At 56.4% G+C, this 40509-nt stretch carries 44 protein-coding genes and 1 tRNA gene; 22 read left to right on the forward strand and 23 right to left on the reverse strand.

Features of this window, described 5'->3' with window-relative positions; all coding sequences use genetic code 11:
• On the reverse strand, positions 1–94 hold a 94-nt coding region (locus DXY38_RS14135), incomplete at its 3' end, for a sigma-70 factor domain-containing protein (protein ID WP_136988025.1).
• 228 nt (positions 95–322) lie between these two features.
• Between DXY38_RS14135 and DXY38_RS04375 the strand changes: the two genes are divergently transcribed.
• Both DXY38_RS04375 and DXY38_RS04380 read left to right on the forward strand, forming a co-directional pair.
• The gene (locus tag DXY38_RS04375) at positions 323–1054 is read left to right on the forward strand and encodes a pseudouridine synthase (RefSeq protein ID WP_115070632.1); all 732 of its coding nucleotides are present in this window, start codon (positions 323–325) and stop codon (positions 1052–1054) included.
• A 16-nt stretch (positions 1055–1070) separates the two neighbouring features.
• Complete coding sequence (locus DXY38_RS04380) at positions 1071–1919, forward strand: RodZ family helix-turn-helix domain-containing protein (protein WP_115070633.1); 849 nt, start codon at positions 1071–1073, stop codon at positions 1917–1919.
• Here the strand turns inward: DXY38_RS04380 and malQ are convergent.
• Positions 1886–3412 (reverse strand): 4-alpha-glucanotransferase, encoded by a 1527-nt coding sequence (gene malQ / locus DXY38_RS04385; RefSeq protein ID WP_115070661.1) that lies wholly within the window; start codon positions 3410–3412, stop codon positions 1886–1888. The genes DXY38_RS04380 and malQ overlap by 34 nt on opposite strands.
• Positions 3413–3606: 194 nt before the next feature.
• Between malQ and DXY38_RS04390 the strand changes: the two genes are divergently transcribed.
• Together DXY38_RS04390 and DXY38_RS04395 are read left to right on the forward strand one after the other, a co-directional pair.
• A complete protein-coding gene (locus DXY38_RS04390; protein ID WP_115070634.1) occupies positions 3607–4647 on the forward strand; it encodes an NAD(P)-dependent oxidoreductase in 1041 nt (346 codons plus the stop codon).
• A gap of 196 nt (positions 4648–4843) precedes the next feature.
• The gene (locus DXY38_RS04395) at positions 4844–5839 is read left to right on the forward strand and encodes an LCP family protein (RefSeq protein ID WP_244279007.1); all 996 of its coding nucleotides are present in this window, start codon (positions 4844–4846) and stop codon (positions 5837–5839) included.
• Here the strand turns inward: DXY38_RS04395 and DXY38_RS04400 are convergent.
• Entirely contained in the window at positions 5808–6359 is a 552-nt protein-coding gene (locus DXY38_RS04400) for a hypothetical protein (protein ID WP_115070636.1), read from the reverse strand. The genes DXY38_RS04395 and DXY38_RS04400 overlap by 32 nt on opposite strands.
• Positions 6360–6455: 96 nt before the next feature.
• On the opposite strand from DXY38_RS04400, the gene DXY38_RS04405 reads away from it, so the two are divergent.
• On the forward strand, positions 6456–7451 hold the full coding sequence (locus tag DXY38_RS04405; RefSeq protein WP_006852303.1) for a ribose-phosphate pyrophosphokinase: 996 nt from the start codon (positions 6456–6458) through the stop codon (positions 7449–7451).
• Between the two features lie 70 nt (positions 7452–7521).
• Complete coding sequence (locus DXY38_RS04410; protein ID WP_115070662.1) at positions 7522–8637, forward strand: glycoside hydrolase family 10 protein; 1116 nt, start codon at positions 7522–7524, stop codon at positions 8635–8637.
• A gap of 30 nt (positions 8638–8667) precedes the next feature.
• Here DXY38_RS04410 and pepN read toward each other — a convergent pair whose 3' ends face one another.
• The 3 genes from pepN to DXY38_RS04425 all read right to left on the reverse strand — a co-directional run bounded on the left by pepN (position 8668) and on the right by DXY38_RS04425 (position 12473).
• Complete coding sequence (gene pepN, locus DXY38_RS04415) at positions 8668–11298, reverse strand: aminopeptidase N (protein ID WP_244279008.1); 2631 nt, start codon at positions 11296–11298, stop codon at positions 8668–8670.
• A gap of 73 nt (positions 11299–11371) precedes the next feature.
• Complete coding sequence (locus DXY38_RS04420; protein ID WP_115070638.1) at positions 11372–11833, reverse strand: cAMP phosphodiesterase; 462 nt, start codon at positions 11831–11833, stop codon at positions 11372–11374.
• Positions 11834–11900: 67 nt separating this feature from the next.
• Complete coding sequence (locus DXY38_RS04425; protein ID WP_006852299.1) at positions 11901–12473, reverse strand: hypothetical protein; 573 nt, start codon at positions 12471–12473, stop codon at positions 11901–11903.
• A gap of 103 nt (positions 12474–12576) precedes the next feature.
• Between DXY38_RS04425 and DXY38_RS04430 the strand changes: the two genes are divergently transcribed.
• Both DXY38_RS04430 and DXY38_RS04435 read left to right on the forward strand, forming a co-directional pair.
• Positions 12577–13728, forward strand: coding sequence for a histidine kinase (locus tag DXY38_RS04430; protein WP_115070639.1), 1152 nt, complete (start codon positions 12577–12579; stop codon positions 13726–13728).
• 46 nt (positions 13729–13774) lie between these two features.
• Positions 13775–13847 (forward strand) — tRNA-Glu (locus DXY38_RS04435).
• Positions 13848–14049: 202 nt separating this feature from the next.
• Here the strand turns inward: DXY38_RS04435 and DXY38_RS04440 are convergent.
• The gene (locus tag DXY38_RS04440; RefSeq protein WP_115070663.1) at positions 14050–14550 is read right to left on the reverse strand and encodes an SRPBCC family protein; all 501 of its coding nucleotides are present in this window, start codon (positions 14548–14550) and stop codon (positions 14050–14052) included.
• Between the two features lie 186 nt (positions 14551–14736).
• Between DXY38_RS04440 and DXY38_RS04445 the strand changes: the two genes are divergently transcribed.
• The 7 genes from DXY38_RS04445 (at position 14737) to DXY38_RS04475 (ending at position 22297) form a co-directional block, all read left to right on the forward strand.
• Complete coding sequence (locus DXY38_RS04445) at positions 14737–15888, forward strand: FAD-binding oxidoreductase (protein WP_115070640.1); 1152 nt, start codon at positions 14737–14739, stop codon at positions 15886–15888.
• Between the two features lie 173 nt (positions 15889–16061).
• Positions 16062–17585, forward strand: a complete 1524-nt coding sequence (gene zwf / locus DXY38_RS04450; RefSeq protein ID WP_006852295.1) for a glucose-6-phosphate dehydrogenase — start codon at positions 16062–16064, stop codon at positions 17583–17585.
• A 58-nt stretch (positions 17586–17643) separates the two neighbouring features.
• Positions 17644–18939 (forward strand): glucose-6-phosphate dehydrogenase assembly protein OpcA, encoded by a 1296-nt coding sequence (locus DXY38_RS04455; RefSeq protein WP_115070641.1) that lies wholly within the window; start codon positions 17644–17646, stop codon positions 18937–18939.
• Between the two features lie 16 nt (positions 18940–18955).
• Entirely contained in the window at positions 18956–20344 is a 1389-nt protein-coding gene (locus tag DXY38_RS04460; protein ID WP_115070642.1) for a cobyrinate a,c-diamide synthase, read from the forward strand.
• Positions 20293–20643: an acylphosphatase gene (locus tag DXY38_RS04465; protein ID WP_006852292.1), complete on the forward strand. Its 351-nt coding sequence runs from the start codon at positions 20293–20295 to the stop codon at positions 20641–20643. The genes DXY38_RS04460 and DXY38_RS04465 overlap by 52 nt, the downstream gene beginning before the upstream one ends.
• 44 nt (positions 20644–20687) lie before the next feature.
• On the forward strand, positions 20688–21281 hold the full coding sequence (locus DXY38_RS04470; RefSeq protein ID WP_115070643.1) for a histidine phosphatase family protein: 594 nt from the start codon (positions 20688–20690) through the stop codon (positions 21279–21281).
• A 689-nt stretch (positions 21282–21970) separates the two neighbouring features.
• Positions 21971–22297, forward strand: coding sequence for a hypothetical protein (locus tag DXY38_RS04475; protein ID WP_115070644.1), 327 nt, complete (start codon positions 21971–21973; stop codon positions 22295–22297).
• A 29-nt stretch (positions 22298–22326) separates the two neighbouring features.
• Here DXY38_RS04475 and DXY38_RS04480 read toward each other — a convergent pair whose 3' ends face one another.
• Positions 22327–22755: a hypothetical protein gene (locus DXY38_RS04480; RefSeq protein ID WP_115070645.1), complete on the reverse strand. Its 429-nt coding sequence runs from the start codon at positions 22753–22755 to the stop codon at positions 22327–22329.
• Positions 22756–23117: 362 nt separating this feature from the next.
• Between DXY38_RS04480 and DXY38_RS04485 the strand changes: the two genes are divergently transcribed.
• Positions 23118–23804 (forward strand): GAP family protein, encoded by a 687-nt coding sequence (locus DXY38_RS04485; RefSeq protein ID WP_115070646.1) that lies wholly within the window; start codon positions 23118–23120, stop codon positions 23802–23804.
• Between the two features lie 74 nt (positions 23805–23878).
• Here the strand turns inward: DXY38_RS04485 and DXY38_RS13650 are convergent, their stop codons facing one another.
• Positions 23879–24055 (reverse strand): hypothetical protein, encoded by a 177-nt coding sequence (locus DXY38_RS13650; protein ID WP_006852286.1) that lies wholly within the window; start codon positions 24053–24055, stop codon positions 23879–23881.
• A gap of 576 nt (positions 24056–24631) precedes the next feature.
• On the opposite strand from DXY38_RS13650, the gene DXY38_RS13655 reads away from it, so the two are divergent.
• The gene (locus tag DXY38_RS13655) at positions 24632–24802 is read left to right on the forward strand and encodes a hypothetical protein (protein ID WP_170952854.1); all 171 of its coding nucleotides are present in this window, start codon (positions 24632–24634) and stop codon (positions 24800–24802) included.
• Positions 24803–25798: 996 nt separating this feature from the next.
• On the opposite strand, the gene DXY38_RS04495 is transcribed toward DXY38_RS13655, so the two are convergent.
• Genes DXY38_RS04495 through folD form a run of 4 tightly spaced genes read right to left on the reverse strand, consistent with a single transcriptional unit; the run spans position 25799 to position 29656 of the window.
• On the reverse strand, positions 25799–27280 hold the full coding sequence (locus DXY38_RS04495; RefSeq protein ID WP_115070648.1) for an AAA family ATPase: 1482 nt from the start codon (positions 27278–27280) through the stop codon (positions 25799–25801).
• Entirely contained in the window at positions 27277–27762 is a 486-nt protein-coding gene (locus tag DXY38_RS04500) for a divergent PAP2 family protein (protein ID WP_244279009.1), read from the reverse strand. Before DXY38_RS04500 ends, DXY38_RS04495 begins: the two co-directional genes overlap by 4 nt.
• 32 nt (positions 27763–27794) lie before the next feature.
• The gene (gene crtE, locus DXY38_RS04505; RefSeq protein WP_006852280.1) at positions 27795–28733 is read right to left on the reverse strand and encodes a geranylgeranyl diphosphate synthase CrtE; all 939 of its coding nucleotides are present in this window, start codon (positions 28731–28733) and stop codon (positions 27795–27797) included.
• A gap of 41 nt (positions 28734–28774) precedes the next feature.
• Positions 28775–29656, reverse strand: coding sequence for a bifunctional methylenetetrahydrofolate dehydrogenase/methenyltetrahydrofolate cyclohydrolase FolD (folD, locus tag DXY38_RS04510; RefSeq protein ID WP_115070649.1), 882 nt, complete (start codon positions 29654–29656; stop codon positions 28775–28777).
• 71 nt (positions 29657–29727) lie between these two features.
• On the opposite strand from folD, the gene DXY38_RS04515 reads away from it, so the two are divergent.
• The gene (locus DXY38_RS04515; protein ID WP_115070650.1) at positions 29728–31833 is read left to right on the forward strand and encodes an HDIG domain-containing metalloprotein; all 2106 of its coding nucleotides are present in this window, start codon (positions 29728–29730) and stop codon (positions 31831–31833) included.
• Here the strand turns inward: DXY38_RS04515 and DXY38_RS04520 are convergent.
• From DXY38_RS04520 to DXY38_RS04545, 6 genes are all read right to left on the reverse strand, one after another.
• Entirely contained in the window at positions 31823–32503 is a 681-nt protein-coding gene (locus tag DXY38_RS04520; protein ID WP_115070651.1) for an RluA family pseudouridine synthase, read from the reverse strand. The two genes, DXY38_RS04515 and DXY38_RS04520, sit on opposite strands and share 11 nt — an antisense overlap.
• Positions 32504–32506: 3 nt before the next feature.
• Positions 32507–32914 carry a hypothetical protein gene (locus DXY38_RS04525; protein ID WP_006852276.1) on the reverse strand — a complete coding sequence of 136 codons (408 nt, stop codon included), beginning with the start codon at positions 32912–32914 and terminating at the stop codon, positions 32507–32509.
• A gap of 41 nt (positions 32915–32955) precedes the next feature.
• The gene (locus DXY38_RS04530) at positions 32956–33252 is read right to left on the reverse strand and encodes a hypothetical protein (protein WP_006852275.1); all 297 of its coding nucleotides are present in this window, start codon (positions 33250–33252) and stop codon (positions 32956–32958) included.
• Positions 33245–33754 (reverse strand): hypothetical protein, encoded by a 510-nt coding sequence (locus DXY38_RS04535; protein ID WP_244279010.1) that lies wholly within the window; start codon positions 33752–33754, stop codon positions 33245–33247. The genes DXY38_RS04530 and DXY38_RS04535 overlap by 8 nt, the downstream gene beginning before the upstream one ends.
• Positions 33755–33924: 170 nt before the next feature.
• Positions 33925–34227, reverse strand: coding sequence for an MTH1187 family thiamine-binding protein (locus tag DXY38_RS04540; protein WP_006852273.1), 303 nt, complete (start codon positions 34225–34227; stop codon positions 33925–33927).
• Positions 34228–34237: 10 nt separating this feature from the next.
• A complete protein-coding gene (locus DXY38_RS04545) occupies positions 34238–34495 on the reverse strand; it encodes a hypothetical protein (protein ID WP_038013571.1) in 258 nt (85 codons plus the stop codon).
• A 107-nt stretch (positions 34496–34602) separates the two neighbouring features.
• On the opposite strand from DXY38_RS04545, the gene DXY38_RS04550 reads away from it, so the two are divergent.
• The gene (locus tag DXY38_RS04550; RefSeq protein WP_115070653.1) at positions 34603–35061 is read left to right on the forward strand and encodes a hypothetical protein; all 459 of its coding nucleotides are present in this window, start codon (positions 34603–34605) and stop codon (positions 35059–35061) included.
• A 112-nt stretch (positions 35062–35173) separates the two neighbouring features.
• Positions 35174–35380 carry a hypothetical protein gene (locus DXY38_RS04555; RefSeq protein WP_115070654.1) on the forward strand — a complete coding sequence of 69 codons (207 nt, stop codon included), beginning with the start codon at positions 35174–35176 and terminating at the stop codon, positions 35378–35380.
• On the opposite strand, the gene DXY38_RS04560 is transcribed toward DXY38_RS04555, so the two are convergent.
• Positions 35377–35658 (reverse strand): 2Fe-2S iron-sulfur cluster-binding protein, encoded by a 282-nt coding sequence (locus tag DXY38_RS04560; RefSeq protein WP_115070655.1) that lies wholly within the window; start codon positions 35656–35658, stop codon positions 35377–35379. The genes DXY38_RS04555 and DXY38_RS04560 overlap by 4 nt on opposite strands.
• 87 nt (positions 35659–35745) lie before the next feature.
• Positions 35746–35991, reverse strand: coding sequence for a Nif11-like leader peptide family natural product precursor (locus DXY38_RS04565; protein ID WP_115070656.1), 246 nt, complete (start codon positions 35989–35991; stop codon positions 35746–35748).
• 142 nt (positions 35992–36133) lie between these two features.
• On the opposite strand from DXY38_RS04565, the gene DXY38_RS04570 reads away from it, so the two are divergent.
• Positions 36134–36484 carry a hypothetical protein gene (locus tag DXY38_RS04570; RefSeq protein ID WP_115070657.1) on the forward strand — a complete coding sequence of 117 codons (351 nt, stop codon included), beginning with the start codon at positions 36134–36136 and terminating at the stop codon, positions 36482–36484.
• Here DXY38_RS04570 and DXY38_RS04575 read toward each other — a convergent pair.
• Positions 36474–37310, reverse strand: coding sequence for a carbohydrate ABC transporter permease (locus DXY38_RS04575; protein ID WP_115070658.1), 837 nt, complete (start codon positions 37308–37310; stop codon positions 36474–36476). The two genes, DXY38_RS04570 and DXY38_RS04575, sit on opposite strands and share 11 nt — an antisense overlap.
• A gap of 25 nt (positions 37311–37335) precedes the next feature.
• Positions 37336–38958: a 2-isopropylmalate synthase gene (locus tag DXY38_RS04580; RefSeq protein ID WP_115070659.1), complete on the reverse strand. Its 1623-nt coding sequence runs from the start codon at positions 38956–38958 to the stop codon at positions 37336–37338.
• A 131-nt stretch (positions 38959–39089) separates the two neighbouring features.
• Here DXY38_RS04580 and DXY38_RS04585 point away from each other — a divergent pair.
• A partial coding sequence (locus tag DXY38_RS04585; RefSeq protein ID WP_115070660.1) for a glycoside hydrolase family 57 protein occupies positions 39090–40509 on the forward strand: 1420 nt, incomplete at its 3' end.

Here is a 40509-nt window from a genome sequence, read left to right on the forward strand (position 1 = left end):
TCTCCTGCTGATGGCTCAACAACGGCACTCGGCCGATGTCTCGCAAATACGAACGCACGAGGTCCGCATCGGGGAGCAGAGCCAAGGGCGCCATCGGCAATTACGAAACGTTTTCGTTTCCTAATCTACCACTTTTTATGATTTTCTTCACGTTGGCACCTGCTGAATCCACTTGACAAAATGACGAAACTGATACCTTTTCTGTCATTACCGTTACTTCCCTCGACCACTACGGCATCAAACCTGAGTCAGAGCGGGATTAAAGACGTTGCTTTTTGTCGTAGCGAACGATGATCTCTGATCGACACCAAGGAGTGAACCGGTGAGCCGCCAACGGTTGCAAAAACTGATCGCAGCTGCTGGGGTCTGTTCGCGGCGACACGCTGAAGACCTTCTGCGCGAGGGCCGCGTCATGGTGAATCAGGTCACAGCGGGACTTGGCGACCAAGCCGATCCAAGCATCGACCGCATCGAGGTGGATGGCTGTCCCCTGTCTCAGCCCTCGAGCCCAAGACTGATCCTGCTCAACAAACCCCCCGGGGTCATCAGCAGCTGCAGTGATCCCCAAGGGCGTAAGACGGTTCTCGATCTCATACCCGAGTCGCTCCGACGCGGCCTTCACCCCATTGGCCGACTGGATGGAGACAGCCGCGGAGCTCTCCTGTTAACCAATCAAGGTGCCATCACCTTGCAGCTCACGCACCCCCGCTATGCGCACCGCAAAACCTACAAAGTGCTGGTTAGGGGGAAGCCCACATCCACAACGCTGCAGCGCTGGCGCAACGGTGTGAACCTCGACGGTATACCCACACAACCGGCCGAGGTTTCCCTGCTGAAACAAGAAGCCAACCAATCGCTTTTACAAGTCATCCTCACGGAGGGAAGGAATCGCCAAATCCGCCGGGTGGCCGACGCCCTTGGCCACCCGGTGCTGGATCTTCAACGAACAGCCATCTCGTCCATTGATCTCGGTTCTTTGCCAGAGGGCCACTGGCGCGAGTTAACAGGTTCAGAATGGACCTCTATCCGTTTGGAACGGAACGAGTGCCCCTGATAACGGCATCGCCGCGATGAAGTTTTCCCTCCCTTGGCGACGTCTCAAAAACAAGCAACAAGCTCCCACGCCGCTTGAGAGTCGCAAAAACTCCCTGGAGGAGGCAGGACAACTGCTGCGAGAACAGAGAGAACGAAAGGGCCTCAGCATGCGAGACCTCTCCAAAGAGGTGAGAATCACAACACCGGTTCTGGAAGCTCTCGAACGCGGCTGGCAAGACCGCCTCCCGGAACCCGCCTATCTAGTGGCGATGTTGCAGCGCTTGGAGACCTATTTCGACCTTCCAAACAACAGCCTTCTTGCAGCGCTCCCGAACAAACCCGGATCGACTCGCTTAGCGACCAACGGGCGAGGCACGCGCTTCACTCTTGGCAGCATCGATATCTTCACCACATGGCAAGGAAGCGTGGTCTATGGCGCTGTGATCCTCGGATCGATTCTGGCTCTGAACCATCAACAACGTCATCTGATCAACCTCAATGCCTTCTCGCCAAGGCCAATCCCGATTAATACACCGCTGGACAGTGATCAGATGTTGAAGGGTTTGCGCCCGCTAGAGGAGGTGATCACTGCCAGTCCTGGACAGCCTGCTCTTCCTCTCGATCAACTCACAAAACCCGGCGTACTCGAGATCAACCTCAACCAGCCACGGCAGATCAATCTGCGCAGTGAAGGAGGAGATCGAACCAACCTTCAGGGAGCCACTGGAACCGTGACCTTGCAGCTGTTACCCCCAGTGGACCTCAGCATCAACCCACCACCAGGCGAGGCCGACTCCGTGAGCTGGAACGGACAAGTTCTCGCTCCAAAAGCCAATCAACCTGGTTCCTATCACCTGCCCCAGACCGCTGCTCTCTCCCCGTAACCCTTGAGAGCTCCTTGCAAGGCCTCGTCAAAAGCGCTCATCCGCCAGCACCAATTGCCGCCAACAGTGCCTGGCGTATTGAATCGGGCTTGATCATCCAAATGCAGCAAATCCTGCAAAGGAGACACGACGAGCTCAGCGGACGTTGCCATTCCGAGTTCCATCAATTGCCATCCGGGTGACTCCACATGACATCCCAGCAGCTCACCAAGCTGGCGCCTAGAGGATTCATCCAGCCTCTGCCACCACCCCATCGTTGTGGGATTGTCATGGGTACCGGTGTAGACCACCCAGCGGCGGCCTTTGATATTGCGCGGCAAATAGGGGTTCTTGGGGTTGCCATCAAAGGCAAATTGCAACACCTTCATCCCTGGTAAACGAAAGCGATCACGGAGCCGTTCCACATCTGGCGTGATCACGCCAAGATCTTCGGCAACGAGAGGAAGCTTCCCTCCGGCATCGCGACGAAGCAGGCGCAACAACTCATGGCCGGGTGAGCGCTGCCACACCCCATTTTGGGCCGTGTCGTCATCGCCGGGAACAGCCCAAAATCCTGCGAGGGCTCTGAAATGATCCAAGCGCAGGCGGTCGGCAAGCCTCCACTGCCGCTTCAAGCGATTGCGCCACCAACGAAATCCAGTCCGCCGGTGCCTGCCCCAGCTGTAAACCGGTGTTCCCCAAAGCTGCCCGGTCTCCGAAAAATAATCGGGCGGCACGCCGCTCTGAAGCCGCAAGCGTCCATCAGCCGCAATCGAAAACAGGGAGCGATGGCTCCAAACATCGGCGCTATCGCGAGCCACATAAAAGGGCAGATCACCAAGGATCTCGATGTTTAACTCCCGAGCTTGCACGCGCAGACGTTGCCACTGACGATCGAGATGCCATTGGAGAAGTTCCTGCTCCAGCAAGGCCTCACCATGCTGAAGCCGCCACTGCACCAAGGCAGCAGGTTGCTGCACAGCGAGCGGATGGGGCCAAGACCACCAGGGCAAACCGCTGTGTTGCTCACGGAGCACCACAAAATTGACGTGATCCGAGAGCCAATGCGTTTGGTCGACTTTCCAGCGTTCAAATTGTTGTTTGCGCGCAGAGGATTGCTGAGGCCAATGGGCTGCAAGCGCATGGGCCAGGGCCGCAGCACGCGCATCCGCCAACGGAAAATCCACCTCAGCGCTGGCTTCCGGCTTGGGCTCAGCGCCGGGGAGATGCTCAAGATCACTGGACGCCAAAAAGCTCTCTTCTGCCAAATCTTCGGCATCCAGAAGCCAAGGGTTCAGGGCAAAACTGGAGGGGGAGCTGTAAGGCGACCCTGTGCCATCAGGAGGAGCCAGGGGCAAAATCTGCCAAACATTGATGCCATGATCCGCCAAAGCCTTCAACCAGGCGCGGGCTGACCGTCCAAAGCTTCCACACACCGGTGAATCCGGCAGGGCCGTGGGATGCAGGAGAACACCAACCCTCTGCCCCCTTTCGCTTCTGGAGTGTTTAACCATCGAAGCCAATCATTCGGGGAGTCAGACGGTCGAAGGGCATGAATGGATTCGACCTTTTTGATCTTACGGAGTGTCTCAACAACGATCGACACGCGCGGCTTAGCGCATCGCCATGACTGAAAGTTCTTAGCCGGTTTCCTTTGTAATCAGAGGATTCGCGCCTTAGCGTTGGTTCCGGTTGATCTGGTGATGACGTGCTCTCCCCCCAATTACCACGCCATGATTTTCGCGAACGTTCTCCCGATCAAGTGAGAGTGGCCGTCTTCGGGGCCACCGGATACATCGGACGATTTGTCGTCAAAGAGCTGGTGAAGCGTGGGTATCGGGTAATGGCCTTCGCCCGCGACTCCAGTGGAATTGGAGGGCGCCAGGGTCAAGCAGAGGTGGTGGCCGATTTTCCTGGCGCAGAGGTGAGATTTGGAGATGTCACCAATCCAGCTTCCCTGGCAACACATGCCTTCAACGAACCCACCGATGTGGTGATTTCTTGCCTGGCATCGAGAACAGGTGGCAAGAAGGATTCATGGGCCATTGATTATCAAGCCAACCTCAATACTTACAGCGAAGGACGTAAGGCTGGGGTAGCGCATTTCGTGATGCTTTCAGCCATCTGCGTACAAAAGCCAATTTTAGAATTCCAAAAAGCGAAGCTTGCCTTCGAAAGACAGCTTCAGGAAGACAAAGAAATCACCCATACCATTGTTCGTCCAACAGCCTTTTTTAAAAGCATTGCTGGCCAATTTGAGAGCTGCAAAAAAGGAGCTCCTTATGTCATGTTTGGCAATGGAGAGCTAACAAGTTGCAAGCCAATCAGTGAACAAGATCTTGCATGCTTCTTAGCTAATTGCGTTCATGAAACAGACAAAGTGAACCAAGTTTTACCCATCGGGGGACCCGGCCCGGCCTTGAGCGCGCGGACGCAAGGGGAAATGCTCTTCAAAACATTAGGCCGCTCCCCGAGAATGCTTTCGTTACCGATGGCATTGATGAATGCCCCAACGGCCCTATTAGAAAAAGTTGCAGAGCTGATACCAGCCGTGGAAGACACAGCTGAATTCGCCCGTATCGGTTGCTATTACGCCAGTGAATCGATGTTGGTATGGGACGAAAAGCGTGCTTGCTATGACCCCGATTCAACCCCTTCCTTTGGCGATGACACCCTCGAACAATTTTTCGCAAGGGTCCACAAAGAAGGAATGGCTGGCCAAGAGTTAGGGGATGCTGCTCTGTTTTAACGAGACCTCCTTCGTCGTCCAAAAAAAAATCCATCAGCCGCTGAATCAGAACACAAAGAAGACTTATCCCAGATCTTCAATCTTTTCCTGGAACCAAGATCCATCAGGAGATGCAACCTTCCTTTGGGTCCAATGGCAGTTCGCGGCTAAGGCTTTGATTCCCAATTCAGCGAGGCTGAGCGAGACTGGCTGATCAATGATCAGAACATCACGCATGGGGGAGCCAGCGTTGAGTGGGGACTCGCAGCAAAAGCCGCGCAAAAGCTGGTTGGGCGACCGCCCCGGGCGAAGTCTTTTGCGTATTGGTGCTGCATTGTTGGGCACTGCCTTAGCAGGCACAGCGCTTGCAACGATCTGGCCCAAACCAGACGTTGCCGGCGCCGATGTGCCGTCGTCCGATGGGTTCACAAGCCTCGCTCCGCTCCCGGAACAAGCCGTGATGGTGCTGGTCGTCGGCCTTGATGCAGACACGATCAATGCCGTCTCCAATCAAGCGGCGCCGCAAGGGCCTGCCAACGCCGACAGCTTGATGCTGGTCAATATCAGCGCCAAGCACCCCGTTCAAATTTTGCAGTTGCCGACAGAACTGGCCGTTCAACTGCCAGGGATCGAGGAGATGCAAGCGCTTTCCAAAACGTGGCAACACGGTGGAATCGCCCTGACCTCTGACGTCGTTGGCGAGCTGATCGATCTGCCTGTGAACAAGCCAGATCGCTACTTAGTCCTCTCCAGACAGGGCTTACGCCGATTCGTGGAAGGACTTGGAGATATCGAAGTCACCCTGAACCAAACCTACAAATACGAGGACAAATCCCAGGGTTACAGCGTGAATCTGCAGGCCGGACTCCAAACATTGAACGGCGCTCAGGCAGAACAACTCGTACGGCATAAACCCAAGCCCCATGACGACCATCAGCGCAGAGTGAGACAAGGCCTGCTGCTCCAAGGGGTGCATCAGCAGTTAGCTGAAATCGATGTCGTCACCGTGGTGCCCGAGCTGCTGAATGTGTTCTCCAATCAAGTCACGACAGATATCAGCACCACGGAGATGCTGAGCCTGGTAGCAGCAGCGATCAATGCGCCAGCACCACCTGTGATTACGGAGCTGCCGCTGGCACCACGGGCCGGACAACAGAGTCTGCGCGAATTGAAGCCAGATCTCAACTTGCCAATCTGGCCAGCTCAGAACTGATGGCTGGGTTCATGCGTTTCCAGCGCTGCTGGATGGAACGAACAAGCGCATCCGAAGCAGCCTCACCATCATCGGTCGTATCCAAGTGACCACACCAGGGCAAGCCATCCCTGCGACGGGCCGTTAGATCCCAGCGGCCGCCAAGTTGGGCTAAGCCAACCAATGGAATGTTGAGGGAGTGGCACAGGGCGACGGAGGCCGGTGCCATGCCTGGGATCAAACCAGCTGCATTGGGCTGAACCAACAGCAGCACAGGACATCGCCAGGCGGCCAGCGCATCAAGCCAGCTTCCCGACGAGCCCTCTGCCATCGCCGCGTCTCCACTCAAACGCAGCAGTGTGGGGCGATTGTGATCGCGCTGCCGCGAGGCCAGTGCCTGCAAGCCGCTATGGGGGTCCGACCCACAGGCCAACGGCACCAACTCAGCCGAAAAGCGATCGGCAAGCTGAAGAGCACCCTCACGCATCGAGAGCTCAGGAAGGGGGCCAGCTCCGACAAGAGCCAAGGTGAAATCGAGCATTGATCGACCCTAGGGAGATCCGATCCGCACCGTTTATGGATAGGAAGGCGATGCAGCACTACGATCGGATCATCGCCGTTCTCAAACGCGGGCATCGTGACAAGTTTCCTCACCGCTGCCCGAGCCGAGCAAGAGAAATTGCAGCACGACACCAGACGTCTTCGCCTGTTTAGCGGCACCTCAAATCCCGCACTAGCGCGAGAAATTGCCGCCTATCTCGGTGTGCCCGATGGCCCGAAGGTTTGCAAGCGCTTCGCCGATGGTGAGCTGTATGTGCAAATTCAGGAATCGATTCGTGGTTGCGATGTATTCCTGATCCAACCCACCTGCGCTCCGGTGAACGACAACCTGATGGAGCTGCTGATCATGGTGGATGCCTGCAGGCGGGCATCGGCGCGACAGATCACCGCGGTGGTCCCCTATTACGGCTACGCCCGCGCAGACCGAAAAACAGCCGGTCGGGAATCCATTGCCGCCAAGCTCACCGCCAATTTGCTCGTCAAGTCGGGAGTGGATCGCGTGCTGGCGATGGATCTGCACTCAGCCCAGACCCAGGGGTATTTCGACATTCCCTGTGATCACATTTACGGCTCCCCCGTGCTTGTGGATTACCTCTCCGCCCAAAACCTGGGAGAGGTGGTGGTGGTGTCGCCTGACGTCGGTGGCGTGGCCAGGGCCCGAGCCTTTGCCAAGCAAATGAACGACGCTCCTCTCGCCATCATCGACAAGCGGCGCACCGGTCACAACATGGCTGAAAGCCTCACCGTGATTGGAGATGTGAGTGGCCGCACGGCGATCCTGATCGACGACATGATTGATACCGGAGGCACGATCTGTTCCGGCGCCAGGCTGCTGAGAGAGCAAGGAGCCGAAAGGGTGATTGCCTGTGCCACCCATCCTGTGTTCTCGCCTCCAGCCATTGAACGCTTGTCGGCAGAGGGGCTTTTCGAGCAGGTGGTGGTCACCAACAGCATTCCAATCGAACCCGATCGCACATTTGACCAACTCCATGTGCTCTCGGTTGCCAACATGCTCGGCGAAGCGATCTGGCGCATCCATGAGGAAAGTTCTGTCAGCTCGATGTTCCGCTAACTCAACCCAAGCTTGATCTGTCGTGTTGCGACACTTTTTTTCGGCGCTCGGCCTTCCATTCCTCCTGCTCATGGCCCCGCCAGCCACGTTTGGCCAAGCCACCGACGTGCTGCTGAGCAAAAGTCGTCTACCGAGTGTGGAACGAAAACAGGCGCTGGGGGTCTGGCTCACCAATAGTCCAAGCCCGCTGTATTACGACCAGCGGACCATCAAACAAGCCGTGGATGAGCTTGAGCAAGCGGGATTCTCCGTGCTCTATCCCAATGTTTGGAGTCGTGGCACGACGTTTCACACCAGTGACTTTGCCCCGCTGGAGCCAGCCCTCAAGACCGCTGGTGTGACGGTGGATCCGATTTGCACTTTGAGCAAGGAAGCACACAAGCGCGGGATGAAAGTGGTGCCCTGGTTTGAATACGGATTAATGGAGCCCGCCTCGGCAGAGGTGGTTCAAGCCAATCCGGAGTGGGTGTTGTCACGGGCCAACGGTGACCCGGTGATGAAGATGCACGGCAAGGAGATGGTGTGGCTCAATCCTGCGCACCCCCAAGTGCGCGAGCGCTTCATCGGCCTCGTGGTGGAGGTGATGAAACGCTGCCGGATGGACGGGCTGCAACTCGACGACCACTTCGCTTGGCCAGTGGAATTGGGTTACGACCCTTACACCTCAGCGCTTTACAAGGCCGAATTCGGCATGGCTCCACCCCGCGATTACACCAATCGCTATTGGATGACCTGGCGTCGCCGCCAACTCACCGGTTTACTGCGCGACCTTCGCATCCGCTTGGAACAAGAATCACTGCCGGTGCGCATTAGCCTGTCGCCAGGCCCCTTTCGGTTTGCTTACAACAACTGGCTTCAAGATTGGGAGCTCTGGGCCGTGGGTCAACTGATTGATGATCTTGTGGTTCAAAACTATGCCTATTCCCTCAGGGGGTATGCCAAAGATCTCGACCAGCCCGCCCTACGCAAAGCCCGAGAATGGGGCATCCCCATCCAAATTGGCGTCTTAGCTGGCTTCGGCAAACGGACAACTTCAATGGATGTATTGAAGGAAAAAGTACGACTGGCAAATGATCGCGGCTATGGCGTTATTTACTTTTATTGGGAAGGATTATGGGGAAAACATTCAGGATCAGAAGGAGCTCAATACCGCAAGGAATTGTTTAAACAAATGGGAGCAGAGTAATGACTTTTACTCTTATTGATTAAGCGGGCTTCATCCCAACATCATCTCCACAACTTCGCGCGTGTTGGAGGACAGCTGAGCGGCAGAGAGTTGATCAAGGGCTGCCTTCACAAGCGCCTGACGCTTGCTGCTGTAGGTGCCCCAACGACTGAAAACCTTGGCCAGGCGCGACGCCGTAATTGCATTGCGCTGATCCAAGGCAATGATTTGTTCAGCCATGAACTGATAGCCGCTGCCATCTTCAGCGTGGAACACCAACAGGTTCCCAGCGAATCCACCCAGCACCGCACGCACCGCATTGGGAGCCATCGGATCAAAGCGTGGATGCTGCAAAAGAGAGGAAACACGCTGCAAGCCATCCGCTCGAGGTGTGGATGCTTCCAAGGCAAACCAGCTGTCAAAGATCACTGGCTTCTCTTGCCAACGATCGTGGAATTGCCGCAAGGCATCCTCGCGTTCTGGGCAATCCAATGGCTGGAGCGCCCGCAGGGCAGCCCGCGCCAAGGTCATCGACGGACCACTGACGGCAGCCAAAGCATCGGAACGCACCGCTGAATCACCGGCTGCAGCAAGCCAAGCCCAGATCAAACCGGTGAGTTGTCGTTGCCCCTGCCCCTCAGGCCAAGCCAGGGCAAGATCGCCCTCAACACCATTCAGTCGCTCGCGCAACAAGGGGGCCAAAGACTGACCAAATTGCTCGCGCAGCGCGCAAGCCGCTCGGTAGAGCGCTGGTGGATCAGCCTCCTGCTGGAGTGCTTCCAACTCAGGGCCACCGGGGAAGGCCATCAACGTGGCCAGCACCGCTGGGTCCTGTTCTCCAGCCGCGGCCAGAAGCACGGACAAAGCCTCCAACATCTGGCCTTCCAAATCGGCATTCGGGGTTCCAGAGGCCCGCGCCAGCAGAATCCTTCGCCACAGTTGTTGTCCCGCATCCCAACGGGCGAATGGATCGTTGTCGCAGGCCAACAAGGTGAACAGCTCAGCCGGCTCTTGACTCGCCTCCCAGTGCACTGGAGCAGAAAATTGCCTGAACAGGGAGAGGGCAGGGGGCTGCTCAGAACAAGGCAAACCCTTGAGTTCCAGCGTGTGCTCCTCCTGATCCAGCACGAGGAGCTGCTCTTCCCCAGGCACACCATTGGCTGGGACCAGAGCCCAGAGCAAGGGAATCACCAGAGGCAGCTTTTTGGGCTGACCTGGAGTTGGCGGGGTGCTTTGACGCAAGCTCAGGCGCAACACCCCGCGCGTGGAATCCCAATCACGCTTCACGGTCACCGTGGGAGTGCCCGCTTGGTCATACCAACGTTTGAACTGCTTTAGATCAAAGCCAAGAGATTCACCCTCAGTGCAAGCACCTTCCACAATGGCCGACACAAAATCGTCTGTGGTGGCCGCTTCACCGTCATGGCGTTTGAAGTAAAGAGCCATGCCACGCATGAATCGTGTCTCGCCCAGAAGCGTTCTGAGCATGCGAATCAACTCAGCGCCCTTCTCGTAAATCGTGGTGGTATAAAAATTGTCGATCGCCTGATAAGCATCTGGCTTCACCGGATGGGCTGTGGGGCCGGCATCTTCCCGAAACTGCGTGTTGCGCAGCATCGCTGCATCTTCAATCCTCTTTAAGGCTTCTGAATGAAGATCAGCTGTGAAACATTGATCCCTAAAGACGGTGAGTCCTTCTTTTAAGGAGAGTTGAAACCAATCACGACAGGTGATGCGATTCCCCGACCAATTATGGAAATATTCGTGGGCAACCACACTTTCAATACGCTCCAGTTCAGCATCGGATGCGGTTTCCGCATCGGCCAACACTAATTTCGAGTTAAAAATATTGAGGCTCTTGTTCTCCATCGCGCCCATGTTGAAATGGCGCACCGCAACGGTATTGAACTCATCCAGGTCATATTCCAAGCCGTACACCTGTTCATCCCAAGCCATCGATCGCTTCAACGACGCCATGGCATGGGCCGTGAAGGGCTCATCGCCTGGCTCCACGTGAAGCCTCAGCGTCACATTCCGTCCAGAACGAGTCACAAACCGATCGCGGACTTCGTTGAGATTTCCAGCGACTAAGGCAAACAGATAGGACGGCTTGAGGGAGGGGTCCTCCCAAGTCACCTCATGGCGTGTGGGATCACCAGCAAGGGGCCCAGCACTTAAGGCATTGCCATTGGAGAGCAACACCGGATAACGCTCGCGATCGGCCTCGATGCGCACGATGAAACGACTGAGCACATCGGGGCGATCCGGGTGATAAGTAATCCGCCTAAACCCCTCGGCTTCGCACTGTGTAGTAAGCATTCCTCCACTGGCATAGAGGCCCTCAAGCGAGGTGTTGGCCTGAGGGTCAATCCTGCAGACCGTCTTGAGCTGAAAAGGCACCTGCGGAGGCTGGTGAATCACCAGTCGCTCGGCGGTCACGTTGTAGTCGGAGGGCTTAAGCGCGTTGTCATCGATGGCGATCGATAGCAACAACAAATCCACCCCTTGAAGCACAAGCGCTTGTGGCTCAGCTCCCAACAGCGGAGTGAGCTCCATGCAACAGCACACCTCAACGGCATCAGAGCCGATCACCACATCCAGAGCAATGGATGGAATACGCCAGGGGAAGGGCTTGTAATCCTTCAGCCGAATGGTCGGAGCAGTGATGGAGGCGGAAGCCATGGGGAGGAGAGTCTGCATCGATCTTGGCGTGCAGACGTCATCCCCGTGGAGGCTGATCCGATGATTGAGCGGCCTATTGAGCAGCCTTCTGTTTCTTCAACGCGTCTTCCACCTTGGTCTTGACGTCGGCAGGCACCTTGTCGGGGCAGAACTGCAAGGCACCGGTGATGATTTGAAATTCGGCACCGGCAAACAGCTGCTCATTGGTCAGCTTCTTATTCCCTGTCGATGCAACCTTGCCACCGTGGCGTCCATTGAGGAGCTGGACGTAGGTTGCGGCAGCAATGCCAACAGCTTTCGGAAACCCAATACCTGCCGTGCGGGCATTGCAGACATAGGACGAGCCCATACCGCGATAGAGGAAGACGTCCTCGTTGCTTGCAGGCGACGTCGGCGCCTTTCCGGCTGACTGAGCCATCGCAGCAGGACCTGCTAAGCAGAGAGGCAGCAGAAGCAATGGTGCCGACAGAGCAGTACGGAGTCGGGTAAGGGGACGCAAAGGATCAAACCGGAATACGCCGCCATGGTGCCGCATCCTCCCCGCTTCGGGCTAGTGGAGAGATGTCTAAATTTGACTCAATTTGATCCAAATCGGATCTTTTTCAGAGCGGAATCGGAGCTGAAGCATCCTCCATCCTTGTTTCGTGATGATGTTCAACGATCTCGAGCACGTTGTTTTGCCAGCTGTAAATCGCTCGAGAGCGATAGCGGTCCTCATCAATTAACCGGGTGTACTCCTGGACATCCCAATCTCCATAATGGGATTCAAACACCATCTCGTGTTCATCCACCTGTCGAATCCGGGTGCGATGAGGCGTTGGCTCGAGATAGGCACGATTCCGTTGCAGCTGATGGCCCATCAAGGTGGCTTCCATCACACCAGCTTTCTCGTAGCGGGGTTTGCGATCAAAAAAGTCGGTGTCGCGTTCAGGCCACCAACTAAATCGGTAGCGGGGCTCACCAAACTGAAATTCCGAAAAGATCTCAACCCGAATCATCATGTCGAGGAAAAAAACTTCCTCGTTGTTGAAGAGGTATTGACGCCTCGATCTCCAAAGACCCAAGTTGCGCGCAAACCACCGTCTCAGATTGCTATCGAGATGCACGCGCTCAGAGGGCGGGGGCGCTCCGTTGGGAGGGTTTGAGCCTCGTTGTTCAAGCGGCAGAAGGGGCATGCCGTCTCCTAGGTAACAACAGAGTGTTCCCCTTCTTCTTAGCGGATCTGCGAGGCAGAGCAAAAACCCATAAGGTAAGCCTCAACATTGCGTAGCTCCCTCGGTGGATGGGATTGATCGCAATCCGCGCCAACAATTGAGTTTGTTACTCGTTGCCGGTCGCCACCATTTGTCCAGCCGCGACCTTCGCGAGTTGGTGGAATTTCTGCAGAACGAAGATTGCGGGTTCGATGTCAGTCTTCAAATCTCAGATCCAACCCAACAACCTGAGTTGCTGGAACTCCACCGCCTGGTGGTGACACCATCCTTGGTGAAGCTGCAACCACAACCAAAGCAGGTGTTTGCGGGAAGCAGCATCTTCCAGCAACTGCGGGGCTGGTTGCCGCGCTGGCAGCAGGACGAGGTGGTGAGCGGACTTGGTTTAAGTCTTAAACCCACAGAATTGGATGGCAGCCGCACCCAACGGGAGCTCCAACTCGAAGATCAGTTGTTGGTGCTGCGTCAGGAAAACGAAACATTGATTGATCGCCTGGAAGCGCAAGAGCGCTTACTGAGGATGGTGGCCCATGAAATACGGACGCCACTCACCGCTGCAACTCTTGCCGTACAAAGCCAGCAATTAGGCCAGATCGATATCCATCGCTTCAGGGATGTCCTCAAAAGACGCCTCGAGGAAATCGCCCTGCTGTCGAAAGATCTGCTGGAAGTGGGAAGCACACGCTGGGAAGCCCTGTTCAACCCTCAGCGCCTTGATTTAGCCAGTGTGGCCGCTGAAGCGATTCTGGAACTGGAGAAACTCTGGCTCGGCAGAGATGTGACCATCCACACGGACATCCCTGCGGATCTGCCCAAGGTGTTTGCGGATCAACGCAGGATGCGCCAGGTGCTCCTCAATTTGCTTGAAAACGCCCTGAAGTACACACCCAACGGAGGCTTGATCTCCTTAACCATGCTTCACCGCACCAGTCAGTGGGTGCAGGTGAGCATCAGCGACAGCGGACCAGGCATTCCGGAAGAAGAGCAGCAACGCATTTTTCTTGACCGCGTCCGGCTTCCTCAAACATCAGCTGGGGCTTCGGGTTTTGGGGTTGGACTCTCGGTTTGCCGGCGCATTGTGGAAGTGCATGGCGGCAGGATCTGGGTGATCTCGGAACCAGACAAAGGAGCCTGCTTCACCTTCAACGTGCCCGTCTGGCAGGGGCAAGGTCAAGAGAAGGAGAACGTTGCCTTGACGGAGGGTCAGGCTGAACCGTAATTTCACTGGGTGACGGAAGTGCTCAAGACCTTTCGTTCACGTTCTTGGCCCCATCGTCTAGAGGCCTAGGACACCTCCCTTTCACGGAGGCGACAGGGGTTCGAATCCCCTTGGGGCTACTGAAGATCTGGATGAGACTTCATCCGAATCCAATCAACACTCTCCTCTCGGGGGGAGTTTTTTTTATGCAAAACCAGCGCTTGACGACGGCCTGCAGATCGCTAGAAGCCAACATCAACGTCCCTGAAACCACTCTCTCCAAGCCAGCAACTGGCTGCTCTGCCAGCCCAGCGACGTGATCTGAAAGAACGATGAAAAGAGTTAGTGAGCAGCTCTGCGTCGCGCTTCCGCTTCAACAGCTTTGAGATTGGTCGTGAGATCGTCGCGCAGCCGTTGTTCGATCAGGCCGATGGGCATTCCTAAACAGCCCTGCACGGTGAGTTCGTAGAAGAGGGCTGTGGCGTCCTGCATGGTTCTCAACCGCCAGGTTCCCTCAAAGCGCCGGAAGTCGCCCTTCTTCATCTTGAATCTCAGCGCCCCTTCAGAAAGAAATTCTTCGAGCTCTAACTCCACAGAAGCCGAAAACTTCATTCCTAGAAATTGCTGACACCCCTCTTGCTGCAAATGCACTTTGTTGCCCTCTCGAAGCAGCAAACGACTGCTTGCAAGATTGGGAATGAAAGTACTGAGTTGGTCGTAATCCGTCAGAACAGCCCAAATCTGATCGGCTGAAACCGGCGTTAACAGCTGAGCGGCGAGGCGACGAACGCCATCAGCCATCCTCTCAACGGTTTGTTCAATGGGCTGGTGATTCGAAGACATCGCCTCTCCAGTGGGCGTTTCGCCGCGCTTCAGTTGTGTCAGACCACTGGTAGATGCCAAACCGTTTTCGCTTCTAATCCTGAAAGATTGACGTCGCTGACTCTAAGGAAGAAACTTCAATTCAGCGAAAATTGAGTAGCAAGTCAGTGGTGACGCTTATAGTCGCGCCTTAACAGGACGTTTTCAATGCGAGTAAGCGCGTCTCCTCAGACAACCTCTGATGAAAGGGCATTCACGATTGTCTTCACAGGCTTGGGTGGACGTCGCGCAGAGCTATCTCGCTTAAACGTCTCTTACAGCCGCCTTCGGGACACAATGTGCGTGCTTCTCTCCAGGGGAGCGCGCATCCAGTCGGTAAGTCCAGCGGGCTCAGAGCCGGCAGCCGCACCCATTCAATCCGCACCCCCAGTCTCTGCACCTGTGACTACTTCCAAACCCAAGGCCGCAACTCAAGCTGTGCCGGTCAATCTGTACAAGCCCAAAGCTCCCTTCCTCGGAACAGTCACTGAAAATTATTCCCTTCTCAAAGAGGGAGCGATTGGCCGCGTGCAGCACATCACCTTCGATTTGAGCGGTGGTGATCCACACCTTGAATACGTTGAAGGTCAGAGCATCGGCATCGTTCCTGCTGGTGAAGATGCCAAAGGCAAACCCCACAAACTGCGTCTGTACTCGATTGCCAGTACGCGCCACGGCGACAATCTCGAGGGCAACACGGTGTCCCTCTGTGTACGCCATCTCCAGTACGAAAAGGATGGAGAAACCATCAACGGCGTTTGCTCGACCTACCTCTGCGACGTTGAGCCCGGCACCAAGGTCAAAATCACAGGGCCTGTTGGCAAGGAAATGCTTCTTCCTGAGGACGAAGAAGCCAATGTGATCATGCTGGCCACCGGCACCGGAATCGCCCCCATGCGCACCTATCTGCGTCGCATGTTTGAACCAAAAGAACGGGCAGAGAACGGCTGGAAATTCCGAGGCAAAGCCTGGTTGTTCATGGGAGCACCTAAAACAGCCAACCTGCTTTATGACGAGGACTTCCTCCATTACGAGAAGGAATATCCCGACAATTTCCGCTACACCAAAGCCATCAGCCGCGAACAGCAGAATCCAAAGGGTGGCCGGATGTACATCCAAGACCGCGTGTCTGAGCATGCAGAAGAGATTTTCGCGATGATCGAGGATCCCAAAACCCACGTCTATATGTGTGGCCTACGTGGAATGGAGCCCGGCATTGATGAGGCCATGTCCGCAGCAGCAGAAGCGAAGGGGCTCGACTGGTCCGAACTTCGCCCCAAACTCAAGAAAGCTCACCGCTGGCACGTTGAGACCTACTAAACCTCAAAGATCTCACCCTCAAAGTTGAGTGAATCAAGCTCGCCATTGGCGGGCTTTTTTGATGGCCAATCCTGTTGTTTTTCAGGAGACAGCCACAAAACCCAGCCTGCAGGAAGAATTGCGCTGTCCGATCGAGAAATCCTGGTTAAACCTTCCTAAGAGGTGCTGTAGCCATGACCGCAACGATCACGAACCCACTAAGGGTTGGGCTGCGACAGGAGCGGGTGATCGCTCCCCAGTGCCTGGTGATTTTTGGAGCAAGCGGCGACCTGACCCATCGCAAGCTGGTTCCAGCCCTCTTTGAGTTGTTTCAACAACGACGACTTCCCAGCGAATTTGCCCTCCTGGGCTGCGCCAGAAGGCCTTGGAGCGACGAAGAATTCCGCAGCAAAATGGCTGAGGCGATGGGTGACAAGGTTCGCGACCATCCCGAGGCGTGGGAGCAATTTTCCGCCGGAATGTTTTACGAACCGGTGGACCTTCAGAAACCTGAAGACGTCGTGAAACTCGGGGGTCGCCTTCAGGAGATCGACCGTCTTAGAGCCACACGAAGCAACCGCACCTTTTACCTATCGGTGTCACCGAAGTTTTATGCCAGTGGCTGCCGCGCTCTGGCCGATGCAGGCCTGTTGAAGGATCCCCAACGCAGTCGCGTTGTGATTGAAAAACCATTCGGACGGGACTACGGCAGCGCCCAATCCCTCAACAGGGTGGTTCAAGGCTGCGGCCAAGAGAACCAGATCTTTCGCATCGACCACTACCTCGGCAAGGAAACGGTCCAAAACATCATGGTGATGCGGTTCGCCAACGCGATTTTCGAGCCCATCTGGAATCGGAACTACATCTCCAGCGTTCAGATCACGGCCTCGGAAACGGTGGGAGTCGAAGAGCGGGCCGGTTACTACGAAACGTCGGGTGCCCTGCGCGACATGGTGCAAAACCACCTCACCCAAATGTTGGCGATTACCGCCATGGAAACCCCTGGACGCTTTGATCCAGAAGCCATCCGCAGTGAAAAGGCCAAGGTTCTTCAAGCCGCACGCCTGGCTGATGAACTTGAACCCTGGAACTGCTGCATCCGCGGGCAATACGGACCTGGCGGCAGCGACGGCGCTCCCCTCAGCGGCTACCGGCAAGAACCAGGCGTCGATCCCCACAGCACCACGGAGACGTACGTGGCGATGAAGCTGTTCATCGACAACTGGCGCTGGCAGGGCGTTCCTTTTTATGTGCGCACCGGAAAACGCCTCGCTAAGCGTCTGAGCGAAGTGGTGTTGACCTTCCGCGAAGCCCCCGTTCACCTCTTCGATGCTGCCGGTGGCAGTCCAACGGCCAACCAGCTCATCCTGCGCATTCAGCCCGATGAAGGTGCTGAATTCAAATTTGAAGTGAAATCTCCAGGCTCAGGCATGCGCAGCCGGCCTGTCGAGATGGAATTTTCCTATGACGAATCCTTTGGCGAACCATCGGATGAGGGCTATGTACGCCTTCTCGCAGACGCCATGTTGAGCGATCCAACACTCTTCACCCGGAGCGATGAGGTGGAGGCAGCTTGGAGGCTGTACACCCCTCTGCTGGAACTGATCGAAGACAGCCCCTGGAAACTGCCTATTCACCCCTACGAGTCACGCACCTGGGGACCTGCCGCTGCCGATGCCCTGTTAGCCCAAGACGGTCTGCTCTGGCGTCGCCCCTAGATCAAGCCCAAAACAAGATCCAATTTCACCTCGTTTCCGCCCTTCCTCAGGCCGCAACATGTCTCCTCAGCTCACGCTTCAAACCCCCCTCGAGCTACCTCCTTCGGAAGTTCCTCATTACCTCGATCAGCTGTGGTCCGGCGATCAAGAAAGCAGCATTGGGGCTCACACCTTCTGCCTGTTGATCTGGCAGCCAGCATGGGTGGAACAGCAACTGGTCCGCACAGGAAGACTCGAGGGCCCAATCATGGGCGTGCAACGCGATGAGGTCGAAAAGGCTGGACGGAAAGCGGTGCTCGATCTTGATCTCCCCCTCAGCACCCCGCCGCTGGGGAGCTCGGTGTCTAACAGCCTGGCCAAGATTGATGGCAGCCAAACCAGTGATGACCTTCGTGGTCAACATGTGGACGGGGCCTTGAGTGCCCTGAGGCCACGGCGCTTGATCACCCTTGCCCCCAGCCTGGATTCCAGCCGCCCGTTAGAAACCCTGGTGGCCGCCTATTGCCCCTTGCCGGAAGAGGGCGGGGGCACGGTTGCCTGTGGAGATGTGGTGGTGCTCCGCGGCGGAACTGGAGCCCTGCGAGAGGGACTCACTACCTTGCAGCCCCTGCTTCCTGAAGACCTGCCCTCCTGGGTGTGGTGGAACGGACCCCTCGATGAGTCGCCTGAGCTACTGGAGCAGCTCTCAATCGCGCCTCGCAGGCTGATTCTCGATTCCGCTCTTGGCGATCCGTCTTACTGCCTAACCCTGCTCGCCAATAGGCTCGCAAGCGGCCAAGCCGTCAATGACCTGAACTGGTTAAGGCTGGGCAGCTGGCATCAAACCCTGGCGATGGTGTTCGATCCGCCGCAGCGTCGCGATGCCCTCAGCCATGTGGTGCAACTCGACATTGATGTTGAGGGAGATCACCCGGTCCAAGGCCTGCTGCTGGCCTCTTGGATCGCCGATCGACTGGGCTGGACCCTGAAGACCACCCATCGGCATGAGGCCAAAACCAGCGATTCCACGATCAGCGCCGTGTTCCAACGTCCCGATGGAACCGAGGTCCCGCTGCGGGTGTCTCCCGTACCCATGGGGCAACCCAGTATTCATCCGGGACAAATCGTGGGGCTGCGGATCATTTCTAAACCCGAACAGGGTGGGGCGATGTGTGTGATTCTCTGCGCGGAATCCGGAGGTTGCATGCGCCTCGAAGCCGGGGGCATGGCCAGCATGGAACTCGTGGAAGAGGTGGTGCCCTTGCTTCATACCCATGTGGAAGCCGACATGGCTCGACTGCTTGAGGGTGGGCACGATTCCTCCAACCCGCTCTTGGCGGCGGCGGCCCCTCTAGCTGCCAAGCTTCTCAGTTGATTCCTAGCTGAGCAGCATGGCCTGTGTGATCGCTGCTCCCTCTAGCAGCAGCGGCAAAACCCTGCTCAGCCTCAGCCTGATCGCTTGGGCGCAACAGAAGGGATTGAGCATTCAACCCTTCAAGGTGGGACCCGATTACCTCGACCCCCAACTGCTTGGGGCCAGTGCGGGGCGCCCATGCCGCAACTTGGATCTGCCCTTGTGCGGACCCGACTGGGTGAAGACCAGTTTCCATGGCTACGGAGGTCGCTGCGACCTAGCCCTCGTGGAGGGGGTGATGGGGCTGTTCGATGGGATCGGCTCAACCGGAGAAGGGAGCAGCGCCGCCGTGGCCAAACACCTTCAGTTGCCGGTGGTATTGGTGGTGGATGCCGGCGGCCAGGCGCGATCACTCGCCGCGCTCGTGAGCGGATTTCGTGATCTTGACCCCGACCTGCATTTCGCAGGTGTGGTGCTCAATCGCGTGAGCACGGAGCGCCATCGCTCCCTTCTTGAAGAGGTGTTGGCGGCGATCAATGTGCCATGCCTGGGGTGCCTTCCGCGGGATTCAAGCCTCGACCTCCCCAGTCGACATTTGGGCTTGGCACCAGCCCATGAACTCGATCAATTGAACGTTCGCCTGGGGCAATGGGCGGCGATCGCTGATCAACATCTCGAGATGGGGATTTTTGAGCGGTTGATGCAAGCGCCAACACCAGGTCCAGAACCGATACAAACCGTGTTGGCCAAGGCTCTGGCAGAGGACAGCGAACGAGAGCCCCTACCAGTGGCCGTCGCCCAAGACAACGCGTTTCATTTCCGTTACCCCGAGATGCAAGATTGCCTCGAGGCGATGGGGATGCCAGTGATCCCTTGGCACCCCTTGGAGGATGAACCGTTACCGCAAGAGGCCTATGGACTGGTGATCCCAGGAGGCTTCCCAGAACTCCACGCCAAACAACTCAGCTGTTGCCAACAAAGCCTGTCAGGACTGCGCGACTGGGTACAACGCAAACCGCTGTATGCCGAATGTGGCGGCATGTTGATGTTGGGGACCAGCCTGATGGACGGGGAAGGAGAAACCCATGCCATGGCGGGCGTCTTGCCGTTTCACGCCCAACGCGGGTCATTGCAGGTGGGATATCGCCGCCTAACGGCAAGCTGTGACAGCTTGCTTTTGAAGGCAGGTGATCAGTGGATGGGGCATGAATTTCACCGCTGGCAACTCAGCGAGGAACCTGTGGGCAGATGGCAATCGCTGTGGCAGGTTGATGGCTGGCATGTTGATCGCAGAGAAGAAGGATGGGCACTTCCAACCGTTCACGCAAGCTGGGTGCATCTTCACTGGGCCAGCTCATCGACGATCTCATGCCGATGGCGCGACGCTCTCGAAACCGTGGCGAATCAGATAGCGACCGATTCATAAAGGCCACGCGTCAGAGACAACAGCCCTTGAAGGAGCGCTGGCGGTTCCTGATCGAAGGCAGCGTGCAAGGGGTGGGATTCAGAAACAGCTGCCGACGACGCGCCCTCGACCTCGAACTTTGCGGTTGGGTTCGAAATCTCAAGGACGGGAGAGTGGAGGTCCAGGCCGAAGGAGGCGAAATGGCCTTGAACGAATTTCGTCTGTGGTGTGAGCGCGGCCCGAGCACGGCAACCGTCAAAAGGGTGCTGCTCTCCAAAATGCCCGTCACGGGCAATGACTGGTTTGACATTCGGGCTTAAGAGGGACCAGACAGCACCGATCTTCAACTGAGCTAATCCACACCATGGGCCATGAACGTCAGATCTGGTTGCTTCGGCACGGAGCCACTGAATGGGCCAAAAATGGACGGCACACCGGCAACACCGATTTGCCCTTGCTGCCGGAGGGCGAAGAAGAGGCCAGGCTGCTTGCGCCTGCCCTCACATCCCATCGGTTTGCCGCTGTGTTTAGTTCACCGCTTCAACGGGCAAAACGCACCTGCGAACTCGGTGGCCTAGGCCAACAACGACGGATCATGGAAACCTTGCGCGAATGGGATTACGGCGATTACGAAGGAATCACAACCCCTGAGATTCGCAAGAGCATTCCGAACTGGACGGTCTGGAGCCATGGCTGCCCCAATGGCGAAGATGCGGAAGCCGTGCAACAACGCTGTGAACAATCCATTGCCAGCGCCCTAGCGGAGCCGGGGGAAGGGGATGTTGCCTTATTCGCCCACGGACATTTGCTTCGTGCGCTGACAGGCACCTGGTTGGGACTCGGAGCAACCGGTGGGCGCCTGTTCCAGCTCGGCACAGGAACGATTTGCATCCTGGGCTTCGAGCGAGGGCAACGTGCGATCACCCGCTGGAATGCCCCTACCAATGGCTTGTTTTAGAGGCTTGGCAGCGTTCTGTCGCCAATGCGTATGTATCTCTATGTAAGAAACAAGACTTCCAGTTCAAGCTTCTGCTGAAGAGACTGGATCTCTTCAGTGGGAGGGTGGCGTTGGAGACCGTCACTCTTTTTTTGTGCTGAACCACCCCCGACCCTCACAGAAAAATGGGTATGTATCTCTACGGACATTTCTCCATCCCTAAGCCATCTTTGTTGTGGAGCTATGACTGGGGAGTTTTAGCTCCATACAAAAGGGACGGTCTTGGAGAATGCGACCGTTCTTTTTTATGAAACAAATCATTTTTGTTGGCACATCGCTTGCCTTAGCTGTATAGCTATTCAAACTTTGCTCACTCGTTGATACAAACCAACGGCAAACTCCAAGAGTCAGCTGCCCTAATCCATCACCATTCAAGTCAACGCCCCTGCAGCAAGGCTGCCTTTCAAGAGGCTTAACAAACAACACAGATAAGCAAACTTTTAAGCGGCGAACATCCATGCCTAGCCCAAGCCTCTCAAACGAGAAAGCCGTGAATGCAGAGTTCCAATATGTTTCGTTCGTCAACTATCACAACGGAATGAATTCCCATCCGCACAATCGCTACAATGCGGGTTCAGAAGCTGCCAGGATTACTGGTAATTTCTACCTACTAAAGGTACATGAACATGATGAAGCCGTACGTTTTATACGTGTTCACACTGCCAGATTGCGAACCCACCGCAAAACTCAAAGCGTACGTAGAAACACTTACAAAGCCTCAACAAGCCACACTCGAATTCGTTCCCTTACGTGGACCTGATGGCGGGTTCACCGCCCTTGCAGAAAAGCTTCAAGTCGATAGCGCGCCCACCCTCGTTGTCACCTATGAAGGCCTATCTTGCGAACTTGATGCCGATGGTGACGAGGATTGCGACTATACAGAAGAACCGGTAGAGCGCCTGATTGGCGTTGACGCCATTACCAAACATCTGCTCAGCACCATTGACGGCTATACAAATGCGAACCCACCTGAATAAAAAAGAAGATTAACCAGGGCCCCAGCTGATTATTTTGCCGCGTCAAATACAGACTGATTAACTTCATTGCAATGGCCGTTCATATTCACCTTGGTTGCAATCATCCAAGCGATAAAATCTACCTCTGAGCTTAATTGACCTGGCGGATTAATCTCTATCTCCAAGGTTCCATTTAACGACAAACCGTTTTTATTTTTGTTGAGATTAGCTTTTAGGCTACGGCCTGTCATTTGTGCTTCATCCCATTGACTGTCCTTATGGGACATGAACCTATTGTTAGCGAGGTCAATCTTCAAAAACAATGTTTCTTCTTTTGTCTCCTCTTTGATCAGTTTCTGAGTTTTAATTTCAGTAAAAACAGCTCGTGTGGTTGTCTTGCACTCCAGAAAAAGGACGTCATCAGCCAAGGCAGGAGACGCTGAAAAAAGCAGACCGCCGAGAACAAGAAAACGTTTCATCCAATCAAAGTAGCAACAACAAAAAGGCAAAGGCAATGCAAAATCCGAAGGAGGGAAGGGGATGCTGAATGTCGCAATGAGCCCCCCAATCGAAAACGATCAGTCCGGCACTGGCAGCCTTTTCAATGGCTTAGGGATATTTTTTCATCGCATTCCATTCTATTCAATCTTTTTCAGCTGGCCAGAAAAAAGCCTTGACTCGGAAGAACTGGGATGATGCACTGCAATGATGAACTCCGATGTGGAACCGCCCAAAGCAGTTCATCATCAAGCAAACACCCCCCTTGAGGAGAGGCTCAAAGTAGCTGATTGAGCGCAGGCCCTAATACGATCGAACTGGCATTTTGTGTTTCCACTAAACGATGAGCGACACCACGCTCTGGGCTGAGCTCCTCGCCTATGGAACTGGCATCGGCCTATCCCCGATTCACATCGCCGTGTTGTTGCTGCTTCTCCTAGGACCGCAGCCATTGCGACGTGGTGGCTGGTTCGTGGCGGGATGGATCATCACCACGATGGCGACATCTGTTCTTTTGGTCACCGTGGGCCATTCGCTGGTGCTGGACATGACGCAAGGCTCCCATCACCGCACTGGATTGGATCTCCTCGCAGGTGGAGCCTTAATCGCCGTTGGAGGTAGGGAGTTGCTGCGCTCCTTGACCGATGGAGACTCACCTCCGGCATGGACCACAAGCGTGGACCGCTTTGTGAACATGCCCCTTCCCCTGCTGTTGTTGCTGGGTGCGGTGGCGGAAGTTGCCAGTCCCGATGATCTCGTGCTGTTCGCAAAATCAGCAGGGGTGGTCTTGGCGGCCCAACTGCCAACTTGGCAAGAGCTGATTGGTCTTTTGGCCTTCACCATCGGAGCAAGCCTTTTGCTCCTCACCCCATTGATCGCCGTTGCGGTTGGCCGCGACAAGGTTGTGCCTGTATTGGAACGCGGAAAAGAAGTGCTCTTTGCTCGAGGAGAGCTGGTTGTCGCCGCCGTCAGTATTGGAATCGGGGGCTACCTCGGCTGGCAAGGAATTAGTGGTCTCACCATGACCTAAACAAGCGCTTGAATCGAATCAAGCAGGAGAGCTAACCGCTCCTGCTTGAAACTTAGAGCTGTGCTCCGAAGCAGTCAAAGGCCTTGTTGCTGACGGATGATCCACGCTGATGCAGCTTGCTGCTGCTTCCACGCGACAAGCAACTGTTTAGCGATCGATTGCAACTCCTCAACGTCTTTAGAACCGTCAATCTCTCTTGAAAACTTCTCGATTTCGAACATTTGCCCGATAGTCAAAGCAATTGGATCCATGGGTCTTTTTGCTTGGCGAGCTGAAGTTAGCCCTTAAGCAATGACGACGCAAATCCATCAGGTAGTGATTGCAACCGATTTGACGATTACATGCTCAACTCACTACATTTCGCTTATTACAGATCATTGCCTAACAGCGCTTATGCCTTTGATTGAAACAGCTAATTAGCCTAAAAAGCATTGTCACGCCTGGCCTCGATGCACTTCTCCTGGAAACAACACCTAGAGCTTTCCAGAAAAGTATCTAAGAGTGCAGACGCCCATCAAGGCGTCGCTCTCGCTCTGATGGGAGTGGGTTTATCGATACTGGCCAAGGATCTATTGGCTGCTGAGCTGCTTAATCATTCGAGTTCACAGACACCAACGAAGAACTAAACTTTCGATCACAAAGCGATTGCTCGCCTTTGTCGCCGCAGATAGGACAAGATAAAAAGCTTCGCTTGCCAGGAAGTGATCAACTGACCAACGAAAGAAATCGGCTTTTCACAGGATCTACAGCAAGGAGAGTATGGATAGATACAAACCGCATCAAAGGAAGACCATAAGGTTTTAGTACTGATCATTAATCAGATACTGATGGCGAAAACACGCACCGCAAAGGATGAAGCGATCCCAAATGGACAATTAATGCATTTGGCCCTAGAAGTTGCCAGCAAAGCGATTGAATTGCAGCAGAATAATGACAACAACGGAGATGCAGCCTTCGACATCACAGATGCATCATTGCCACCGGTATGCGCCTTATAACAGGATCACATCAGATCCTGCAGCCGCGATTGAGCAGACCTATCAATGAAAAGTATCTGTGCCGTGTCAATCAGACATCCGACAGAAGCATCATCAAACGAACAACAATCAACAGAATTAGGTATTTTTACTCGTTAAAAGAATTATGTAGTTGCTGATGCCGAGGGCATGAATACCTCCTATTAAGTTAGTGTTATCCACAGGAGTAGCCATGAACTTTACAGTTCCCGCAATCTCAATTGGTATCGTCACATACACATTATTCCATCTCTGCTTTTCACATATCATGCATTAATGGCTACACAGCCAAGATCAACGGATTCGTAACAACCGCCTTAGCGATTAGCAAAGGCGGTTTTTTATTGCATGATCAAGCACACATAAAACAAACAAAAAATGCGCAAGCAGGCAAGACAACTCTTGACTTTTACAAAGTAAGTAAATAAACCTAGGAACGATTTATATCGCAATCATGTACTTGCCAGCAAATGAAAATCATCGTACTCAATACCCACTTGAGAGAACAAGATGAAAGCAATCCCAACCGGACACTCATACACATCAATCACAGAGCGCTGGGATAGCGTCGACGCTTACCTGGAATGCGTCACAAGTTGCGACCTTAAGGATGGTGTTTGCGTGACCATGTGCATCACCAAGCATCTGGAGCCGCAAACAGCATCAGAAGAATAATAATTTTCCATGCATCCACCTAGAGAAGGAAGGTCAACCCTGACAGTTTTCACTTAAAATCATTCATAATACCCGCCGAATAGCGTCACAAAGATAAGAACATGCCTTCGCTTCGTTCTGCTGAAGAGACCTGCAAAGCGCGTATCAACAGCCTCATAGGATTACGAGCAGATTTGAGCCCTTGCAGGCCTTTTGACGACTATCTTTAGCTTAAAAAAGCCGATCTTTTCTCCCCTTAGAGATGCTATGCAGGGCATGAAGATCTTCTGTGATCCCTACCCATTCACATGAACAGCAGACATGTCATGGGTGTGATTCATTTTTAAGAGCCCGCGACCAGCGTTCCACCGCTGCGGCTGATGATGACTTTCCCGCTATCCATACAGCCTCTTGCGCCCGGCTTACAGCGACATAAGCCAACTGGCGTCGCAGGACGAGGTCCTGTGGCCAGAACACATCATCGGCAACAAACACCTCTCCGAAACTGCTGCCCTGACTGCGGTGAACGGTGAGTACAGCGGCTGGACCCAAGGAAGCAAAAGCATCACGGATCAAGAAATAGCGGCGCCAAAGGGGCCTCCCACCCCGCTTTCCCGCATCTCTTGCCTGCGTGCGTAACCCCTGAAGCACACCATCAAGACGCTGCCGCGCCGCACTCCCGGACGGTGGCTGCAAGCGCAAACTGAGTTCTAGCTCACCACTACGAACCCTCGCCCTCACGGTCTCGATCACAGGGGCCTCGAATCCAGCGAGAGCCATCTGCGTCTCCCCCGCAAACCCAAATTCAGCCAGGTCACAGCGTTCAGGGGTGACATCCTCCACCACCACTTCACGATTCGAGCCGAGCACCAGATCGGGTTCTTCCCCTGTCTCTGCGCCGTCGCGGGAGGCAGGGGCCATCACCGCCGTTCGGCTGATCAGAACTTCACCTGGAAGAACGGCCATCTGATCGGCCATCTCACCATGAATGGCCCGTCGCGCATGGGGCACAAGCGCATCCAGGGTGCGATTGGTGTAGCAAAGAATGCGTGCTGCATCAGGGTTATCACAGGCCGCAGCACGGCGCAGACCCTCTTGAGCCTGGATCAGCCAAGCCGAGCGATTGAGCACACCCACCTGGCCCAATTCGCTGCGCAGCGGAGGCATCAAGGGCGGCAGCTCACAGGGCAAGCGTCCATCGCGCAGGCAGCTCGCCAGCTGAAGCACTGGGCCTTGATGACGCACCACTTGCTTGAGCGACGCCGTGATCGCACGGTCCATGGAGAACACCGGACTATCCGCTTCCCCCACCGGCGGAAGCTGGGCCGGATCGCCAACGAACACCAGTCGAGTCTTGAAAGGATGCGCGCACTGCAGTGCGACCGACAACAGCGAGCTATCGACCATGGAGGACTCATCGACCAAGACCAGGCCGAGATGTTCCAACGATGCCGCCGTTTGTTCCGTGGATTCGCAAACCTCCCGATCCCCCTGGCGTCGCAACTTGAGACGCAACAGTCGATGGATGGTGGAGGGGTACCAGGTGGGATGAAGGCCCTCTAAATCCAGGGCATGGCGCAACACACCCACCGCTTTATGGGTGGGAGCCACAACGGTCCAACACAGCCCTGTGGCTTCCACTTGGCGCAGCAAGCGCATCGACAGGAAGGTTTTGCCGCTGCCGGCATAACCGCTCAACACAAACGGAACGCCAGGATCCTCGCTTGCCAACCACGTTTCAAACAATGCAGCTGCTGTCTGCTGATCGTCGGTGAGAGTGGCCTCAGACGGCTTCAGCCTGCTCACCCGCTGAACAAACCAAACGTTTGGGCCAAATGCAGGGGCGACCCCACAAAAAAGAGTCCAGGTAGGGCGATTAAAGGTCCCAGCAAACTGCCCACCAACACCTCCGTTCGGGTGTGACCGAGCCGCTCTTTCAGTGGCTTCTCCGGTTGGTTAGGCCAGAGCGATTCAGGCAATTCGTTGAGGCGTGCAGCCGTGAATCCTGCCGCCCGGCGCACCCCACTGGCGTCGTACATCACCACGAAAGCCACCGTGGCAGCCAGCGCAAACGCAGGCTGATCAAAACCGATCTGCCAGCCCACTCCAGCGGCTGTACCCGTGACCAATGCCGAATGACTCGAAGGCATTCCTCCGGTTTCAAATAACACCGCCGGCCTCCAGCGCTGATTCAGCACCAATTCCAGGAACAGCTTGGAGAACTGTGCCAAGCCGCAAGCCGCCAATCCCCAGGCGAGCACAGCATTATCCAAGATCTGTGCAGGCATCGACAGAGTCGACATCATTGAAATCACCATGGTCAACAATCGCGACTCGCCACGTAATCGGCGAGAGCCAACAAGGGCGCCGCCTTGTCCCGCCATGGGTCGAGCGCCGCCTTGGACTCCCGCACCAACTGCAACGCCTTCTCGCGCGAAGCTTCCAGGCCTAGAAGCTTGGGATAGGTGGTTTTATCGGCGAGAAGATCCTTGCCTGCCGTTTTGCCCAGCACCTCGCTGCTGGCAGTGACATCGAGGATGTCGTCAATGATCTGGAAGGCCAAACCAATGCCGTTGGCATAGGTGCGCATCGCCTGCAGTTGCTGATCGCTCGCTCCGCCGATCAGAGCTCCGGTCACCACACAGGCACGCAGCAAGGCCGCGGTTTTATGGAGGTGGATGTACTCAAGGGTCTCGAGATCAACCGCTTGACCCTCGGATTCAAGATCAACCACCTGACCTCCGACCAATCCGGGGGCACCAGACACGAGCGCCAATTCACCGACAACCCGCAACAAGCGCTCCGCGGGGACGTTGGCACTGCGAACAGCCACCATTTCAAAAGCACGGCTGAGCATGGCATCACCCGCAAGGATGGCCATGGCATCGCCATACACCTTGTGATTGGTCGGACGCCCCCTGCGCAGGTCATCGTTGTCCATGGCGGGCAAATCGTCGTGAATCAACGACATGGTGTGGATCATCTCCAGAGCCACCGCCGTTGGCATCGCAAGCTCGGGCGACCCCCCTACTAATTCACACGCCGCCAGGCACAAGATCGGGCGCAACCGTTTCCCCCCCGCCAGAAGGGAGTAGCGCATGGCATCGCGCAAAGATTCAGGACGCTCAGGGCCCATCGAGGCATCCAGAGCGATCTCCACGCGATCGCGGGAAAGCTTTAGGTAAGCCGCAAAATCAAAGCTGGAGGGGAGCTCACCGGAGGACGGCACGCTTTCGGGGCTAGTGGCCGCAGCGGACATGGTGAGCGAAGTGCTGGGGGAATTCTCTCAGGCCGAGGGGTTCAGACCACCAAATCGGACAAGTCCAACGCAACCTGATGGCGTCGACACCAGGCCACCACAGTGTTGACCAGCAACATCGTCACCGTCATCGGGCCCACTCCTCCAGGAACTGGAGAGAGCGCTGCGGCAACCGGTTCGAGCTCCTCAGCACGCACATCACCGCACAGTCCGCCCTCAGGGCGGCGATGAATCCCCACATCCACCACCACGCAACCAGGAGTGATGTGGTCAGCACCGATCATTTCAGGACGACCTGCGGCGACCACAAGAATCTCGGCCTGACGGGTGATCGATGCGAGATCTTGCGTGCGCGAATGGGCCACCGTGACGGTGGCGTTCGCCGCCTGAAGCATCAGGGCCATCGGCTGACCCACCAGGATGCTCCGCCCCACCACAACGGCACGCTTGCCGGCGGGATCGATGCCTTGATCACGAAGCATCACCATCACGCCAGCCGGTGTGCAGCTGCGTGGGCCCTGCTCACCCTTCAACAGCCGCCCAAGATTCAAGGTGTGCAGTCCATCGGCATCTTTGTCGGGATCGATTTCAGCCAGAAGAGGCGTCTCATCCAGCCCCTCCGGTAGGGGCAGCTGGAGCAGGATTCCATCCACCCGCTGATCCGCATTGAGCGCGCGAATCGCTGTCAGCACCTCCTGCTGTGATGCATTGGCCGGGAGATGGGAGCCAAAGCTTTCCACCCCGATGCGTGCACAGGCCTTCTCTTTGTTGCGGACGTAGACCGCACTGGCCGGATCATCGCCAACGCGGAGGACAGCCAGGCCTGGTGATCGCCCTGCGGCCGCCATGCCGGTTTGAATCTGCTGCTGCAAGCGCGCTTCCAGCTTTGCGGCGAGCTGCTTGCCATCCAGCCTGAGAGCCATCGAGGTCTGTTGACACTGATCCCAGCATGCTTCCTCAGTGGGGCTAGCGTCTGTATCAGTGATCAACAGCTGTGTTCCGATCTCATCCTCTGGCCAAGCTCTGGAGAAGCTGGTTGCGGAGTGAGTCACCGCGACGCCCTGTGCTGCGTTGGAACCGCCTCCAAAAGGCTGGACTGCTTCTGATCTGCATTGCCGTTGCCCTCGTCTCCAGCTGGCCATGGCTGGTGGAACCCGACTTACGCCCCGGCATCCCAGCACCGTTCGATTCCTTTGCTCCGAAAGCCGCACGGGTGGTGGACAGCGAAGCGCTCGAGCAAAGGAGATCCAGCTTGATGCCCAACACCTTTGTGCAGGTGGTGGATGCGCAGCAATCAAGCCTTCTCAAGCTCAGACTCGAGCGTCATCTCGCTGAATTGGAGCGCGTCGCCAGGAGCCAGAATATTGATCGAATTGGCCCCGTCAATCTGACCACAGACGAACAATTCTGGCTGGAAAAACGATCGCAACAGGATCGCAAAAACTGGGACATGACGATCCGCAGGGCTGTCGATCGGATGCTCAGCCAAGGTCTTGTGAACACGCTGGCGATTGAACAGCTCCGAAAGGCCTCATCCCTGCAACTCGAAGCCTTGGGGCCTGAGGACGCTCCAGCCAGAACCCTTGGCAGCAAGATCGCAACGACCACACTTCAAGGAGCCAGCAACCTCCAGACCGATCCCCTGCGCAGTCAACGACTGATTGAAGAGCTGATCACGCAACAAGGCATTCCAACCATTGAAGTCAAAGCGGGCGATCTGATCACGCGCAAAGGCGAACCGATCAGTTCCCAGGCCTACGACGTGCTCGATTTCTTTGGACTGATTAATCGCAGCCCAAAGCTGGGAATCTGGTTGTTGCGTTTCACCGAAGCACTGGCGAGTTGCGGCTTGATGCTGCTTGTGATGAAACGGGAAAGACCCTGCCTCGAGGCGTCCCACGGGTTTCTGGCGATCGGCCTCCTCTTTATCAGCCAATTCAGCAAGCTTTGGTTTGGTGCAGCCGTAAGCCCCCTGGCTGTGATCGTGCCTCCCACCCTGCTCTTGGCCCAAGGGCTTGGAACCACCAGTGGCCTGGCCTGGATGGCTGTGAGCTGTTTGCTGTGGCCGACTCCCGTGAGTGGATTAGGTGAAGGCCGGCTGCTGATCACGGCGGCCGTTGCAGCGATCGCCGCCATTCAGGCCGGTCGATTACGCAGTCGAGCGCAGTTGTTGCAACTGGCGGTGTTGCTGCCCTTAGGTGCGTTGGTCGCCGAAATGGTGGTGCTACGGCAACCGTTTGAAGCCGTGAACCTGTCCTGGACGCGGCTCACACCCGACACCGGAGAACTCGCGTCCGAGGCCCTGCTGATGGGTCTGCTGATGATGCTCACGATCCTGTTGATTCCCCTGCTGGAGAGCTCATTCGGCCTGCTCACTCGGGCCCGTTTGATGGAACTGGCCGATCAAGAGCGTCCATTGCTGCGACGGTTGTCATCAGAAGCACCTGGAACCTTTGAACACACGCTGATGATCTGCGGGTTGGCCGAAGAGGGCGCTCGGGCCATTAAGGCCGATGTGGATCTGATCAAAACCGGATCGCTGTATCACGATGTGGGCAAACTCCATGCCCCGAACTGGTTCATTGAGAATCAAACCGGCGGCGAAGAGAATCCGCACACCAAATTGAACGACCCGGTGGCCAGCGCAGGAGTTCTCCAGGCCCATGTGGACGAAGGCCTCAAACTGGCCCGGCGCTACCGCTTGCCGCGGCCCATCGCGGATTTCATTCCGGAGCATCAAGGCACCTTGCGCATGGGCTTTTTCCTGCATCAAGCCCAGCAGAAGGACCCAACGATTTCTGAACACCTATTTCGTTACCGAGGCCCCACCCCTCGATCCAAAGAAACCGGAATCTTGATGCTGGCTGATGGCTGTGAGGCCGCCTTGCGATCACTCCCCCCCGACACCAGCGACAGCGAAGCGCAAACCACGGTGAAGCGCATCTTGGAGGCGCGCTTAGCCGACGGACAACTGAGGCAAAGCGGCCTAAGTCGCGCCGAAGTGGACCTGGTGATGCATGCCTTTGTGCGCGTCTGGAGGCGCATGCGACACCGCCGGATTCCCTACCCAATCCCGGCAAAACGCAGCTTCAGCGCGTAGGCAATCGCTCGGGCCAAGGCAGAAGAGAGCGCACCAGAATGCGCTGCCCGCTGAAGGGGTCAGAAAAGCTCATGCCGAGGGCATGCAGATGAAGACGGTCAGAGGAGGAGCCAAGCCCAGGCGCTGCGTAAATCGGATCGCCGATCACGGGTAAACCAATCGCTGCCAAATGCGCCCGCAATTGATGGGAGCGGCCTGTTCGAGGAACAAGCCAAAGGCGTGAACGGTCATCTCCAAGCTGGGCACAACGCCAGAGGGTCAGGCAGGAGCGCCCATCGCGGTGAGGCCCATAACGGGGAGGGTGGGCAGACAAACGCGCCAATGGCACGCGCACCGATCCTGAGAGGGCCTTGGGATGGCCATGCACATCAGCCACATACAGCTTGTGCACTTTGCGATCGGCAAACAGGCCGCTAAGCCATTTCAAGCTCAGCGGATCCCTGGCCAACAGCAGCAAACCGGAGGTGTCGCGATCGAGACGATGCACGAGGCGGAGCTCCGGCAGCACGGCCTGAACCCGGCTGATCAAGGAATCGCTCTGGGCGGGGCCAAGACCAGGCTGACTGAGCAAGCCAGAAGGCTTCTCGACCACCACGAAATGGGGATGCCAGCAATGAACCAAAAGCCCTGAGAGGGATGATCCGAGCGACGAGTCCGATTTCTCGGCCATCGCTCAGAGGCGACCACCACGACGATGGCCGGGACGGCACCAGTAGAGCAGGGCCAGCACGTTGAGGAGGCCCAACACAATCGTGGCCACACCCAACACAATCGCTTGGTCTCCTCCCCCAAGAGCCAGCAAAGAGAGGCGGACGATGCCGTAGGGCAGGGATCCAGCCAAGGCCATCGATAAGGAGACGATGGCCAAAATCACGCCCCAGTGCCGCTCACCAAGCAAACCAGCAGAGGCCACGATCCCCACGATTGCCGCCGGCCAGGCAAGCGCAAAAGCCACGCTGATCGTGGCGGCCTGAAGGCTGGATGCCTGAAACGCAACCAGACCAATCACGGGCAAAGCCAGCAAATTCCCGGTGAGTCCGAGCCAGGTCATCAACCAGTAGCCGGGCAACTTGGGACCCATCGAAGATCAGACCAGGAATGGCCACCGTAAACACCGGTGTGTCAACTCTCGTCATCCAACAAGGTTTCGAGCGTGGCAAGCAGCAAGGCAATCGCTTCTGCCCGGGTCAAGGCGGCATCACTCACCTCATCCACCCACCCCTGGCAGAGCGTTTCAATTTCCTCAAACAAGGGTCCAGCACTACGTAGTGCCTCCATCACGGCTGCGGAGGAGGTTTCATCCCGTTCATCGCCATCCATCACCACATAACGACGCCCGTCCTCCCCCATGTAGGTGAGACGGCCCTCTGCATCGATGTTGGGACCGGTAATCGGCGTGATCGGTGCATCCTCATCCATCGCCTAACCCCGCAGCAGGAGTGCTCTTGGGGGCACCCCGTTTCAGACGATTCCCACAAAAACCTCGAAACAACGCTTTCACTTCAGCCATCGGCAATCCCTGCACCAGCCTTGCCTCAATTTCATCGCGTCGCTGGGACTGGTGATACAAACGCAATTCCTGAAACGAGCTCATCGACTGCTTCTCTATCTGGGCAAGGGCACTGCCAATCTCATGATCAGGCAAGAGAGGTCCCTGCTGACAATGCTGCATCACGTGGGCTGATTCATGGGCCAACACGGTCCACACCTGAGCAGGATCATCTTGAAGGTTGTTGGAGCACAACAGCAAGGCATTCCTTCCGGCATGAAAGGCACCTAAGAGTCCAGATGGGCAGTCTTTTGCCACCAAGGTTTGGGTGCCGGCTTGACGCAGAAGAGAGGAATAGTCGCCGATGTCAGCCCATGACTGGGCACGCACTGGAGATCCAATCGAAAGAGAGCCCATCAAAGGGGCTCCCATTCCAACGAGGACAAACCACGAGGAACGAAGAACGGATTTCCACATCAAGAGCCTGGCCTACGCCTGGCCTCATTCAAGACACAAGAGAGACAAATGAGAATGCGTGGCTTTGGATCTACAGATTTGCGCCAGACCCAAAGCCCTTCCCATCGGCAACGCCTAAGAACCGCTCAAGGCAGGATCAAGCGCTCAACGCTGGGAACTTTGTCGCGGAACGACTGCTCGCGATCCACACGGGTATTCACACGCAGCGTGGCGTGAATCCTCGGCACCCCCTCACCATGCAGCCGCTCATGACAGCGCTTCACGCAAGCAAACACAGCATCCCAATCCCCCTCGATCGCGGTTCCATTCGGCCCGAGCTCATACTCAAGCCCCGACGCTTTGATCAGCTCGTTGCAGATCGCCACCCACGGCGCCAGCGAACCTTCAACGCCCACAGGCACCACACAGAGATCCACGCTCACGTTCATCGGTAGGGGCTCAAAGGACGGAAGAGGGCTCTCCGCCGTCACGAAGACAGGCCTGCGGATAGCGAATCGTTCTCCAAGCACCGCAACTTGTTTGGACCTCTAAACCGATCCCACGCTGCTGAATGGAGAGATCACGGCCTTGCCCCGAACACCAGCTCTGAGCCGCTGCTTCAGCGGCATCCATCGATTCGTAGGGAGCATCCAGCACTGGGTGGGGACTGCCGTCCAAGGCAATCAGTCTGTATAAAGAACGAACAAGTTTCGGCAATGTTCCAATCACGCATCTGTCCCTAGTCTTCCACCTCTGCGCAACAACGCCAGCGGTGAAGCAAGAAGACAGCCGAAACGTCACGATCAGCTCACGATGAGCTCACGATGAGCCACCCACAACTCCAAGCTGCACTTGAGCAGCTGATGGCGCGCGCGCCCTCGGCATTGTTCAAACGAGCAAGACGCCTCTACCTCGACAAATACCCCCTGGACGGCCGCGATTGCAGCAGCGCGCTGCGGTTATTTGTGGCAGAGGAACGGGTCGAAGAATGGGTCGAACCCGACCCGGAGGCCGCTCCGCTGGGAAAGATTGCCGTCGTGACGATTCGTCCAACGCGTTTGTCGTTGGTGCACTGGCAGCAAAGCGAACCCGCCTCCGAACAGATGTGCTCCGATTACCTGGAAAACACCTGGGGGCTCGATCCCAGCGGCTTCAAGGCGATGAGCGATCCCTGGTTCAGGAATGGCGGGCAGCAGAAACAAGCCCAAGCCCCTGATGGCTTGATCTGGACCCGACGATCTGCTTTTACGGCCGAAGACCCTTCAACCGCAGCCATCGAGTGAGAAAGGGGGGCTCAGTAACAATGTCAAGGGTTGAAAACAAAGGAAATCCTGTAGACCGAAAGATCGGGCAACAGCCATCGCTAACCCGGAATTAAGCCTTGATGAGAACGCCATGAGAGCCCCAGTTGCTGAACGCTATGTGCTCCGTCAAAACTGCACTGGTAGCTACTTGAGTTTGAATCACCAAACCCAGTCCATTGAAGGGGTCTCGAGCGTTGAAGCGGCATGGAGTTTTCACAGCCATGAAGGCGCTGTAAGCCATGCCTTGCTCATCGGCCAAACCCATGGAGAAACCCCGGACGTGATCAAGCTCGCTTAGAGCTCGTCTTCCACGTTGGTCTTGATCGAGCAATCGCTCAGCGGATAGCTCACGCAAAGCAAGGCAAACCCCTTGGACATCTGATCGTCATCCAGGAAGCTTTGATCAGCTTGATCAATGCTTCCGTTGAGAATCTTGCCGGCACAGGTACTGCAAGCACCCGCACGGCAGGAATAGGCGAGGTCAATGCCTTGCTCTTCAGCTGCATCGAGGATGTATTGATCATCGGCACAGCTGAAGCTGGATCCACCTTCGATGCTGATCGTGAAAGAAGCCATGACTCAGTAAATGATCAACCTCTTGCTAACGGGGTTTACGGGCGCGGTCTTGGATCGTCAGAGATCCCAAACGCTGAGCGGCGCTTATCAACCTGGAATGAAATGCCTCAGTCGCCTGGACTCAGGCGCCATTTGCTGCTGCAGATCAGCGGCGCTGGCATTGGTCTGCTCCCGTTGTTGAGCCTGAAACACGTCGTCTTCGGTGATCGTGAGCCCACGAGACTTGGCCAGGGTGATCAACTCCTCCAAGGGCAATGGCTTGGCAAGTTGCTCGGCCAAAGCAGGATCGTCATGACGCGAACCAAGCAATTGATCGAGATCTTGCAGCGACATGAACCAGGGGCAACTGAAATGGATCTACTCCAGCAACCCACCCTTTAAGCGTTCAGACCGCAACAACCTGACACCGTGAAAGGCAACGCTGGCCTCCCGTCAGCAATCATGCTCAGACAAGAAACAAGCCTTCTCGCTGACCATGGGTTCCCGATGGCGTGTCATCGAAGCGGTGGCCCTTCCAATGCTCACCCTGCTGTTCCTGGCGCTCTGGCAGGGATACCGTCATCACACCGATGCGATCCGCGCGCTCCGTCTTCAACTCCATGCGCTCGAACAACAAGAGCCTGAGGTCACCAACATCAACCTGATGGTGGAACAGCTGGAGTTCCTGCAACGCCGTCAACAATCCCTCGAAACACAAATCGGAGACTTAAAACAAGCCCAGCAGCGCTGGCGCACCCAGGAACGACAACGAGTTCAGCGCTCAGAGCCAACGGCGAGGCCAGGAGAACCAAACAAGCCATCGCTGGACTTCATCCCTATCCCTTAACGGCATCCCCACTGGCATTGGGAAGGATGAAGCGCTGGAGCAGCACAAACATCACCAGCACCGGCAGGATCGACACCACGGAGCCGGCCGCAACAATCCGCCAATCGAGGGAAAAGCTGCTGGCCAATTGCTGCAGCCCTAAGGGCAAGGTGAACAGGCCTGGATCATCAAGGATCACCAAGGGCCAGAGGAAGTCACTCCAGGTGCCGATGAACACGAACATCGCCAGGGTGATCAGATCAGCCTTGGCCGCAGGAATCATCACGTTCCACCATTCCCCAAGCTTGCTGCAGCCATCAATGCGTGCGGCCTCCTCAAGCTCAACGGGCACCCCCAGAAAGCTTTGACGCAGGAGATAAAGCCCAAAAGCGGTAGCCGCCTGAGGAATCACCAACGCCATCAGGGTGTTGCGCAAGCCAAGCTGCACCATCAGCAGGTACAGCGGAATCATCACCACCTGAAAGGGGATGAGAATCGTTGCCACGACGAGGGCGAGGACAAGACCCCGACCAAAAAAGCGCATACGCGCCAATGGGTAAGCCGCAAGGGAGCAGAACAGAAGATTCGCCACCACTGCAAGGAAGCTGACGACTGAACTGTTGAAGATGTAAGTCCAAAGCGGATTGTCACGAAACAGACGCCCATAGGCATCGAGGCTGGGCTGGGCCGGAAACAGCGAAGGCGGGCTCGTAAAGATGTCCTCAGCGGGGCCTTTCAAAGACGTGCTCACCAGCCACAGCAAAGGAACCAGCACGGCAAGTGCCAGCAGGATCAGCAGCAACAACTGCAGAAGGGGAGCTGGACGCAGAGTGGATTTGAGCGACATGGATTTCAGCGCCATCAAGCCCTCATTAACGGACAGGGCTGGAATCGAGCTCAGCCATATCCCGTTGCGGATGAATCGTTGGTCCTGCCGTTCCGGCAACAAGCCGATTCAAAGCATTCACAAACGCCTCAGCAGCGGCCACCACCACATCCGTATGGGCGGAATGGCCGGAATAAAGCTGGCCGTCACGACGCAGACGAATGGTGACATCACCCATGGCATCAATCCCTTCCGTGACCGACTTCACCGAAAACTCCACCAATTCATTGGGCTCACCTGCCAGCTGATTGAGAGAACGGCAAACGGCATCCACCGGTCCCGTTCCCACAGAGGCTGCGGTTTGCTCCTGACCATTTTCATCGGCGAGGGTCACCGTGGCTGTGGGCTGAAGACTGCTGCCGCAGCTCACCTGCACCAGCTTCAGCTGATATTTCGCATCGGGCTGTTGCACCTGGACGCTGACGATCGATTCCAGATCGCGATCCGTGATTTCCCGTTTGCGATCGGCAAGATCTTTGAAGCGGGCAAACGCATCATCCAGATCCTCACGGCTGAGGTCGTAGCCGAGCTCTTCCAAGCGAGCGCGAACAGCGCTGCGGCCGCTGAGCTTGCCCAACGAGATCCGGTTGTCGGAGAGGCCGACGGTGCGGGCATCAACGATTTCGTAGGTGAGCCGGTTTTTCAGCACACCGTCTTGATGGATCCCCGATTCGTGCGCAAAGGCATTGGCCCCCACAATCGCCTTGTTGGGCTGCACCACCATGCCGGTGAGATTGGAAACCAGGCGCGAGGTCTTGGTGATTTCCTCCGTTCGAATACCGGTCAGTGGTGTTGGTGAATCCTCCTCACGTCCAAAGAAGGGATTGAAATAACGGCGGCGGACATGCATCGCCATCACCAGCTCTTCGAGAGCAGCGTTACCGGCGCGTTCACCGATGCCATTCACCGTGCACTCCAACTGACGCGCGCCCGCTTTAACAGCCTCGAGGAAATTGGCCACTGCCAGCCCAAGATCGTTGTGCCCGTGCACAGAGATCACCGCATCATCGATGTTGGGCACATGTCTGTTGATGCCCTCAATCAAGCTGCCGAATTCAGAGGGTGTGGTGTAACCCACCGTGTCTGGAATGTTCACGGTGCTGGCACCGGCGGCAATGGCCGCTTCGATCACTTCGTACAAAAACTCAGGGTCGCTGCGACCAGCGTCCTCGCAGGAAAATTCAACGTCATCCACAAATGAGCGGGCGTAGGCCACCATCTCGGGAACGATGCCAAGCACGTCCTTACGGCTCTTGCGCAGTTTGTGTTCGAGGTGGATGTCGCTGGTAGCAATAAACGTATGAATGCGTCGCTTTGGGGCCGGAGCGACGGCGTCAGCGCAGGCCTTGATGTCGCCGCGGGACGCGCGGGCCAAACCACAAATAATTGGGCCGTTCTCCCCACCAACCTGCTGGGCAATGCGCTGCACGGCAGCGAAATCGCCATGGCTCGCAAAGGGGAAGCCAGCCTCGATCACATCAACGCCAAGCCGGGCCAGCTGCTGGGCAATCGCCAACTTCTCCTCGAGGTTGAGGCTGGCCCCGGGGGATTGTTCACCATCTCTAAGAGTGGTGTCGAAGATCAAAACGCGACCTGGATCCTTGGCCATGGCTAAAGCCTCGAAGGGTTTTAGTCGGAATGACTATGAGTTAAGCCACTCTAAGCGAGACAGGCGTTACGAGCCGGCGGCTTTAGGGAGAAATACCGGTACATTCGATGGATTCATAGTGAGTTTGAGCGTTGGCCCAAGGAGCACTAGCCCTTGTTCTCCATGCGCACCTTCCTTACGTGCGGTCGAACGAGGCGAACTCGCTCGAAGAAGACTGGTTTTTTCAAGCGCTAATTGAGTGCTATCTCCCCCTGGTGGAGATGCTGGAGTCTGCGGCGGGCGACCCAGCCCAGCAAGCACGCCTCACGATGGGGATCTCACCGACCCTCCTGTCTCTGCTTGCAGACAGCACACTCCACAAACGCTTCCCGAGCTGGGTTCAATCCCGCTTGCAGCTTCTGCAACAAGCCCCCAGCGATCGCAAAGCCGCTGCCATCCATCTGCAGAGCTGCTTTGAGCGCTATCTGCAGAGCTGGCAGAACAGCAATGGAGATCTGATCAGTCGCTTCCAGGCGCTGCAACAACAAGGTGTACTCGACCTGCTCACCTGCGGGGCAACGCACGGCTACATGCCGCTGCTGCGCGAACACCCGGAAGCGGTGCGGGCTCAGTTGCGCACAGCCGTGCGCGAACACCAACGCCTGATCGGCGAGCAACCTCTTGGCATTTGGCTGCCGGAATGTGCCTACTACGAAGGCCTAGACGTATGGATGCGCGATGCCGGCTTGCGCTATGCGGTGCTCGATGGCCACGGCCTGCTCCATGCCAAACCAAGGCCGAGGTATGGGGTGTACGCACCGATCTGCAGCCGCAATGGTGTGGCCTTTTTCGGACGGGACAGCGACGCAACCCTGCCGGTTTGGTCAGCCCGCGATGGCTACCCCGGTGATCCCGCCTACCGAGAATTCCACCGGGACCTGGGCTGGGATCTCCCCCAAGAGCAGATCGAATCCTTTGGACTGCCCACGCAGCGCCCCCTAGGGCTCAAGTTGCATCGCGTCAGCGACCAACGCGCTCCGCTGGATGCCAAGCAGCCCTACGAACCAGAGCTCGCCCAGGCACGCACCAAAGACCATGCCAAGCATTATCTCGAGGGGCGGCGCCTCCAACTCGAAGCCCTCGAACAGCGCATGGAGACGGCCCCGTTGTTGGTGGCCCCCTTCGATGCTGAATTATTTGGCCACTGGTGGTTTGAAGGCCCGATGTTCCTGGCTGAACTGTTCCGCCAAGGACCGGAGCAACAGGTGCGATTCACAACCCTGCGCGGTGTTTTAAGCCAAACCCCGAATCTGCAAATCTGCGACCCCTCCCCCTCCAGCTGGGGACAGGGTGGTTTTCATGACTATTGGCTCAACGACAGCAATGCCTGGATCATTCCGGAGTGGAGCCGAGCCGGCAGGGCGATGAAAGAACGCTGCAGCCGCGGGGTTGGCAGTGAACAAGGGCTGCGCATGCTGCATCAAGCTGGCCGCGAATTGCTTTTAGCTCAATCGTCAGATTGGAGTTTCATCCTGCGCGCAGGCACCACCACTGGACTGGCCAAAGAACGGA

It is taken from the genome of Synechococcus sp. UW179B (assembly GCF_900474245.1).
GTDB lineage: Bacteria > Cyanobacteriota > Cyanobacteriia > PCC-6307 > Cyanobiaceae > Synechococcus_C.

Coding starts and splice junctions, on each gene's coding strand:
- DXY38_RS04380 (WP_115070633.1), top strand. CDS start 1,071: ATGAAGTTTTCCCTCCCTTGGCGACGTCTCAAAAACAAGCAACAAGCT.
- malQ (WP_115070661.1), bottom strand. CDS start 3,412: ATGGTTAAACACTCCAGAAGCGAAAGGGGGCAGAGGGTTGGTGTTCTC.
- DXY38_RS04395 (WP_244279007.1), top strand. CDS start 4,844: ATGATCAGAACATCACGCATGGGGGAGCCAGCGTTGAGTGGGGACTCG.
- DXY38_RS04400 (WP_115070636.1), bottom strand. CDS start 6,359: ATGCTCGATTTCACCTTGGCTCTTGTCGGAGCTGGCCCCCTTCCTGAG.
- DXY38_RS04410 (WP_115070662.1), top strand. CDS start 7,522: ATGGCCCCGCCAGCCACGTTTGGCCAAGCCACCGACGTGCTGCTGAGC.
- pepN (WP_244279008.1), bottom strand. CDS start 11,298: ATGGCTTCCGCCTCCATCACTGCTCCGACCATTCGGCTGAAGGATTAC.
- DXY38_RS04420 (WP_115070638.1), bottom strand. CDS start 11,833: ATGCGGCACCATGGCGGCGTATTCCGGTTTGATCCTTTGCGTCCCCTT.
- DXY38_RS04425 (WP_006852299.1), bottom strand. CDS start 12,473: ATGCCCCTTCTGCCGCTTGAACAACGAGGCTCAAACCCTCCCAACGGA.
- DXY38_RS04440 (WP_115070663.1), bottom strand. CDS start 14,550: ATGTCTTCGAATCACCAGCCCATTGAACAAACCGTTGAGAGGATGGCT.
- DXY38_RS04445 (WP_115070640.1), top strand. CDS start 14,737: ATGCGAGTAAGCGCGTCTCCTCAGACAACCTCTGATGAAAGGGCATTC.
- zwf (WP_006852295.1), top strand. CDS start 16,062: ATGACCGCAACGATCACGAACCCACTAAGGGTTGGGCTGCGACAGGAG.
- DXY38_RS04455 (WP_115070641.1), top strand. CDS start 17,644: ATGTCTCCTCAGCTCACGCTTCAAACCCCCCTCGAGCTACCTCCTTCG.
- DXY38_RS04460 (WP_115070642.1), top strand. CDS start 18,956: ATGGCCTGTGTGATCGCTGCTCCCTCTAGCAGCAGCGGCAAAACCCTG.
- DXY38_RS04465 (WP_006852292.1), top strand. CDS start 20,293: ATGGCGCGACGCTCTCGAAACCGTGGCGAATCAGATAGCGACCGATTC.
- DXY38_RS04470 (WP_115070643.1), top strand. CDS start 20,688: ATGGGCCATGAACGTCAGATCTGGTTGCTTCGGCACGGAGCCACTGAA.
- DXY38_RS04480 (WP_115070645.1), bottom strand. CDS start 22,755: ATGAAACGTTTTCTTGTTCTCGGCGGTCTGCTTTTTTCAGCGTCTCCT.
- DXY38_RS04485 (WP_115070646.1), top strand. CDS start 23,118: ATGAGCGACACCACGCTCTGGGCTGAGCTCCTCGCCTATGGAACTGGC.
- DXY38_RS13650 (WP_006852286.1), bottom strand. CDS start 24,055: ATGGATCCAATTGCTTTGACTATCGGGCAAATGTTCGAAATCGAGAAG.
- DXY38_RS13655 (WP_170952854.1), top strand. CDS start 24,632: ATGGCGAAAACACGCACCGCAAAGGATGAAGCGATCCCAAATGGACAA.
- DXY38_RS04500 (WP_244279009.1), bottom strand. CDS start 27,762: ATGCCTGCACAGATCTTGGATAATGCTGTGCTCGCCTGGGGATTGGCG.
- crtE (WP_006852280.1), bottom strand. CDS start 28,733: ATGTCCGCTGCGGCCACTAGCCCCGAAAGCGTGCCGTCCTCCGGTGAG.
- folD (WP_115070649.1), bottom strand. CDS start 29,656: ATGGCTCTCAGGCTGGATGGCAAGCAGCTCGCCGCAAAGCTGGAAGCG.
- DXY38_RS04520 (WP_115070651.1), bottom strand. CDS start 32,503: ATGGCCGAGAAATCGGACTCGTCGCTCGGATCATCCCTCTCAGGGCTT.
- DXY38_RS04525 (WP_006852276.1), bottom strand. CDS start 32,914: ATGGGTCCCAAGTTGCCCGGCTACTGGTTGATGACCTGGCTCGGACTC.
- DXY38_RS04530 (WP_006852275.1), bottom strand. CDS start 33,252: ATGGATGAGGATGCACCGATCACGCCGATTACCGGTCCCAACATCGAT.
- DXY38_RS04535 (WP_244279010.1), bottom strand. CDS start 33,754: ATGGGAGCCCCTTTGATGGGCTCTCTTTCGATTGGATCTCCAGTGCGT.
- DXY38_RS04540 (WP_006852273.1), bottom strand. CDS start 34,227: ATGAACGTGAGCGTGGATCTCTGTGTGGTGCCTGTGGGCGTTGAAGGT.
- DXY38_RS04550 (WP_115070653.1), top strand. CDS start 34,603: ATGAGCCACCCACAACTCCAAGCTGCACTTGAGCAGCTGATGGCGCGC.
- DXY38_RS04555 (WP_115070654.1), top strand. CDS start 35,174: ATGAGAGCCCCAGTTGCTGAACGCTATGTGCTCCGTCAAAACTGCACT.
- DXY38_RS04560 (WP_115070655.1), bottom strand. CDS start 35,658: ATGGCTTCTTTCACGATCAGCATCGAAGGTGGATCCAGCTTCAGCTGT.
- DXY38_RS04565 (WP_115070656.1), bottom strand. CDS start 35,991: ATGTCGCTGCAAGATCTCGATCAATTGCTTGGTTCGCGTCATGACGAT.
- DXY38_RS04570 (WP_115070657.1), top strand. CDS start 36,134: ATGGGTTCCCGATGGCGTGTCATCGAAGCGGTGGCCCTTCCAATGCTC.
- DXY38_RS04575 (WP_115070658.1), bottom strand. CDS start 37,310: ATGTCGCTCAAATCCACTCTGCGTCCAGCTCCCCTTCTGCAGTTGTTG.
- DXY38_RS04580 (WP_115070659.1), bottom strand. CDS start 38,958: ATGGCCAAGGATCCAGGTCGCGTTTTGATCTTCGACACCACTCTTAGA.